25 protein-coding genes and 2 pseudogenes (2 of these 27 running past the window's edge) are annotated in these 57,671 nt (G+C 41.4%); 11 read left to right on the forward strand and 16 right to left on the reverse strand.

From position 1 onward, the window contains the following. The 7 genes from RM049_RS11270 to RM049_RS11300 all read right to left on the reverse strand — a co-directional run. A protein-coding gene (locus RM049_RS11270; RefSeq protein WP_322704240.1) for a hypothetical protein crosses the window boundary here: on the reverse strand, positions 1 to 356 show its start. Its footprint begins 718 nt before the window's first position; 356 of the gene's 1,074 nt are visible here — the first part of the coding sequence; its start codon is at positions 354 to 356; the stop codon falls past the left edge of the window. Continuing rightward, positions 356 to 1,132 (reverse strand): hypothetical protein, encoded by a 777-nt coding sequence (locus RM049_RS11275; RefSeq protein WP_322700423.1) that lies wholly within the window; start codon positions 1,130 to 1,132, stop codon positions 356 to 358. The genes RM049_RS11270 and RM049_RS11275 overlap by 1 nt, the downstream gene beginning before the upstream one ends. Continuing rightward, the gene (locus tag RM049_RS11280) at positions 1,077 to 1,628 is read right to left on the reverse strand and encodes a hypothetical protein (RefSeq protein ID WP_322700422.1); all 552 of its coding nucleotides are present in this window, start codon (positions 1,626 to 1,628) and stop codon (positions 1,077 to 1,079) included. Before RM049_RS11280 ends, RM049_RS11275 begins: the two co-directional genes overlap by 56 nt. Continuing rightward, positions 1,625 to 4,375: a helicase HerA domain-containing protein gene (locus RM049_RS11285; RefSeq protein ID WP_322704241.1), complete on the reverse strand. Its 2,751-nt coding sequence runs from the start codon at positions 4,373 to 4,375 to the stop codon at positions 1,625 to 1,627. The genes RM049_RS11280 and RM049_RS11285 overlap by 4 nt, the downstream gene beginning before the upstream one ends. Beyond that, positions 4,372 to 4,707: a hypothetical protein gene (locus tag RM049_RS11290; protein ID WP_322700420.1), complete on the reverse strand. Its 336-nt coding sequence runs from the start codon at positions 4,705 to 4,707 to the stop codon at positions 4,372 to 4,374. The genes RM049_RS11285 and RM049_RS11290 overlap by 4 nt, the downstream gene beginning before the upstream one ends. Before the next feature lie 74 nt (positions 4,708 to 4,781). Beyond that, positions 4,782 to 5,255: a hypothetical protein gene (locus tag RM049_RS11295; RefSeq protein WP_322700419.1), complete on the reverse strand. Its 474-nt coding sequence runs from the start codon at positions 5,253 to 5,255 to the stop codon at positions 4,782 to 4,784. Positions 5,256 to 5,574: 319 nt separating this feature from the next. Further along, complete coding sequence (locus tag RM049_RS11300; protein WP_322700418.1) at positions 5,575 to 5,751, reverse strand: hypothetical protein; 177 nt, start codon at positions 5,749 to 5,751, stop codon at positions 5,575 to 5,577. Between the two features lie 141 nt (positions 5,752 to 5,892). On the opposite strand from RM049_RS11300, the gene RM049_RS11305 reads away from it, so the two are divergent. Together RM049_RS11305 and RM049_RS11310 are read left to right on the forward strand one after the other, a co-directional pair. Beyond that, positions 5,893 to 6,102 (forward strand): hypothetical protein, encoded by a 210-nt coding sequence (locus RM049_RS11305; protein ID WP_147262545.1) that lies wholly within the window; start codon positions 5,893 to 5,895, stop codon positions 6,100 to 6,102. 334 nt (positions 6,103 to 6,436) lie between these two features. Then, a complete protein-coding gene (locus tag RM049_RS11310; protein ID WP_322704242.1) occupies positions 6,437 to 6,670 on the forward strand; it encodes a hypothetical protein in 234 nt (77 codons plus the stop codon). Positions 6,671 to 6,733: 63 nt separating this feature from the next. Here the strand turns inward: RM049_RS11310 and RM049_RS11315 are convergent, their stop codons facing one another. Further along, positions 6,734 to 7,426 carry a hypothetical protein gene (locus RM049_RS11315; protein WP_322704243.1) on the reverse strand — a complete coding sequence of 231 codons (693 nt, stop codon included), beginning with the start codon at positions 7,424 to 7,426 and terminating at the stop codon, positions 6,734 to 6,736. 313 nt (positions 7,427 to 7,739) lie between these two features. On the opposite strand from RM049_RS11315, the gene RM049_RS11320 reads away from it, so the two are divergent. After that, on the forward strand, positions 7,740 to 8,390 hold the full coding sequence (locus RM049_RS11320) for a site-specific integrase (protein ID WP_322700414.1): 651 nt from the start codon (positions 7,740 to 7,742) through the stop codon (positions 8,388 to 8,390). Between the two features lie 172 nt (positions 8,391 to 8,562). On the opposite strand, the gene RM049_RS11325 is transcribed toward RM049_RS11320, so the two are convergent. After that, a complete protein-coding gene (locus RM049_RS11325) occupies positions 8,563 to 12,012 on the reverse strand; it encodes a plasmid replication protein, CyRepA1 family (RefSeq protein ID WP_322704244.1) in 3,450 nt (1,149 codons plus the stop codon). A 547-nt stretch (positions 12,013 to 12,559) separates the two neighbouring features. Here RM049_RS11325 and RM049_RS11330 point away from each other — a divergent pair. Next, entirely contained in the window at positions 12,560 to 12,727 is a 168-nt protein-coding gene (locus tag RM049_RS11330) for a hypothetical protein (protein WP_322704245.1), read from the forward strand. A 56-nt stretch (positions 12,728 to 12,783) separates the two neighbouring features. Here the strand turns inward: RM049_RS11330 and RM049_RS11335 are convergent, their stop codons facing one another. Next, positions 12,784 to 13,089 carry a fertility inhibition FinO-like protein gene (locus RM049_RS11335; protein ID WP_322704246.1) on the reverse strand — a complete coding sequence of 102 codons (306 nt, stop codon included), beginning with the start codon at positions 13,087 to 13,089 and terminating at the stop codon, positions 12,784 to 12,786. A gap of 11 nt (positions 13,090 to 13,100) precedes the next feature. Beyond that, positions 13,101 to 14,612, reverse strand: coding sequence for an ATP-binding protein (locus RM049_RS11340; protein ID WP_322704247.1), 1,512 nt, complete (start codon positions 14,610 to 14,612; stop codon positions 13,101 to 13,103). 475 nt (positions 14,613 to 15,087) lie between these two features. Between RM049_RS11340 and RM049_RS11345 the strand changes: the two genes are divergently transcribed. Together RM049_RS11345 and RM049_RS11350 are read left to right on the forward strand one after the other, a co-directional pair. Beyond that, entirely contained in the window at positions 15,088 to 16,953 is a 1,866-nt protein-coding gene (locus RM049_RS11345) for a serine/threonine-protein kinase (protein WP_322704248.1), read from the forward strand. Positions 16,954 to 17,080: 127 nt separating this feature from the next. Continuing rightward, positions 17,081 to 18,118 carry a hypothetical protein gene (locus tag RM049_RS11350; protein ID WP_322704249.1) on the forward strand — a complete coding sequence of 346 codons (1,038 nt, stop codon included), beginning with the start codon at positions 17,081 to 17,083 and terminating at the stop codon, positions 18,116 to 18,118. Here the strand turns inward: RM049_RS11350 and RM049_RS11355 are convergent. Beyond that, entirely contained in the window at positions 18,076 to 20,571 is a 2,496-nt protein-coding gene (locus RM049_RS11355) for a CHAT domain-containing protein (protein WP_322704250.1), read from the reverse strand. The genes RM049_RS11350 and RM049_RS11355 overlap by 43 nt on opposite strands. Before the next feature lie 13 nt (positions 20,572 to 20,584). Continuing rightward, positions 20,585 to 23,152: a filamentous hemagglutinin N-terminal domain-containing protein gene (locus RM049_RS11360; protein WP_322704251.1), complete on the reverse strand. Its 2,568-nt coding sequence runs from the start codon at positions 23,150 to 23,152 to the stop codon at positions 20,585 to 20,587. Positions 23,153 to 23,252: 100 nt separating this feature from the next. On the opposite strand from RM049_RS11360, the gene RM049_RS11365 reads away from it, so the two are divergent. Beyond that, on the forward strand, positions 23,253 to 24,596 hold the full coding sequence (locus tag RM049_RS11365; RefSeq protein WP_322704252.1) for a cytochrome P450: 1,344 nt from the start codon (positions 23,253 to 23,255) through the stop codon (positions 24,594 to 24,596). Positions 24,597 to 24,803: 207 nt separating this feature from the next. Here the strand turns inward: RM049_RS11365 and RM049_RS11370 are convergent. The 3 genes and pseudogenes from RM049_RS11370 to RM049_RS11380 form a co-directional block, all read right to left on the reverse strand. Beyond that, a pseudogene (locus tag RM049_RS11370) lies at positions 24,804 to 25,796 on the reverse strand (ShlB/FhaC/HecB family hemolysin secretion/activation protein); the annotation flags it as partial. Then, the gene (locus RM049_RS11375; RefSeq protein ID WP_322704253.1) at positions 25,768 to 26,034 is read right to left on the reverse strand and encodes a hypothetical protein; all 267 of its coding nucleotides are present in this window, start codon (positions 26,032 to 26,034) and stop codon (positions 25,768 to 25,770) included. The pseudogene RM049_RS11370 and the gene RM049_RS11375, both read right to left, overlap by 29 nt. Before the next feature lie 186 nt (positions 26,035 to 26,220). Then, the gene (locus RM049_RS11380) at positions 26,221 to 26,574 is read right to left on the reverse strand and encodes a hypothetical protein (protein WP_416212633.1); all 354 of its coding nucleotides are present in this window, start codon (positions 26,572 to 26,574) and stop codon (positions 26,221 to 26,223) included. A 400-nt stretch (positions 26,575 to 26,974) separates the two neighbouring features. On the opposite strand from RM049_RS11380, the gene RM049_RS11385 reads away from it, so the two are divergent. From RM049_RS11385 to RM049_RS11400, 4 genes and pseudogenes are all read left to right on the forward strand, one after another. Continuing rightward, positions 26,975 to 27,916 (forward strand): hypothetical protein, encoded by a 942-nt coding sequence (locus RM049_RS11385; RefSeq protein WP_322704255.1) that lies wholly within the window; start codon positions 26,975 to 26,977, stop codon positions 27,914 to 27,916. Positions 27,917 to 28,138: 222 nt separating this feature from the next. After that, on the forward strand, positions 28,139 to 28,261 hold the full coding sequence (locus RM049_RS11390) for a hypothetical protein (RefSeq protein ID WP_322704256.1): 123 nt from the start codon (positions 28,139 to 28,141) through the stop codon (positions 28,259 to 28,261). 549 nt (positions 28,262 to 28,810) lie between these two features. Beyond that, positions 28,811 to 29,542 carry a hypothetical protein gene (locus RM049_RS11395; protein ID WP_322704257.1) on the forward strand — a complete coding sequence of 244 codons (732 nt, stop codon included), beginning with the start codon at positions 28,811 to 28,813 and terminating at the stop codon, positions 29,540 to 29,542. Positions 29,543 to 31,000: 1,458 nt separating this feature from the next. Next, positions 31,001 to 57,671, forward strand: a pseudogene (locus RM049_RS11400) (CARDB domain-containing protein) (its annotated part continues 836 nt past the right edge of the window); the annotation flags it as partial.

Below are 57,671 nucleotides of genomic sequence, written 5' to 3' on the forward strand. Positions count from 1 at the left end.
GCTAGCATTGCTCCATTATTGTTGAGCATCAGAATTACTATCATTGGGAAAGCCATCTCTTTGACAACTCCACTCGAAAAGCCCTCTGACATTATTTGCTCATACCATTGCAACGACCAAAAACTTACTAAAACTACTGCCGCTAGCATCGAGATATTAACAATAGCTACATAAACTGGGTTTTGACCACTCGCAAATAGTTTCCAGTCATTATCAAATGCTGAAACAAAAATTTCCGAACCGTTGATTGCACCTTGGATAATAGTCTCCGCATCAGTCGGCAGGTTTTTATCTGTCTGATTAACAGTCGTTTCAGCAATAATAAAAGGAATTAAATTAGTTAGATAAAAATACATTACTGTCTCTCCCAAAAAGCGTCGTTATAAGCGCCAGCTTCTAACAATTGCATGGCCACTGCTCTACTTTGTGCATCTTCTTTGCGAGATTGTGACGAAATATTTTTCGAGATGTCAACCAAATTTATATTAGCTGCTGCCAAGGCTCGTGTTTGTTTTTGAGTCTCTCCATGTATTGCTTTGGAAATGACAACATTCTGTAGATTTTGAGTTGCCATTTTTTTGAGAATATCTTGAGTTACGATGTCTGACTGTGCATTGTCAGCGTTAGTTGAAGAAATACTTAATGCATTATTAGTCAAATCAGCCTCTTGTGCCTGTACTCGTTGTCCATCAACTCCTAAAGTTGATTGAGATTGACCTAGAGTATATTGACGATGCCATGACAACTCTGCATTCTCAGCTTGAGTATTAGAATTGGGCTGAGTTATATCTGGATTTTGTGAGCGAATAACTTCTTTGATTTTTTCCCCTGATTCTAGGGGGTCTGGAATTCCCAAAGACCCAATTGTAGAATCAACTGCCTGATTTAATTGTCGAGTTATTTCACCCTTGATTTCTCCATAACTTTGCCCTAAAGCTTGGTTCAACTCAGTTTCATAGCTTGATATTCGGCTTTTTAGGCTCATATAAACTTGCTGAAATTGAGTCAAAAAGGGTAACTCTAATCCCCAAGCTTGATTACAACTATCGCCAATCAATATCGTCGTAAAGAGAGAACTAACGCCAAGATAAATTACCATCGGGCGTAAAATCATGCTTTTGTGTGATTTCATATAGATCCTCGAAAGATACAGGAAAAGGTTTTGGTGAGCAGGGACTAGTAACAAGAGCTTCAAAATCGTTCAAAGGCTCGGCAGTCACAATTGCATCAACATTTGTTTCTCCTCCTGGTGGTTTGGAATAACTTTCAAAGTAAGTACTTTTATAATGTGGAGTATTACTTGGAATCAAAGGATGCTTTTTAGTTCTAATTAATACATAAGATTTCTTTTGCAACTGTGTGTTAATCCCTGGCTGCTGAATTTTATCTTTAGGAATAGCATGACGACCATTTCCTGAATTGAAAGCTGAATAGAGAGTTCGACTTTTGAAAATCAAGTCATCAGCATCTTTTAAAGATTTTTCACAAAGGACTTTTTGATTAGCCAATAATTTTTGATATTGCTCATCTTGATACTTCCACATTTGAAAACTTAAGCTGGTGACTCCTATACCTAAAATTACCAAGAGAATTTTTTGTTGAATTGCAAAAGCAATTAGACTTTTCATAATGACTGTCCCTGTTTGATGCACTCCACATAATACTTAGAAAACTCCGACACCCATTCAAACTTGTTCGGATATTGAGCTTGAAAGCGATTGCGCTTTGCCTGTTCCTCTCTGCTGTTGGCAACTAGCGCCAGCATGACGTAGGAGGGATAATAACGACAACGAATGTACGTGCGGTTGTAATCCAGCAACCATGTTGTGTACATTTGCTGAAGATTAGGCCGAAATAGCTCATTCTTCTCAATAATCGAGTGCGGAATCGAAAGGATATCAGTAAAGCTTTTCGCCGCCCCGGAAACCAACCGCCCAATCAATCTTGTGGGTATATTTTGTAGAATCTGTTCTCCCGCCTCAGATTTGGCAATGGAAATTACATCCTGGGCAGCAAGGATTATTCGACTGCCGGATTTGCGAGCGGTGGCGCATTTCCGCCCAACTAGCCGAGATAGTGCAGTGAAACGTAGTAACACACTTGACTCATCCATGAAGAATACACTCTTTGGTGAGGAAAGTGATTGCCGAGAAGCTGCCATATATGCACTCATCCCGAAAACTTCTGCATCTTTATCTGATTGCAGGTTGGTTAGTGCAAAAGTAATTAACTTAGAATCAGTTTGGAAGGTGGAAGGCTTGCAAATCGCATCCCCAATGGCGCTTGCTTTCCAGTATTTCAAACGCAAACGAATGTAATTAAGCGCTTTCTCAACATTCTCATCTTCATAACCCAAATTAATATATTCTGTTGAGAAAAATTGCTCCATATCTACTAGAGTTGGGGTATTATCCCACTCTGGCGTTCCAATTTGGCTGATTCGTGCTAATTCAAAACGACGTTGGATGTCTGGATGTTCATAAAACGCTTTTGTGCCTAGTGGAATCAGCGACTCGATTGTTTGTGCCAAAAAGCCATCAAATTTTTGTGAACCCAAAACCAACTGCAAGATAATCAGATTCACATCATTTCTATGAAGCTTTATTCTTTCTTCTCTTCCCTCTACATCCCACTCTGGAATTGCTGACAAATCTATTGGCTGGACAAGATTATTTGATTCTTTGGCGATATTAAAGTAAAACCCGTTGTGGTATGGGGTGAAATCTCCAAATGTCCCCGTTCCATCATCATTGGGTAAGTCAATAATCAAAACTGACATTCCCATTGCCAAGCATTCTGCGATCATTGTGGCAACTAAAACAGATTTTCCTGAGCCTGTCGTTCCTAGAATCATCATATTCTTGGTTATCGACAAGTCTAGATGTACTGGCGAATGACCTTGTTCTGCAATTAATTCAAAACCCTGATTATCAGCCTTGGCAATTTGCACTGTACTAGCTAACCCTAATACTTCACTCGCAAAAAATGTTAATCGGCGATTATAAGGGCGTGATAATAACTGTTCCATTTTGGCTCCCAATGTTTGTAGCCAAATCAGCCAAGCATATTGCGTTTCTCGAATTAGCTCTGCTGGTTGGTTAATGTACCCAGAAATCAATCTACAAGTATCGTCAATTTCTTCAGGTGTATCCCGATAAATTAACACTACTAATCCTAATGTTTCTGGTGTGTCCCCTGTGTACAATTGCTTTTGGGCTGTTACACTCCACTCAACATTTATTTGTGAGGCAACATCAATTGTTTTCTTTTGAGCGCTGATTTCTGCATTTCGCGCTCTCCGGGTAATCATTTGTTGCGCCAATCGGGTTAGTTTCTGGTCGGCGGGACTGATTTCGGTAATCACTTCCACATCGTAAATTGGCTCTCGTGCAAATATATTCCACAGAAATCGGATTTGTGCTTCTGTTGATGCAAATACTTCTGGTTTTTGCGACAAAACCATCACGCCGACATATTTTTTACCGCCCTCAACATCAGGCAGACATACCCACTTTCGATCTGCGAAAGGTATACCATTATTCATCAATACTGATGTCGCATGAGCTTGATCTATATATGATTTATTTGTTGCTGGGGTTTCGTTAAATTCCTCCCTTAGTCCCAATGAATCAAATACTAAAGTATGCGGGATTTTTACAATCTTTGCTCCCACAGACTTACTTAACTCTTTCCATAGTTGCTCTGCACTTTTTGGCTTTGGGGCGAAACCCATCTCTGTCAATATCTGTAGATGTCTTTGTGAAACATCTATCGCTTTTTCTAATATCCTTTTTAAGTTCTTTTTCGTAACTTCCGTCGCCCCTGTTGCTGTAAATCGTCTTGTCAGAAAATCTGCCAGCTTCACCAATGCTCGGTCTATCGGGTCGCCGCCCTCTGTTCCCCCTGGTACTATAGTGAAAGTCGTATAGACGCTCAGAGTTATGTTTTTTCTCTGACGCAAACGTGTCAATTCCTGAATTCTCCCTAACTGCCCCCAGTCCAGAAATTCGCTCTCATCTGATACAGGATTTTGCAATCGCTTGTATAAATACTCTTTGGCATCACTATCATCACAGAATGAACTCCATCTAAATGTGAACTTTTCACCTTGGGGTATCTCCTTGCACCCATTCTCAAAAGCTTTGGCTATTGCTTCTACTTCTTCACTTGAATTAAATAATGGATGAATTCCTGTGCAACTATATCCAAATACTAGTTGTAATGTATTATTCGTGTCGCTGAGAAGTTTTTTACTAAGTAAGTAAGCACCAATACTATAGCCACCCCTTTTGAGTTTTACAAAAGTTGTCAAATCTAGCCAGTCCTCAAATGGACTTACTTTCGTGTTGGTTTGAGAACGACTAATCTTCATCATTTCCACGGACTACGAATTTTCTTAGCTCCAATCTTTTGTTTTTGTTGCGGTGTTAAGTATCTCGTATACCCTCTCGACCATACAGGCACAATTGGATAAATCTTTGACCAAAATAAATGAGGTTTTTTCCCTGATAAAGCTAATGCTGTTGCACTTAACCAGCAACCTATCAATATACTCCAAGCTAGATTTAATCCCAATGCAAAAGCTAAAAAGAAACCTACACCGAATAATGGAATCACTACAGCAAACTGAAATCCTGTAAAGATTCCAATCGGTGCGCTCTTTCCTAACGATTGATTCACTTGTTTGATTTCTCTATGACTCATCATTAGTTATTAAAATTAAACAAATGAGCAGAAATTGGCACCCCTTTCTGCTCGAAGCTTCCAGAAGTTGTTGTGTTTTAGTTGCAAGCTGCTGTCACATTTGCAAACAGAATGTTTTGAGCAATGAATAACACCAGAGTTATAAAAAATATCCCTACTGGTTGCTGAACCATTTGCGTTACTTCTTGCCCATCACCTAATGCATTGGCAACCTTCACTCCTGATGACACGAAATAAATGAATAACATCACTGTTATCGCTGCGTTTATCACTCCTGGTAAGCCATTTATTAATGCATTTCCTTGAGCCGATGCTCCACCAAACATACACGTCATTGCTATTTGTGCTGGGTTAAACAAACCAAATGCTTGTGCTGGTCTTGTTTGGCTAGCAACAATCAAAGTTGTACCAACCGTATATATCTGATATTGGTATCTCAAACCTACTTTACCAATCAGCTTGGCAATCACCTGATTCTTAGTTTTAGCTCTTTGGCGTGAACCACGTTCCTTTGTATTACTTACCAAAACAATCCCTCCTTTATTTGTCATAAATAGTCAGATAAGTCTAATTGTGTTACCTCGAAACTTAAGAGAAGAATACATTCGTCAGAATCAAGAGTATGCCGATTCAGTGGAAACTCTGGGCGCAGGCTGACTCCGTGTTGCAACACTAAAGCAGAATTTATTTGAGATAAATATTCACCATATTTATTTTCTTTCTACTGGTAGTAACTGGATTATACTATCACATCAAATAAAGCTGGAGGCAAACTTAACAAGCTTTTTTATGAACTTTTCTTACAGGAATGTAAGACAAAATTCAAATATTATCGTCTTACTTTATTCAGTTATTCATTGATAAGCTTACTCAACAATTAATTTCTCTCTCTCTAATCAGCCTTTTGATTGTGGTTGATAAACTTGTACCCCAATCAGAGGCGATTTTCTCTAACCTTTCACGTTCAAACTCATCTAGATAAACTGGTAAAGAAGCTTTTTTCTTTTTAGAATTCTTCATAGATAACTTATCTCTTACTTTTGACATATTATGCTAATTTCTCTATTTTTTAAGCTAAATATTCTGACTTCTATAATGTTTTTATGATATTATTACAATATTACTTTATTCTCAGGTTATGCGATTACACCCATACTTGTAGGAGCATATTATAAGGGGAGTCAAATTATGCGTTCCAAGTCAAATAAACATAATTCTGCCAGTGTTACACTTCGCGTAGAACCAAAATATGTGAGTGATTTAAAGCTCTATTCACAGGTGGTTGGAAGAAATCAATCTGAGATTCTGCGGGAATTACTTATATCTGCCCTCAACTCCATCCCAGAACATCAAAGAAGAGCTATGGAAATTATTGCTCAGTGCAGAACCTCTAACTGATTGCCAATTCTCACTTGTAGCTCTACTACAACCCTCCTAAGAAAGTGAGGGTTTTATTATTATTAAGCAAATTTTTTTCAAACTACTAACAGGAGCATAATCTCTGCAAATCCCTGATACTTCATTAACCACACACCAAAAATACTTGTCAATATATATTGAAAAAACATTGGGAGGAAAAAGAGATAAATCTGCTCCCTAACTCGAGCGACGGCAATCCTAACTGATGTACTGAATTAAACCCGTGCCTAACTTCTGAACAGCGATCGCCTGGGCGTGGGCGCTTGAGCCATCGCATCCAAAGACTACTGCTTAACTTACACTTTTAAAATCTATGGCTATTCCAGCAGCACAGTTAAAGATCGGCCAATCAGTAAGGTATTTGATTGGGACTCGAAGTGGTATGAGTGCAGCAATAACCGATATCAGCAAATCATCTCTTAGTCTCAAAAATACTTATATTGTTACTTTGACCTTTGATGATGATTCACTACCAAATCACTTAAAAACACAGCAACTCACTGTTTACGACGAATTGCTTGAAGGTTGTGAAATAATCACATTTTAAAAAATTAAAATTGGCAACAGCAGAGCGCACATTCACTGCGACAAGTTGAAATTAACCAAAATACTAACTTACCGGATGATAAAATCCCGTCTGATAGTTAAATTCCCACCCAATACCGGATCTATCTTTGCCCTTACACCATGCTACAAAAAGCGGTGGGGGGAGTTTAATTCGCTCCTTGCTTACAGTTTCCTCACTTACACCAAGTCTCTTGGCTAAACCTTCTTCAGTTAACGGTTGCATTCGGGGAGTATGCACTTTGAATGATGAATTATTGTAGTACGATTTCTGTCCCCGCTTTTGTTGGTTGTTGAGATAGTCTTGAATTTTAATGATCGCCTCAGCCAGCTGTGTCATTCGGGCACACATCCCCTCAATTTTTTCTTCTAAATCGGCGAGGTTATGGATTGCTGTGGTTTGGTTCCTATTAGATTCACTTGATAACTGTGACTCAAGCTTATCAAGTCGTGAGCAAATAGCTAACATCGTTTCATTGGTCGAATTTGAGTAACTATTATTACCAGCAAGTAAGTACTCCTCAACACTTGCCTTAATCTTAAAGTCGAGGCGTTTATCTAAATTATCGCCACCAATTGTATCAAGGTTATCTATATCATCTAGGTAAAATTCGATAAATTGGGTGAGCGTGGCTGTTGCCGTCGTCTCTTTCGACTTACAACGGGCGATAAACTGCTCCCACATTTTTTGGTCACAGTTGAAAGATGCCAGCTTTTTTTTACGCCCTGTATTGCTCATATCTACGTTTCATCTAGGTAAACCTTAACTGTCCACGCTCATTTAATCGCGTAATTTATCATGATAATTACCTTGATGCTACCATCGTCAGCACATTCCTCAACGAAGAGGGAAAGGGGAATGTCCAAACGGTAAAAGAAGCTTTGCTCCCGTTCTTTCCTCCATACGGTATAAAACCCCTGTTTTTAAATTACTGGTTCTCTTTGCCCCTTCCCCCTCATTAGAGGATTGCCTTATCCAATTTTTCATCACCTTAAAACTGTTTTGTTCTGATCGCTGATAGGATTATTAACCATCGGGGGTAGTGCAAGGGGTGAAAATTGACCGTCACGGGAAGGCAAAGGTATTGTCGCCGGAAGAAATCGGGCGTCTGTTTACCGATGGGTTGACTACAGTTAGAGACAGAACACTCGGTGCCGTGATGCTGTACACTGCCTGTCGTGTCTCCGAATGCGTCACCCTCAAAATTCAGGATGTTTATGACAGCAGAAGCAAAGTCAGACCAGAGTTGAATATTCGCAAAGGCAGTACGAAGGGGAAGCTGTCCACTCGTACAATTCCTGTGCTGGATGATCTGCGGCATCACCTGGAATTGTATAAACCCAAAGTTTCTCGTGATAGTTATCTCTTTCCTGGACGCTGGGGCCGTGGTCATTTGCATGAGGATTATGCAGCACTAATTTTTCGGAGAGGGTGCAAACTAGTAGAGATTGAAGGCGCAAGTACTCACAGCTGCCGGAGAACTGCACTGACGTTGATGAGCAATGCAGGAATTCCACTGAGAGTGATTCAGCAAATCAGCGGACATCGAAATTTGGAGCAACTGCAAGAGTATCTCGACGTAGAAGCGTCGCAAGTTCGGGGTGCGATCGCGGCATTGTCGATGCTGACACCGGTGGTAAAAGATAGTAGCAAAAGCGATAGCGCTGCTGATAACAATACTAAGTTGATGACGGATTTCTAGATCGGAAAATATAGGAAAGACGATCTAGACATGAGTTATTCCAGATAAGGGATACAAGTCTTTTCCCAAAAAACCATTTACAATTCCATTGGCAACATTTCAAGCGAAAGCCACTGATAAAAATGAGGCACAGATTGCTCTAGGTTTACGTAGCTCAGTCGCGGCGTAGGCTTTATCCCTCCATCGGCAACACTTCTTCATTCAGCAAGCTGTAAAATTCAGGAACTTGAGCTTCGACAAGTCGCAGTTCATTTGCCGCGATCGCTTCAAGTTCCAGCACGGTATCCCAGCGCAAATCCTCAACCCATCGCTTAAGGATGCCTTTAATTGCATCCACTCCACGAGAAATACCAGATCGAAGTATTTCTACGCAGTGGAGTAGCGTAATGCGATCTGTCGGAGGCGACTCAAATTCGGTAGTATCCTCCCCTTGGCAATGAGAGTTCCCTATAGCATCAAGGGGGGGTGTGGATACCAATTCGCAATTAACTTCAAGAAATTGCGAATTGCGAATTGCGAACTGGGAATTGCTCATTGGAGCTTTTTGTTCCCGTTTGCTTTGGCGATGAGCAATTACATGCATTGCAAATTCTAATTCCTCTTTAGATAAAGAAAAAAGTTTCACCTGTTCACCGCGCTTGCCAATTTTACGGAAAGTCAACTTTAGCCCCAGCTGCTCTAGCATTGTGGCCAGCAACCAAATAGGTTTACAGTCACTGGGAATAGTAAACCCAAGAATTGCTTTAACATGAGCAGCACAATGTATAGCGATCGCTGTCATATTAACTAATTGAGTATCCGAGGCGGTAACTTCATCACCCTTCACTAAACGTTTAAGAATCTGATGCAGTCCCAGGTTAAATCTAGCCAGCCACCGTGCCGAGTAATTGCCCCAGTCGATGCACAAAGGTAAATTGTCCCGTTCGGCGCGGTCTTTTTGGGTGACAATTGTTGGTGGGGTAGGATAAGTTTGCCCAGTTTTGGGGTCAGTAAACGATTCTTCGGGTGGGGCTAAAATGGCCTCAAGTCCAGCAATTGCTCTAATTAAGCGACCACCTTTATCCATTTCTACGAGTGATTCGGTTACTTCGATGCCGTAAGAATCAGAAATGCGGAATTTTTCACATTCAAAAATTTCATTAGGGTCAAGGTAATCTTTGCTCTGACGGGCACGGTACTCGCTCAAAGTAATATTCTTGGCCTTGGCAACAGCCGAATTGTGGGCACGATCCAAAGCTTGTGCTGCTGCTTTAAGACTTTCGAGAGACTGAGGATCTGAATCACTGCCCACATATATAAATGTATTGCCCATTTCGGTGAGGAGCGATCGCAAATCATCACGCAGATTATTAAGAGAATAGTGGCGGTTAGCCATAATTTGGCAGTAAGCCTCAAGCGCCCAATCTTTCTCTGCTCCCCGTTTGCCTGTTTGACGGTCAATCCGCAACAGAAAAGCGGTCATTTCATTGGTTTGGAGCAAGCGCTCTTTAATCTTGGTAGCATTGGTATCCTTGTAACCAAAGGGAGGACGTGGGGCCACCCAAATATGAAACGGGACTTTCGGGCGATAACGGTAAAGCTGTTGGGCGCATTCAGTAGCAGTTTGGGAAACGCCGTGAAACACACCAAATACTAAGTCAAAATGATACTCCGAAATATCGACACCAGTCCCCAGGCTAGGGGAAGTGAACAAGGCATCAAAGTTTTTGACGGCGTTGGTGATATCTTTGATGAAAGCGACATTTTCATCAGATCCAGAATTGTCAGAGTGAACAGACCAGATACGCCATTTTTTTTGTGTATGTGATTTTTCGGAGCTAGATTCTTCGTATTTGATAGTAAAGGATTTGTCGAGTTTTTTGATAAAACGCTTACTGTCGCTGGCAACCATGACTTTCTCACCAAGCATCAGCGCTGCCGAGATTTGGGCGACTAGGGCGCTTGAATTATCCCCCTCGTACCAATAAATTGTGCGTGAACCGTTTCGCCACTCGTTTTTAATGATGTACGGGACTTCACCTTTTGGTCGCATTGCAAGAAAGAAGTTTACCGTTAAATCGTCCATGTGTGCATCAGCGATGACGACCAGTGGCGCATTGTATACTATATATTCCAGTACCTCCAAAATGGCGGCGCGATGTTGTTTACAAGTATTACTGTGCAGCAGGTGGGTAAGGTATTGGCAGGCTTCATCTATAAATATGCAACCGTAGGTGAGAGACTGGGTATTCAGCTTATGCAAGCTGTCAATAGTAATACTAAGGGCTGGGGCCTGGGCTAAACCTGTGTAACCCAAGTCTGAATACATCGCCGTCCGCAAGCGAAGGGCAAGATTTTTCAACAAGTTAACCCGATGTCCATTGTTCAGAAATCTGGCATCAGGATTTTGGTCACGCCACCAGCGCATAAGTTCAGTTTTACCAGTACCCATGTCGCTCCAGAGTACAACCAGTCCTGATTTTGGGAAATTGAAGGTAGGGGATTTCTTCGATTTGTCTGAATCAACTTCGCCAGAATCGGTAGACTTCTTCTTTCTTTGATGTCCTTTTATAGATGGCGTGAAAAGTTGTTCCTTTTCAAGCTCATAAAGCTCAGGCACTCTCAAGCATTTTTCTTCAAGTTCAGGAATGCACAAAGCCTCAGAGAGATACTTGACATTAACAGTGACATCCGGTTTGTATTTGCTAAGTCCCCATTTTTTCGCCCGATACGAGCGCTGGTAATCTTTTAGTGATTTAGCATCATCTATAATTGCAGTTAGCAGAGCATTGGCATCTTCACCCCTGGCTACCACGAAATCATCTACACCTTTTTCTGGCCCCGGCAACAGCGCAACTTCACATTCACAACCAGCCGATTCGATTGCTTTTGCAGTACGAACAGTGGCTTGAAACACCGACCACCTGGTTTTAGCTTTTGTTTCGTAATCAAATAATATAATGAACTTGCGCCCCGCCTGAGTCATTGGTACTAAGTCAGGATGCAACCGTTCATCAAAATCTTGTTTGCCCACGCGCCCGTTCCAAATTCCAGGAAGTGCGATCGCTACAAACCCCAAAGAGAGCAAGCAAGCTGCCTTTTTTTCGCCCTCGCATAAGATAATCGGAATCTCTGGGTGTTGCTTTATCCACTCCCAAAATATTAGTGGATTGAGTTGATCCAGCAAGCGCAATGCTAAAAGCGAATGATAGCGCTTAATTAAATAACGCTTTGCAACTCTGTCCCAGATAGGGTTAGCGACATCAAAGTAGGTAACGCGGTTGGGAGTTTTGGGTGGCGACTCGTATTTGACGGGTTTCCCTTTTTGCCAATCAATGCGCGGGAAGTTGGGCTTAATTCTTCCCCATTCCATCGGTTGCCAGTTTTTGAATGGGTCAAGTGACTGAATCCACGTTCCACCTAGTAATAGGTGCTGATACATTTTTATGTATCCATCTGTTACCCGACCCGCATTCTTACGTGGGATTTTATCAGATATGAACAGGAAATCATAAACTGATTCTCCCTCAACGTGAAAGAAGTTGCGCTTAATCAACGCCGGATGAATGGCGCTACCAGCTGTTAACTCATGGTATTCTGCTGCCGTGAGATTGTTTGGATATTCAGTTGTCGCTGCATTCATCGGTTCTCCCCTCGGAATTCCTTAGAGAGAACTCTTTCAAGCTGCGAAACCCTTACTCTAGCCTGGATATTCCGAAAATTTCCCTTCGTCACAGCACAAAATTGCCGTGCGAAAGCTGCACTCGACCCCATGCGCTCTACTACTGCGCTCTTGGAGCGTTCTCTATTTCTCACGATATTTTCCCCTGATAACTTGGTTGACAAGCTCAGAGGGGGCTGCATCAGTTAACAGTCAACAGTTGACAGTTATCAAGGACTGTAAATTCCAATTGATAACTGGTAACTGATAACTGTTATTCGCGCTGCTACATCTTTTAGCTACAAAATTCGGAGTTTTTTCTTAACTAAATTTAACATTGCACTACTTAAAGAATTTTAACAGCCAAAAATCCGCCACCAAAAATTCGACGATCTGGTGACAACCCCTGTATAATAGGGAAAGCAGCGCGGATTTAACTCAGTCGGACAATTTTTGTGGTAATCTTAGTCGCCAAACTTTAACAACCACTTATTTTGTTCCTTCGAGATCAACCCCGCTCTGAGGTTATATGAAATTTAAGATTCGTACAAAGCGCGACTCCTTAGTGGCGCTTTGTGCGTTAGATGCGGGTATTGTTGTAAATTCTTCACCTCTATCTCCTTTACGTAACTATTCAGCTTTATTTTACACAACTTATGGTCTTTCCGTATCTAGCGAGATTCTGATTTTTGTTTGACTCCTCCATATTTACCAGCGTTTGTTCCAGCTTACCCTGATTGGGTAATCGCTTTTTCAAGAAGTAGCACCTAACGCAGAGGTGGTTTCTGCCTTGGGCTTGCGCTCGAAAACTTGTATGTTGGATTTCTCTAACACGAAACCCTGTTTTGCTTGCTGTCCAAGTTTACCTACAATTGCTCCTACCCATTGAGAATAATTCCTTGCAGCATCGGTCAGTTTCTTCCAAATCTTTACTTTAATTGTGGCTGAAATAATTTGTCTGTCGCAGTCTAAGTCAAAATGCTGCCAATCGTTCTCTATGTTTTTAGGTTGTGGCAGTTCATTGATTTTAATTGTGATTTCTAGTTTGCCTGCAATCATAGCTACCTCTATTAAAATGTGAGCGCTAATTCTGGTGAAGCATTAGATGTATGCACCAGTCCTGGTATATTTTTCCTAATATATTTTTTGACTATAGGTTGAAGAGTAAAACTACTTTCTTCAGAAGCAGAATCTTTAATAGTTTCAATTAAAAACTGCTTTTCCAACCCTTCTAATGCTGTAATTAAATCTGATACTGATAACGATATTGATTCTTTTTGATTCAAGCCATTTAATAAACTAGTAAAAGTAACAGGTTTTGAGTTTAAAGTTAACTCTTCTGCTATATAAATCATAATTTCTTGTTGAATTTTACTTAATAAGTAACCAAAGGCTTTATCAAGCATTGCTTGAAATTGGCTACTGAAAAGTGTAGTTCTATTTTCAAAAAACTTTTGAACACTTCCGCCAAAAAAGTGTTGAATTCTGGTAACTACCGTCTTTAGCTCTAAAGGATTGCCGTAGTAAATTTTAATTAATTCGTTGCATTTCTCTTCGTCATCCAATCCTTGATCAAAAAGAAGTTGCATTGCAGCATCAGTCTCTAAACCTTTTATTTTTAGATATTGAATAGGACGTCCTGCTATTATAAGATCCTCAAATTCATCAGGAAAGACTCGATTAGTTAAGAGCAAGCAGCTTTGATCCATTTCCTCTATTAATCTGCGAAAAAATAGTTTGTACTCTAAGTGTTGCTCTAAATTAGTTGTTTCAAACAAGGAATCAGATTCATCCAATACCAAAAGACATCGGCACGATTGCATCTGCTTGATCAGTGCTGAAACCATTGCTTGAGTAAATTTAGGTGAGTCTAGCTTAGGCTCTAAAGGTTGGATTAGCTCTATTAGCTCGGCTATAAAGTCTTGAAACAGTGGTGCATGGGCAACTGATTTCCAAATTATGCAATCAAATTTTGGTTTTGATTCTACACTAATCTCTTGTATTAGCTTTGCAGCTAATGCAGTCTTACCAATGCCTGCTACCCCTACTAACGATACGCAGCGTTGCTTTATTATTAATTCTTTTAAGCAAGATAGTTCTCCTGCGCGTCCATAAAAACTTGAGATATCAGGAGGTTTACTTCCTATAATTTGTATCCAATTTTTGACAGGGAAGCTTTTTTCTTCACTAGTAAAAGCAGATTGAGGATAATACTCTTGTGCAAGTTGCTCTAAAAAATTCCGTACATTCTTTTTAGTAACTCGCTTGCCATTTCCAATTGTTTTTGTGAGTATATCCCATAACCGAGTAGCTACGCCTCGTTGTAAGTAATTGACGCTGTAAGCTGAATTTTCTGCTATCTCTACAAACTCACGGTTATGCCACGCTCCCTTCATAATAAGTATCTCTGGTTGAGATAAGTATCTACCTCTTTTGGCAAGCACTAAATCATTGACTATTACTAAAGTTTCATCAAAACTTACTGTCACAAAAGAGTGTTTTTGCTCTAAAAGCTCTTGTTTCTTTGAAGCAAGGGGAGAATAGACTGATGATTTTAGTATTTGGACAGCATTAGAATCCATAGTTATACTCATTCTGTTGTTCGAGCGAGCGAGCGACCAACCCCATACGCTTTTTCTCAATGCAACCGCCAAGTAATAGTTTCAAATATAACTCAGTGATACTTAATTTCTCTACTTAATAGCTGTTTGCTCCAAACAAATAATAACTCAAGTCACCAATTATGCAAAGGGGACGAAAGATAGAGTAGAATCATTACTTACGTACATCTTGAAAAAGTAGTTAATAAAACTACTGCCGTCACTAGATCGCAGTAGCAGTTATCAAATTGATTACTTTAAATGCTGCTGTTAAACTACCATCGATACACAAATATTAACAAGTTTCCTAGTTCTTCTTTATTTTGAAGTTATAAAATATACTTAATTTATCGAAAATGACTACTCAAAATTTTAAATCTTCACTTACATTATCGTTGATGGGAAGAAAGACTAGATTTGGGGTAGGTAGTTTATATCTGGCTATCCTCCTGCGAATGTGAGTTACTGTATAAATCCCCTATGCGAGCAACGTCAAAATCCTAAAGACATTGAAGAATGTCTTTTTTGTGGTACTTCGCTGCTAATTAATAACCGTATCCGCTTGATTAAGCCATTAAGACCGCTGAATGAAAATCCATTCAGCTATACTGAAGTTTTTGAAGTAGAGGACGCTGGGACTCAATGGAATCCCGTCCGCAAGCAGCGAGTCATGAAAGTTCTGAAATTGAACTCGCCGAAACTGGTTGAATTAATCGAGCGGGAATCTCTTAGTTTACGACTAATCCATCATCCAAATATTCCCAAAAGTACCTTAGATGACTTTTTCACTTTTGTTCCTGTCAATACTTCTTTAACCTTACATTGCTTGGTTATGGATAAAATTGAGGGACAGAATTTAGAGGAATGGATAGAATCTAATGGGCGTATTTTGCAATCTCAAGCATTAGAATGGCTAAAAGAATTAGTTGAAATTCTTGCCGCAGTACACCGGGCTAATTTTTTTCATAGAGATATTAAACCTTCTAATATAATTCTCCAGTCAAGTGGTCAATTAGCGTTAGTTGATTTTGGTGTAGCACGGCGAGTAACTAGTACTTATTTAGCTAAAATAAGCGGAAGTGGAGGAGACAGCACGTCTAGAGGAGGAAAATATGAAATTACATCTGTTGGCACACCTCGTTACTCTCCGCCAGAACAAACTGATGGACAGGCAGTACCGCAATCAGATTTTTATGCTTTGGGTCGTACTTTTGTCCATCTACTTACTGCAATTCAACTAATCGATTTACCTACGGATAAACAGACAGGAAGATTAATATGGAGAAACAAAGCACCGCAAATTGACAAACCTTTTGGTGATTTTATTGATGAGTTGACGGCTCCTTTACCAGGGCAACGTCCGCAAAGTACTGAAGTTATCCTGCAACGATTAAAATTACTTCCTCAGCAAAGTAAAATTTATAGATTAACGAGGTCTAAAACGTTCAGAGTTAGCGCAGCAATTGGATTTATGATTTTGACAGTATTCGTGACTTTCAAAGTATTATTACCATTAAGAGCTAAATATTTACTGTCTCAAGGGGAAAAGGCTGAGGCAGCAAATAATTTTCAGACCGCACAAGAGTTTTTTGACTCAGCTATAAAAATTAATCCTCAAGCCAGATACACAATTTCCAAATTTTATTTTGAAAAAGGACTTCGTAGTACGAAGAGTCTAGAATTAGCTAAAAGATACTATGAATTAGCAATTAAATATAATGACACAAATGTAGAATCATATAATAATTTAGGTATTGTGTGTAAACAATTACAAAATTATCGGTGTGTAATAGATAGTTATGAAAAGGCTTTTAAGTTAACCTCTGATAATTGGGAAGGGCATTATGGATTGGGAACTTATTACGATGAACGAATGAAATATGATTTAGCGGAGCAACAATACCAGTTAGCCATAAAAATTAATAGACAAGCGATAATTGCTATCAATAATTTATCTAGAGTAAAAATTTTACAAGGTGATTATAATACAGCAATTTCTCTCGCCCAAGAAGGACTACAAAAAACTACAAATTCCAGATGGCAAGCAGTTTTATATAAAAATTTAGGTTGGGCAAAATTTGAGCAGAAGAAATATAGCGAGGCAAAGCGATATTTAGAGAAAGCAAAAGAATTAGATATTCAAAAAACATCTACCCACTGTTTGCTAGCAAAAGTGCAGGGAATTTTAGGTGATTTTGATAACTCTTGGCTTTCCTGGGAAGCCTGTTTGCTAACTGAATCTAGAGAACCAGAAGTTTTCATCTGGCGAGCCGAAATAATAGAAAGAATTAGACAAAAAGCTCCTAATTTAATTCAAGATTAAGCTTCTTGAATTTAATAGCCTCTCAAGAGTAACAAATTATTATTACAATTTACAATTCTAAACACCTTTTTTTATCTCTCTAATTCTTGTATGCTATTAACTTGCATATAACTATATAAAACTTTTGATGCTGAGTACACACAGGCAAAAGAGCAAAATTGGGAGAAAAGTCTACATCTGCCAAATTTTAGTAGTTGCATCAACGATACTTCTTTTAGGTTGGAGCAATGCGTGGGGTCAGGTAAAGCCAGAAGCAAAACGTAGATGTAAGGTTATTGGTCGAGTTACTAGCGTGAGCGATCTTCGCTGGCGAGTAAATAGCTTATTGTGTTCAGGAGATCGCATTACTCCAATGAATGGACGAACAGTTAATACTTTATGTTACTTGAACGGAGAATTTCTAGATTTTAAACAAAGTAGCATTTTCGATATTGAAGATAAATGTAGGCTACCGCACGACAGAGTAAGGCTATGTACGGGGTTGAACCCAACTGAATGTGACGGCATTAAAGGTCCAACAAATGTGCCAATGCTAATTAGTCCCTATGGCAGTTCAATGTTGAGTACCAGACCTGTAATTTCTTGGTATGCTGTACCTCAAGCTACTAGTTACACAGTAGTTGTTAGCGGTTATGAGTTTTACTGGGAGAAGACAGTAGATAAAACTATTACTGCACTACCCTATCCAAAAGAACAAAAAGAATTGCAATTTTTTAATACTTATAAATTTACCGTACTTGCTAATGTAGGCGATACTCCCATTAGTTCCTCTGAAACGTTAGTAGTTAGTGTTTTGAGACAAGAAGAACAAGATGCTTTCGCAGAAAGGGTAAAGCAGATTACAGAATTAAACTTACCTCCAGATGAAGCTGCGATATGGGATTTAGATGCTGTGTTTATGGCAAGAAATCTTTTAAATGAAACGATTGAGTCATTGAAAGCAAGAGTAAGAGCAGGAAGCCAAAACCCTACTATCTACCGATTATTGGCAGATAGATATTTAGAGGCATGGTTGCCAAAAGAGGCGCTTCGTGAATATAGCAAAGCAGCACAACTGGCAAAAAACACTAATAACCTAGATGAACTAGCTCGTGTACAAGAAGGTTTAAAAATAGTAGAACTTTATAACCATCCGCCAACTAGCACAAAGCCTGACCAAAAGTAAGGATGAACGTATTTAGGATTGGATGATAAACTTAATTTTGCCTGACGCAGTGCCTCTGCTTTAGTCAAACCATTTTTCAAAGCCTTGTAGAACTCTTGCATAAGTATAGCAGTGGAGCTTTCATCTACTAACCATAAGCTAGAGATTATACTTTGTGCGCCTGCTTGGGCTGCCACGCCAGCCATCCCCAATGCTGATCTTTTATTTCCTTTCGCTGTTTGACAAGCACTCAAGACTAATAACTCAATTGGATTTTCATTAGACTGAGCTTGAGATTTTATAAAATTATTAAAATCTAAAATATTAATGACTTTATCGTATGCCAAAAAGACAGTTTTTTCAGCATTAGAACTAAATTGCCCATGAGTGCTGACATGAATAATTGAAAAATCATCTTTACTTATCTCTTTGTGAAACTGTAAACTGGTGAATTTTTCATCTAACAACACTTTAGAGTTAGTAATTTGTGTTTTAATCTCTGCTACTTCTATTACTACTCCAGGCAGTGGTTTCAGTCCTTTTGGAGCATTTTCGTCATTGAAACTAGGAGACTTCTTGCTCAAGCCAGCGATTAAAGCTGTTGGCTGATTTCTAGATAAGGAATTAGGTGGTTGAATTTTATAACCTACAGTTTGTGCAAAACTGTATTGCTGTGTTAAAAACTCTTTTCCATCATGAAGTAAATCCATTGGTAGACTTTGAAAAGATGTATCTAAAGCAAAGACAAGTGTCCCTGATGAATGAAAATATATTTTAAGAGGTTTAATTAGTAGATTATAAAGTCTTTGAGAATGCAAGATAATCTCACTTTGATTATTAGAGTAAAATTTGATAGACTGAACAATATCTAATAAATTATTGACATGACTTCTAATTAGTTTAGCATCAACAGAATTGTGGTGAAGAGAGTGGTCAGGGGATTGGACAATTACTTCTATGGTGCTATCTAAATCAATAATGTGGATTATTGCAGTGGTGTTAGGCAACTCCTGAAGATTATTCAAAGGTATAAGATTGAGTCTGCCACATTGAAGAAAGTTTTTTAACTGTTCTAGTTGCAGATGTGCGTTTACTTGAATTATCTTTTCTAAATTTGGCGAAGGATCTGCTGCTAATAATCTTATATAATTCCGGTAAATAGGCTCTACTTTTTCGTAAAAAAAGAACTGAGTATCTGGATTACTACCTAAAAGGTTAGCACGAACTTGGATTAAGCTATTAATAGCTGCGTCGTAAAAATAGGAAGCTTCTTTAGATTTTCCTTGTTGGCTGTATAAATCAGCTAATTGCTGCTGCCATTCATAGACGATATCCGATGCCCGAATTGATTGAGCAAACAATAGAGCTTGCTTAAAGCAGACATGTGATTCATCGGGATTTAATTTGCCTAGAGTACCCCAACAGAATGATTGTAAAAGTTGATTGTTAATGCTTTCAGCAGTTTGCAATGCAGATTTTGCGTAATTTATAGCTAGAGACTGTAACTGTTTATTTGAAGTTTTATTTAAACTGTCAGCAAAGTTGAGTTTGGCATAAGCAGATTGGCTAACAGGTAATTCATTAAATAAAGAAGAGTTTTTGATGATTAAGTCGATTAAAGGCTGAATCTGTCGATGAATATTAGTTTTAGTAGTTGTCAATCTGCTATTACCTGATAATAATTCCTTTTTCAGCCATTTATCAAAATCTAATAATAAAGTTAAACTGTGTAGTTGAGCTTGCAGTTTTATAGCTATTGGAGCGTTTGTTGTGTTATTTACCTGTTGGTAATAGTCAAGCGATATTAACGCATTTTGGTGAATTTCAGTAACAGTGTCTTTTTGGAACAATAGTTCTCCTATCCACCTATACTCTACGCTCGAACGTTCATACATAGACTGTTTAGTATCTCCCAATGAGAGAAGAATTGAACTAATATCTGCATTGAGTGTCATCTTTTGAGCCATTGACAAAGTTTCTTTTAAAACTATTTCTGATTCACCTAACTTACCCAGCAAACGTAAAATATCTCCCAAGTTTTGTAATCCTAACAAATTTACTGGGGTTGGTTTAACTTGATAGATTGCAGTATAAAGTGCTTTTTTGCTAGATTTATCAGGCGCATTAAGTGTTGGAAAATAGCTCCAAGTATCTATTTTTAAAGCTGATAAAAGCAGATCGCAAGCATTAAGATACAAGCCTAACCCTTGTAGCGCAAGATTCTGGTTGATTAAATTTCCAGCAATGCCTTCATCTAAGTGGAGTTGACGATAAATTTTAGTGGCTTCTTTCCAAGCCTCCAGCGCCTCCAAATACTTACCTTGATTTAATAGCTCATGCCCCTTTTCAGTCAAAAGTTCTGCTTGTTCGGTGATTTTATTGACATTTTGAGCCATCAGCCGAGATGGTTTGCTGACTGCAATAAGGAAACCTGCAACACTGCAAAATAGATATCTACGTCTAGTAATTTTCACTTATCACTCTGGTTTATGGAAATAATTTGGATGTAAAACTTGTAGCAAAGCAAGCACTTTTAGGCAACTGTGAAGCAACAGCAGCAACCTGATTGCTAGACGCTAATAAATTGACTTCTCCTGATGGTTCTATCAACACTGATTGTGCTTCTACAATTGGTTTAATTTCATTATTTAGTAAGCTTTGTTTGTCTAAATTGTTAGAAGTTGGGGCTATAGCAGCAGAATTAGCGTGCCATCCACTATTGTTAGATACTTGGGTTTTATAGCTACGTGGGAGATTACCAGTTCCAATAATTACAAACTTACTAGCTGCGTTGCGGGAATTTCCTTGGCAAGCTGAAGTAATCTCAGGAGGTAATTGAATTGTTTCTGCTACTGCTTTAGGAGGTACAATATTATCGTTTAAAATGTTAAATTGGACATTGCCATTAATTCCTAACTCGGAACTGGCTGTAAATTGGCTGTCACGAGAAGCAAAAAATCCTTGAGAATTAATCTGAATGTTACCACCACGTCCCTTATAAGCATCAGCTGTGATCCGACTATTTCCCAAAACATTTATAATATCTGCATTGGTAGTAATGTTACCCCCATTACCGATACCACCTGCGGTTGCAGAAATAAAGCTCTTGTCATATAAATTCAAAACTTTAGTTTGCAAATTGATATTACCACCTTGACCATTTTTAGTTGAAGCAGTTATTCCTGCTTGATTATCTAAGCTAATAGAATTTGCAATAACTGTCACTATCCCAGCATTTTTTGTACTATCATTTCTAACTTCAACTTGAGCATTATTTTCTAAAATTAAGTTTCCTGTTTTGATAAAAATGTTTCCAGACAAAGCATCAGATGGTTGCTTAAGATTGTATATGTAAGTTACAAAAGGGTCGCCAGTACCTACAGAGGAAGTTATTTTGCTACGGTTTAAAGAAGGATTAACTGAACTTGAACCATTAATATTAACAGATTCAAGGGCATTAATATTTACAGTACCAGAATTACCACTTTTTAGCCCCGATGCTGCAATTCCAGCTCCGTTTTCAACAATCAATCGTCTTGTATTAATACTTAGATCACCAGCATCACCAGCAGAAACGGAGAGAGAGGTTATATTGCTTGCCGAAAAAGTAGGAATAGGTGGTGTTCCATAAGCTAGTAACACGAAGTTAGGATGACCACCGGAAATTTTTAAAAGCTCAGAAGCATTTACAGTTACCTTACCTCCTCTGCCATCACCAAAAGTCAAAGATTCTAAGCTTCCTCCATCTTCAATTAATAATTCTTTGGTCGATAATATTACATCGCCTGCGTTCCCAGAACCGTAAGTTATAGTCCCCAACGCAGAAGCAACTCCAGAACTTTCATTAACTGCCACACTACGAATTACTACTTTTTCGGAAGCATCTATAGTTAAATTTCCACTATTACCATTACCAAAAGTTAGAGGAGTAATTATTTCTGAGTCCTGAGCAATTATTTTTGATGCTGAAATGATAATATCCGCTCCTCTGCCAGAATTAGTTGAAGTAATAATACCTCGATTAATTCTTGTCGCACTGAGAAAAGGTTGTATATTAAAAGACGTTATTCCTGTTAAATCTAAAGTGTCAGTTGCCTTTACACGGATAGCTCCTGAACTAAAAGATCCGAGATTTGCAATCAAAGCTAATGAGCCATCTGTAAAATTTATATTTTTACCTTGAACAGAAATATATCCTGGCATAAAACCACTAGCGTCCAACAAAGATTGCTTAATAAAACTAATATTTTTAAAACCATTTATTCCTTTGTAATCTAAATTTAAACCCGAATTAGTAAAAGTAAAGTTAACTATACCAGTGTCAACAGCACCTATTTCAACTTGTCCAGAAGGAGCAGTTACTAGTCCACCATCAAATAAAACATCACCTCCTATTAGAGCTAAAGTTTTACCAGGTTGTGAACGCAGACCATTTTGACTTTCTCCTGCTCCTAATAAGGTAATTGAAGCAGCTACCTGATTCCCGTATATAACCTGGCTGTGTCCAGTACCCTGGACATTAATTGATCCTAATGAATTACCACCATACTCTAACCCTATAGGAACATTCACGCTTAATAGTGGAGTGTTCTCAGGAGTTTTAGCGCTAAATTGAATGTCATTAGGAAAATTGATGTTGTTGGCAGTACTGGCTATAAAAGAACCACCAATAATTAGATGTGCATTGTGACCAAATAAAATTCCATTGGGGTTAATAAAGAATAAATTTGCACTTCCATTAGCCTTAATTAATCCATCAATTTTCGAGGCTGAACCACCTGTTACACGAGTAATAATATTTTTAATATTTACAGGATTATTGAAAAAAGCAGTGTCTCCAGTAAGAACAGAAAATTGGTCAAAGCTGTGGTATAAATTGCTTCCTGCCTGACTTCCTCCTTCGATTATATTGTTCCTTCCTTGAGGGGTAACAAGCGAATTAACAGGTAGTGTTTTGTCTGGAACTATTTGGGCTGAAACAGAAAAAGTAAGTAAATAAAAAGGATGAGATATCAAAATAGATACCATTAAGTTGCGGATAGAAAAAATATTCATAATCAAGCTCAAAGCCTATTAATGGTAGTTATGAGAAAGTAGCAGATAAAGCTAATAATTATATGATAAAATATCTTTTGTCAATTTCAAACATATTTTTATGTATTTACCTGATGGGCCAAAAACCTCACCTTTGTTACAGAATATTCAGTTTTTACTTCGCCCATTAGAAACTTTAGATGCGTGGTCTGAGGACTATGGTAGTGTTTTTAGACTTAGAGCAAATGAAGTTCCTGCTATTATTTACTTTAGCAGTCCAGAAGCAATTCAAAAAATTTTTACATCCTCTCCAGAGGATCTTAGTTCTATTCAAAATAGTGATTTTGTGAAACTATTATTAGGAGAAAATTCTATTATTTTTCTTGGCAATGAACGCCATCAACATCAAAGACGAATGTTGTTGCCTCCTTTTCATTCAGAACGAATGCGTCTGTATAGTCAGGTTATTTGTGAGATTACTGAAGAAGTAATAAGCCAGTTAGCTCCCGGAAAGTTTTTTGTAGTTCACTCGGTCATGAAGGAAATTTCTTTGCGTGTCATCCTTAATGTTGTGTTTGGATTGCAAACAGGTAAATATTACAATAAACTGCGACAGATGCTTAACTCGCTGTTTGAGCTTTTTGATAATCCTTTAAATTCTATTTTTATGCTATTGTTCTCTAGAGTTCAAAAGGATTGGGGAATATGGAGTCCACAGACAAATTTAATGCATCAAATAGAGCAGTTAGATCGAGTGGTATATACTCTGATTGCTGAACGGGCAATACAAAATAATTCTCCCTCTAAAGACATTCTGAGTATGCTTATGGAGGCACATGACGAGTTTGGTAAATCAATGACAAACATTGAGCTTCGTGATTGCTTATTGACATTAATATTCGCTGGATACGAAACTACTGCATCTGCTATTTCTTGGGCATTATACTGGAGTCACTATTTGCCAGAAGTTCAAAGAAGCCTTTTATCTGAACTTAACTGTTTCGTCTCTACTAAAGATAAGAGCGAAATTTCTCGGCTACCTTATCTCAGCGCAGTTTGCTCTGAAACATTGCGTCTTTATCCGATTGCCTTAAATGCCTTTACACGGGTTGTACAAAAGCCTATGGAGATTGGAGGCTATCAGCTTGAACCTCAAACAATTGTGAATGTTTCAATTTACTTAGCTCATCAAAGAAAAGAAGTATACCCAGAACCCAAGCGTTTTAATCCCGAACGCTTTTTGGAGCGTCAATTTTCTCCTTACGAATACTTGCCTTTTGGTGGTGGCAATCACCGATGTGTTGGCGCAGCTTTAGCGCAGCTTGAGATTAAACTCGTATTGGCAACTATGCTGTCCCGTTTGAAATTAAGGTTAATTACGACCTGTCCTATTAAGCCTATTCGACGTGGAATTCTTATGGTACCTCCTAGTAATTTTGAAATGGTAGTAACTGGAGTGCGTTAATAGAATCTAAATTTATTTCTTTAGGAATATCTTTATTTGTGCATTGAACCAAATCAAGATGTAAACTTTTAACGTCTTTAAAATAACTATAAAGGTTGCTATTGTGTTTAAATTCAGATGTAGAAATAAATCAATAGGTCTGATTAAAAACCGTAACTTTAGCCAAGATTAATTTTGGAGAATTTAAGGGATGTGGGTAGATTAAGCTTAAAAATTATTGTATTGGAAAGAAAAATACAGTCCATTTTCCTGCCATGTTTGATCTGGCTGGTCAACAGATACAAGAGGAATACCGTAGTCAATACGAGCGGTAAAGTTCACATCCTGCGACCATCGTAATCCCAGTCCAATGGAAGCTAGAGTATTAGGGCTATTGGTGTTAGCAGTTGTGCTTACTGAATTATTCCAGACTACACCAAAATCAGTAAATGGAATAAGTTGCAACATCCCGTTTATCTTAGGTATGCGAAGTATTGGAACTTGTACCTCAGCCGAAGCGAAAATACCATTATCAGCTAGCAGTAAATCTTGACGATAGCCACGTACACTTTCAATTCCACCCAGACTAAACTGTTCTAGAGGTACAAGGGATCTAGTGGCTAATTGAGTATTGAAACCAAATAATAGTAAGGTGTCAGGAGCTAATAATCTTAACCACTGCGCTTGCCCTTGCCAAGAAAAAAAACGACTATCAGGAGTATCTTGATTAACTGTGGCATTAAATGCATCTAGCCCCAAGTTAAATTGTGATCGCACTGCAAAGACTTGAGTACTGCCACGAGTAATCCATTCTTGAAAAAATCGCAATGCGGATACTCTGGTCTTTCCTTGGTCGTTAGCTCCTAATTGAGGAAAAGGAATTTGTTTTCCTAGTGGAGCATAATCGGCCTCGCTTTCTCGTCGAGAGGCAGTTAAACCCAAAGTCAATTCTTCAGTAGGGGATTGAAATATTGGTTGGCGCAATATTAGTTCATAATATCGGGAAGCAGATTTGATATTTAAGGTATCGAAAGGATGTTCGATAACACTGCTGTTGCCAGTTCCATAGTTAAAAGAGAGGGTTCCGTTTTTGGGATTGAGGGGTAGCGTGTAACTGCCATAAAAAAAGTTGCTAGCATCAGTATTGCTGTAACCGACACTTAAACTATCTCCTAGCCCCAGTAAGTTAGCTTCATTTAGTTGTATTCGGCGTTGGAAACTGCTCTTCAGGATTAGGACTTAAGTTAGAAGGCGGGAGTATTTGTTGAGTTTGAGGCAATCGCTGTGGTTGTGGTGTTGGCAGAGGGGCAGTCGAAGGTGGTTGGATATCTCTAGGGATAACTTGAGGGATTGTAGGAGGGCGTGCTGGAACCTGTGCTTTTAATGGTTTGTAAACTATACTGTTAAGTAATACAAATAGTCCCAGAGCAGAAATTTTTCTAGGGAAGTTAGCGGTCATTAATGGGGAACATCAATCGGGAACTTATCAAAATAGAATACACTCGTTAGTCCTCATAATTCAATAGAAAAAATTTTTCCTCCACTGCTTCCAAGTAGTTGTTCAAATACGGCATAAAAAATGATTCCGATGCATTGCTGCGGAGCAATATTTGCTTTGCTGATGTATTCTTCATGTCTGACCAATCTAAAAATTGATTCTTTTTATAATAAAAACTTTCTTTCTTCCTTCCTCCAAAGCGATTTCTATTGAGATCCTTTTTCTTTCTATAATTTCCATTTCAAGCTTTTCTCTTTCTACCGGTTCTGTCTCAAGCTGAATTAATCGCTGTTCTACTCGCTCACAGTAAAAATCCAAGGCCTTACCTGTGACTGCTCCGGTAATCGCACCACCAGCTAAGAATATCAAGGCAGTTTTCCAGATACCAAAGGGATTACCGCTCCACTCTAGATTACCTGGAAAAGTGAACGGATCTACTGCAAATTTGATGATTAGCGTGATACTAATTGGGGCAGAGAGCAAAAAGGAGTAAGCTAGCACTAATTGCAAGAAACCAGTAGCGACCGAGATAACCCAGGCGAAATTCTAACAACGACTCTTGTACTCCAAACAAAGTCATCTAAAATGCAATACCCGCTGTCAAATAATCAAGCATTAGCCTTTGTTTTACCCGTGTGTTGAAGAGGGTATTTTCTAGAATACGCCTAAACAGTATTTTGTTGTTGTGGCTCTGGTGCGGTGTTTTTTTTTGATAATTGCTCTATAAGATTTTTTAATGAGTTTTATATTTGGTAGTGCCTTAAGACTGCAAAATATAAAAAGCAACGAAAAACCCCATCCTTCCTATTGTTGGGGGCATAAATAAAAAATCTATATTCCATTATTCTATGATGACATAATTCAATATTTGTTCAACTGCTGTCAGCCTAGAGGTGGGGCAATGAACAAACCACCATCTAGACGCAAGAAAGTTATCCCTGTGGCATCTGGTGAACCAAAGCCAGCCACCGACTCTGCTGCCGAAAATACTTCTGAGCAAGATAACCCAGCCTCAGCAACGATTACGGTGACGGCTGTTGAAGTAACAGAGTTGACCCAGGAAGAACAAAGCTTACGCCTGCATTTAGAACACCGTGTGGAGAGAGCATTTTTAGAAGCAGGTCAAGCGTTGATGGAGTTGAGGAACAGACGGCTGTACCGTTCCACGCACCGTACTTTTGAAGAATACTGCCGCGAACGCTTCAATTATAGTTGTGATGCAGCGTACTTAAAGATTTCGGCTACTGTGGTTTATGAGAATCTTCAAAAGTTTTTGCCGACCAATGGTCGGCAAATTCCAATGCCGACCAACGAACGACAATTGCGCTTTTTGGCGAAAGCCGAGTTGGAACCGGCTGTGCAAGCGGATGTATGGCAACAGGCAGTAGAGCAAGCTGGTAATAAGATTCCATCTGGTCGCATAGTGAAAGACGTAGTGGACAGGATACGCGAAAGGACGAAAGTACCCAATCCTTATCATATTGGGGAAATATGCCTTCTGTTGCCGAAGGATAACCCGGAACTGAGAGGTAAAGCGGGTTATTGGGGAGTAGTCAGCCATGCTAGAGAATACAGTTGTACAGTCCAGACCTGGGACGGCGACTACACCGTGAAGATTGAACACCTGAAGTTACTGGAATTGCTTGATGAAGATTGCCAATTCATGCAGCAGTTATGTGTGAGGTTACGGCAGTTGCATCAAGTGGCTAACCGTGACTCTTCTGTGGATTGGCTGTTGCAGGGTTTAGGGAAGCAAGCCAAACCTTATCTGTCATCCTTGCAGGCAAAGCTCTTGACGGCTGTTGAGAGAGAGTACAACCTGGTTTGGAAGCAGCAGAAGTGACGATACAGCTAGTAAACAATAGGTTAATGCAACAAATACACAATGCAACAATTAACTCGTTGTATGAAAGCGATAAGCGAACGCGAACGGCGTCTCCAAAAGTTGCCATGCCGGAATGGCTTATCGCTTCAAGGAAATCATAGAACTTAATACTTGTTGCAATTGATGAGGTTAAATTTAAAAAGCCCTGATAAAAGATTTGATAGAATTATGTGATAGGCTATGCCCTGCCTTTTTGCGATCGCAGATTATATCGCTCCAGACACAGAACCTTATCCTCGCAGTAATGCGATTAATTTCGTCTTGAGTATTCCAAGAACCGGAAAAAGTTCAAAACTCAAGTAATAAAAGTAAGCTACTCATAAACGTATGCAGGATTGATGGGCTGCCCGTGCAGTATCGTGGGTGATTAGTAACCAAACCAACTGACAGCGATTGACATAGCAGGTAGTTGCGATCGCTCCATTACAACAGAGATCGCAGAGCGTGGTAGTTCCATGTACTCATTACACTGCATATATAAGATAGTTTATGAAAATAAATTAATATAGTTAGTACCTAAAAAGGGATTTGAGCAGCTTTACGTAGAATCTCGCGGGTGTAAATCTTCAAAAACGTGTATAAAGTTACAAGGATCAGACACAACCGTGTCTAGTAGTGGGTTATGTGCCAAGGGTTGAAGCTACAGCGTTTGGTTTATCCTACCTACGGGAACTCCTAAAATAAAAGCGGATGTGAGGTATGCAATGTCAGAGGTTATGAAAATTTTTTTAATCCCCTGCATCTTATCCCTAATCCCGTTTCAAAGCCGATGACACAAGTTCTGCTAAAGAGTAACACCACCGTCCACACAAACACTCATAACTTGAAGTACACCGTTATCAGGAAAACATCATGAGCCAAACCTTAATTACGCAAGAGTTCGGGATTATCATTGCTGCGAAAAATCACAAACCCACTATCCTGAATCCAGATTTCCTCAAATACAGCGGCATCGTTCCGACAGAATGGGAATTAGCTCGTCAACCGATATATACCCAAAGCGTATCCCAAGTCGCCTTTACCAACGGCATCGTTATCATAGCTGAACCAACACGAGTTATGTTCATAGAAGCGATTGAAAATAAAGCAGTAGAAGAAATCGCTGTAGCAGCTATTGCTAAAAAATATGTAGAAGCCTTACCCAACGTCGAGTATGAAGCTGTAGGTATTAATCCAAGAGGCTACGTTGCTTTTGAAAGAGATGTTGATGCAGCCCGTTTATTTATAACAGAAACACTATTATCTTCGGGTTCATGGCAAGAAGCTGGGACTGCACCAGTGAGAGCAACACTGAACTTAGCTTACACCTTGGAGCGCGGGCTATTTTACCTGAGTGTAAATGAAGCAGCCCTACGGAATCCAGATGAAACAAGTACCCCAATTGTGTTATTCAGTGGTAGTTTTAGCTACGAAGTCAAGAGTGAAACTCCAGCTGAACGCAAAAACAGCATACATCAAGGCATTGATAATTGGCAAGCAGACTTATTAGCTTACCAAGAAATTATTAGTAATAAGTTTTTGGGCAAAACTAGTGAAGAGAAAACTGTAGTTCCCAATGTATTTGCTATGAGTGCTGCTATCTAAATAGTAAGAAGTTTTTATTGCGATAATGAACTTGACAAAAAGAAGTAGCAAGTCGGAAGTAGCAAGTCGGAAGTAAAAAATGGTCACCAGACAAACGAATTTATTCGTAGGAAGCCAATAAAGAATTTTGTCTCTACACCTAGTGCAAGACTTAAAGCGTCCTTACTTCAATCCCCTAACTTGAGTTATGGGGTATTACTTGCGACTTGCTCCCCAAGCGAAAGAGCGACTTCTGAATAAATGATAATTCCAAGGCATTTGGATAAATTATCAACTAAAAAATGCTGGATATTCGGCGGGCAGAGTAATTGCTACCGCCGATATTTGGCAGTTATAAATCTCCTGTGACTGAGCTTTTGTTAAAGGTTCAGAAAAAGTCATATTTGAACGAAGTCGGAAGTTTGAAGTCGGAAGTCGGAAGTTGTTACTTCCTGGTTCCGATACTTAAGTAAGGGTTTAAGCCCCCATTCCCAAGACACGAGCTTGTTTTGTGTTGGGGTTTAAATAAGTAGGCGCTATGCACAGTCGAAGAGGCAACTCTTACGCTGTTCGCGTTCGCTATCACAAAACCGTACTTCCGATTTCCGACTTCAAACTTCCGACTTATTGAATGATTATCTATTTTTGAAATTATCAGGGGTGTATATGTCAGAGATAAACGAATTGTTTAAGATCTCCGACTCAGCAATGGTGAACGATGGGGCAATAATGCCCTTAATTGAAGATCCATTGAAGTTGAGTCAAGGAATCGGAATAATTTCAAACAATCCCTCGGCATCACCTGTTGGCTCTCCCAGTACAGACATTTTTACAATTAATACTTCATTATCATTAACTGCCTTTGCAGAACAGTCTTCTATAGCTTCAGTACCTCTATCACTAACACCAAATTTAAGTAACACCACAAGCACTAGCTTCGATCCAATTACAGGTGTGGCGGGAGATCAGCCCTTAATTGGCTTGCTGAGTAAAGATGAAGCCACTCCTAGCTTATTGAACGTATCTTTTAAAACACAAGAAACTAATATAACTCAACAGCAAACTAGCATTATCAGTGAGCCTGTTGAGACAAACAATCCCCCCCGTCTTAACCAACTGACACCAGAAATATTAGAAAGATTCCGTACTGAGGCGATCGCTCGGTGGGCAAGTGCAGGCATTACTCCAGGAGAACAAGGTATTCTCAAGGAAGTGCAATTAGCGATCGCCGATCTACCTAGTTTAAAGTTGGGTTTAACTCAGGGGAATGTTGTTACCATTGACCAAGATGCAGCAGGTGCTGGATGGTTTATTGATTCTTCACCTAGTGATGATGTCGAATTTAGTAACATCATTTCAGGAAGTCAGTTGCAGTCGATTGAAAGTGACCCAGCTTTTGGTCGTGTAGATTTGTTGACAGTAATGACTCACGAGTTTGGACATGTACTTGGACTAGATCACTTAGATACTAACCAGGTAATGAGTCAGGCATTGACGATCGGAACAAGACACTTGCCTACACAGTCAATTTTAGAAATTACCAAAGCAGATGAACCCATCAATGAAGCATTAGAGCTAAATTTACCGACAATTTCGGCTATTAATGGCACAGTTAACGGTGATTTAAGTACAACTGATATAATTAATCCCACTCGTAGTGGTAGGTATAGTGATGATTACCAGTTAATTGATTTTACAATTGGGAAACTTGTTACGCTTGACCTATCCTCTTCCAACTTTTACACTTATCTACAACTGATTAATGTAGATACAGGACAAGTAATTAGTTCGGCTAGTAACTCACTGCTAAGGTTTACCCCTGTTGATGGCATCAACTACGTAGTGCGGACTACCAGTTACTACAGTGGTGAAACAGGAACGTACACCCTGATTGCGGCCTCTGGTGCGCCAGATTTAGTAGTCACAGCAGCAACTGCACCCAGTAGTGCCCCTGAACGCAGTACAATTTCATTAACTTGGACTGTCAGCAACCAGGGAGAAGCAATAGCAACAGACTATTGGTATGACTACGTTTACTTGTCAGACAACACCATTTTCGATAGCTCAGACCGCTATGTTGGCGATATTGAGAATGGCTCTCAAATTCCACTAGCCCCAGGTGCCAGTTACACAATTACCCAAGATATGGCACTACCTCAACAGGTAGGAGCAGGAAAACAGTATTTGCTATTTGTTGCCGATGGGAATAATAACATAATTGAATTAAGTGAAACCAACAACGTCCGGGCAATTCCCATCGACATTACCTTACCGGATTTGGTAATAACAGGAGCAACTGCACCGATTGCTGTCACAGTGGGCAGTAGTGCTGAAGTATCTTGGACGGTACTCAACCAAGGCAACGTGCAGGCAACCCATAGCTGGTACGATCGCATTTACCTGTCCAATGACCAAACTCTAGATGGGTCAGATACATGGGTGAGTGAGTTTGAGTCAGGTACAGCTGGTACGCCTCTCACGGAAGGAGACACTTACAACCTAACTCAAACTGTTACCATCCCCAATACTGCTTTAGGAAGCCGTTACCTGCTATTTGTGGCAGATGCAGATAATAATCAGTACGAAACAAATGAAAGTAACAATATTAAGGCAATTCCAGTTGAAGTTAACGCTCCTGACTTAATTGTTTCTAATGCCTCTGTACCCACCACCGCTGTACTGGGTGAAGAAATTACTGTCAACTGGCAGGTAACAAATCAGGGGAGTGTTAGTGCCGATAGTGACTGGTATGATTATTTCGTTTTGTCAGATGACCAAATCCTAGATGATTCCGATGATTACATTGGATACAAGTGGATGAGTGACGAAACTCCTTTAGCTAGCAATAGTAATTACAATGCTACTGAAAATATCATTATTCCTAGCTATGTTAAAGGGGGTAATCGTTATTTATTATTTGTTGTCGATCGAGATAATCACCAAGGCGAAAGCAATGAAAATAACAACGTCAAAGCAGTCCCCATTAGCATCAAAGCAGCGGATTTACTTGTTTCCTCAGTTATAGCTCCCAGCACTACCAACCCAGGCGAGAGTATAGACGTTTCTTGGACAGTAAAAAACCAAGGGGATGTGAGCGCCACCAACGACTGGTATGACTACGTTTTCTTATCCTACGATCCAGTTTACGACAGTTCAGACACTTACCTTACAAACTTCTACAACTCCACAGCCTTAGCAAAAGATAGCACCTATACTGTCAATCGAAATATAACGCTACCTACTCAGGGGATTGGTAGTCCAGGGATGCGGTATTTGTTGTTCGTTGCTGATACTTATAATTATCAGAACGAAACTAACGAAGATAATAACGTTGTAGCCGTACCATTTACTATCAATGGACAAAATGCAGATTTGGTGGTGTCATCTGCGACGGCTCCCAATACGGCAGTGGTTGGTCAACAAATTCAACTTGAGTGGACTGTCAAAAACCAGGGAGCAGTAGCAACTTCCAGATATGACTGGTATGATACCGTGTACCTGTCGAGTAAACCAACATTTGATAACTCGGCTGTCTATTTAACCGATAGTTATTCGGGAAGCTACAACTCGTACCAGCCTTTAGTGTCAGGAGCTAATTATACCGTCACAGAGAATATCACTCTACCAAGCAATGTCAACGGAAATCAGTACCTGTTGTTTGTTGCAGATGGCTACAACTACTTGGATGAATTTGATAATACCAATAACGTCAAGGCAGTACCCATTAAGATAAATGCTCCCGATCTGGTTGTTTCTAATGCTACTGCTCCTGTTCGAGCTTATGCTGGAGCGCAAATAGAAGCAAGTTGGACAGTTCAAAACCAAGGAAACGGCGTTGCATTGACTCAGTGGTACGACTCCGTGTATTTGTCCGATGACGACACGCTTTCTACTGATAATGACATTTTACTAAAGGATGTACAGCCGCAAAAGTTATTGCCTTTAGATAGCGGCACTGGTTATACGGTGACGCAACTACTTTCGTTACCTAACACTGTAACAAAGGGCAGTAAATATTTGCTATTCTTGGCAAACCGGGGTAATCGGCAAGGTGAATCAAATGAGAACAACAATGTCAAAGCCGTTTCCATCAGCATTGTTGACCCGGAACCGAATCTGCCTTTACTGCAAACGGGTAGTCCAGTCCAAAACCAAAATAGTCCAGAGCTACCCACCAACCCTAATACAGCTACTTACATTCCCCTTCCTAGCAGTTCAACCACAGGATTGCTAGGTGAATATTATCTTTTTGGCAACAGTCTGACTACCTTTCCTGACTTTAACACTCTGCAAGCCACGTACACCAAAGTTGACTCACAGATAAACTTCAACTTTGAAAATAAGAATCTTGCTGGTATTCCAGGCTTGACAGATAATTTTGCAGCCCGATGGACTGGAAAAATTAATATTGCAACAGCAGGAAATATAACTTTTTACATTACCAAAGATTATTACACTAGTGGTAATCGCCTTTATATTGATGGGCAGTTGGTGATTAATAATCAAGGATATTACCACCAAGAAGCCTCTCAAGTAATTAACCTGACTTCAGGTGAGCATGACCTGCGCCTAGAATTTTTCGATAATTATGATTACAATGATTACGATGATTTCGATGATTACTATAAATACTACGGAAGTGGCATAAGTCTCAGTTACACTCCAGTTGGAGGCAGTAAGCAGCTAATTCCTACCAGTGTTTTAACACCAACATCTCTAACACCACCTGAAAACTTAGCTGATTTGAAGATTAGTGGTGTCACTGCTCCCACCATGATCGTGAAAGGGCAAACTATCAACACTACTTGGACTGTTACCAATCAAAGTAGTAATATTACTCAGAGTCGTTGGTATGATAACATTTACCTTTCTGATGACCTTACCTTAGATAGCACAGATACACTAATAACTGGCTTTACCGCAGATACGGACTTGGCATCTGGTAGTGCCTATACACAAACCAAGAGCATCATAATTCCGACGACTGCTGGGTTGGGAAACAAATATTTGCTGTTTGCGGTTAATCCAGATAACACTGAAATTGAGAGCGAACGTACTAACAATGCTTACGCTTTGCCAGTGACAATTACCAACCCAGACCTGATTATAACAGCAGCAACAGCTCCATCGACAGCAGCCGAGCGCTCATCAATAACGGTAAACTGGACAGTAAAAAACCAAGGTAATGTACCAACAAATGCCAATAGCTGGTATGACTCAGTTTACCTTTCTGACAATACTGTTTTTGATAATTCAGACCGCTACATGGGTAACATCTGGATTAACGAGAACCAAGAAGCGGGAGAAACTTACAGTCAGAGCCATAATTTTACATTACCACAAAATACTGGGTCAGGGAAATGGTATGTGCTGGTAGTAGCTGATAATGGCAACTATCAAAAAGAAACTAGTGATGCCAACAATGTCTATGCTATCCCGGTTATTATTACAGTTCCCGACCTGACTATTACCACCAGCAGTACTCCTACAACAGCAGCAGTTGGTGAAACAGTTGCTGTATCTTGGACAATAAAAAATTTGGGAGATGTATCAGCAGCAGCAGACTGGTATGATTCAGTTTATCTCTCAGATGATGCCAAATTTGATGTAACAGACACCTATGTTGCTGACTTTTACCGCAGTAATTCTTCTCCTTTAGCAGCAGGTGCAAGTGAAGTTCGCACTGGAAATATTATAATTCCCAATTCCCAACTGGGACAACGTTATTTGCTGTTTGTCGGAGATCGCCGGAATTCTCAAAGCGAAACTGACAAAACTAACAACGTCTGGGCAACTCCCATTACCATCACTGCCCCGGATTTAGTAGTATCAGATGCCACAGCGCCAATTAACGCCACACAAGGGGAAAGGGTATCAGTGTCTTGGACAGTTACAAATCAGGGAGATGTTGTTGCTGGAAGAGACTGGTATGACTCTGTATATCTTTCTGACGATGCGACCTTTGACGGCTCAGACCAATATATCACCGACCGTTGGATCTCTGAGCAAACCCCATTGGCGGCAGGGGCTAACTACAATATTACGCAAAACATCACCATTCCCACCTATGGCAAAGCAGGTAGCCGTTATTTACTGTTTATTACAGATAGTTCTAGCAACTACCAAGGGGAAACTAACGAAAATAACAACGTCAAAGCAGTCCCTATCTACATTAAAGCTGCTGACTTGGTAGTTGACAACGCTAGTACGTCTGCAACGACTGCTGCCCCTGGTTCTACCCTTTCACTCTCCTATACAGTGAAAAACCTTGGGTCAAGCACAGCTTCTCAGGATTGGTATGACTACATTTATTTATCTAACGATGCCGTTTACGATAGTTCCGATTCTCAACTTTACTACAGACTGACTTCAGTAGAAACCCCACTAGCAGTAGATGGTACTTATACGGTCAATAATATTAGTGTCAAGTTACCCAATAATATACTTGGTCAAGCAGGGAACCGTTACCTCCTGTTTGTAGCAGATAGGAACAATAATCAGAGTGAAACCAACGAAAATAATAATGTCAAAGCAATTCCCCTAACAATTACAGGTCAAAATGCTGACTTAGAAGTGATGGCAGCATCAGCACCCAATGTGGTGTCAACGCAGCAAACTGTATCGGTATCATGGACGGTAAAAAATACAGGCTCGTTAGCAGCAACAAATGGGAATGGCGGCTGGTATGACCGGGTTTACATTTCCAATGACAGTACCTTTGATGCCAGCGACATTAGTATTAGCAATTATTATTACTCAGACTGGGTTTCAGCACCACTGGCAGTAAATGGAGAATATACTCGGACTCGTGAGATTATAATTCCTCAAGGAAGGAATGGCAGCCAATATTTACTGTTTGTTGCAGATGCTAACAATTACCAGAGCGACTACAACAAGGCGAATAACGTTCGTGCAGTCCCAATAATAGTCCAATCTCCTGATTTAGTAATTACTAACGCCACAGCCCCAATCAAGAGCTATCCCAATTCGCGCATCGAACTCAGTTGGACTGTGAAAAACCAAGGTAATGCCAGTGCTATTGCAGATTGGTATGACCGGATTTATCTTTCGGATGATGAAATTCTAAATACAAATACAGATACACTACTTAAACAGATATCTACAGACAACTTGACACCGCTAATCGCAGGGGATGAATATACTGTCAGCCAGTTGTTAACATTACCCAGCACTACCAAAATTGGTGGACGTTACCTATTATTTGTAGCAGATATCTATGATGCCCAAGGTGAAATTAACGAAAACAATAATGTTAGAGCAATTCCGATTGCCATTGGTGATAATGACCCAGACTTAGTAGTCACTTCTGCTGCTGCTCCCACCACAGCCGTCTTGGGAGAATCCATCACAGTTAACTGGACTGTCAAAAATCAAGGTACTATAGAAGCTTCAGCAGATTGGTACGACACAATATATCTGTCCGATGACCAAACCCTGGACAGCACTGATGTGGCCGTTTCCTCCCAGAGTACTGCCCAAATGTCCCCACTAGGTGTGGATGGTACTTATAACTTTAGCCGCAGTATTACAATTCCCAACACTACTACGGGCAACCGTTACTTGCTATTTGCTGTAGATGCAGGCAAGCAACAAAGTGAAAGAGACGAAACAAATAACGTTCGTGCAGTGCCAATTACCCTGACAGCACCAGACTTAATAGTCAGCGATGCCAGTAGCACTGTTTCCGCCGCCACTTGGGGCGAAACCATCCAAGTTTCTTGGGTAGTAGCCAATATTGGAACAGTCGCTGCTGCTGCGACTTGGGGCGACCAAATTTACATCTCAGATGACGCTATCCTGGATGGGACTGATAAGTTTGTAGCCACTTTTAGTGCGGCTGATAACGTGCCGTTAGCTCGCAACAGCAGCTATACACAAACGGCGAAAAGCATCACCATCCCGATTAATTCGGGAACTGGCAGCAAGTACCTGCTATTTGTCACAGATGCCAACGATGCTCAAGGTGAAACCAATAATAGCAATAATGTCAAAGCAATACCAATTGATGTTCAGGCACCCAATCTACAGGTAACCCAAGCCAATTCTCCAACAAGTGGAACGTGGGGCGAAGTTATTCCAGTTTCGTGGATCGTGACTAATCAGGGTACAGGTACTGCCCTAGCTGATTGGTGGGACTATGTTTACCTCTCCAGCAATCCAATTTTAGACAATGGTGATACCTACTTGGGTAACTCATCGGCAGCGACTCAAAGCCCACTTGAATCTGGTAGCAGCTACACTCTCAATCGTGATATTACTATCCCAATTGTCACACCTGGCAATTGGTATTTGTTGTTTGCTACTGACAACAATGGCAACCAACAAGCAGAGAACAACGAAACAGATAACGTGCGTGCTGTTGCCTTTGAGGTAAAAGCACCTGATTTAGTTGTTACAGATATAACAGCACCTACTGAGAGTATTTTGGGTGCGACAATTTCAGTTAGCTGGACAGTAACTAACCAAGGAACTGGTAATACCCTGACAGATTGGTATGATTACGTTTATTTATCAAAAAATCAGACCCTAGATGGTGCAGACACTTCCTTGGGATATTTGTGGACAGGCGATAAGACCCCATTGGCAGCAGGAGCTAGTTACACAGTCGGTCGAGATGTTATACTTCCCAATGTGGCAGCCGGGACTTGGTATTTGTTAATTGGCGCAGACCGAGACAATTATCAAGCTGAGACGAATAACGATAATAATGTAAAAGCAGTTGCAATTGAACTGGGTGCGCCGGATATTGAATTGACGGCTGCAACTGCTCCTAGCACTGCTAGTTTAGGCGAAACAATTCAGGTTGGTTGGACTGTTACCAACACGGGAAATCTTGTGGCTCCGGCAGATTGGTCTGACTACGTTTACTTGTCAGATGATGCCACAATCGATGAAACTGATACTTTACTAAACTACTTATCAGCAGCCGATAAAACACCCCTGAGCGCTGGTAGTAGCTATAATCAAACCCTTCAGGTTACTATCCCTGGTACAGCAAGAGGTAATAAATACTTATTGTTTGTTGCTGATGGCAACAATGTACAAGGCGAAAGTAACGAAAACAATAATGTACGTGCCAAAGCATTGACGGTCAATGCCCCCGATTTAATTATTTCTGCCGCTACATCTCCAAATCGGGCTATTTTAGGCGAAACCATAGACGTTTCTTGGACAGTCAACAACTCTGGTAGTGGCTCGGCAATCGCTGACTGGTACGATAGCATTTATATTTCTAATGATACGAACTTCGATGCCTCAGATACCTTACTTACCGACATCTGGACTGGAGAAAAAACCCCATTAGCACCAGGGGGCAGTTACAACATTGCTCAAAAGATTACTGTTCCCAATACCGCCACAGGGAACCGCTATCTCTTGTTTGTGGCAGACCGCACCAATAGGCAAAGTGAGACTAACGAAAGCAATAATGTTAAAGCTGTTGCTATCACCTTGGGTTCAGTAGACCTTGTACCCAGCATTACCTCATCACCAACAACAGCCACATCCGGTACAACCGTATCCTTAGAGTGGTTAGTAACTAATACAGGCTCAACAGATGCCCCTAGTAATTGGACTGACCGCATATATCTTTCCACAGATAATAAATTTGATAATAGCGATTTACTCCTCAAAGAACTCCAGCATGATGGACTTTTGGCAGCAAATAGTAGCTATGCAGCACAGCTTAACCTGAATTTACCTCTTTCTGTGAGCGGCGATCGCTATCTATTAGTAGTCACAGATGCCAACAAACAAGTAATTGAAATCAGTGGTGAAGATAATAACGTTGCTAGCAGCTTAATTCAAATCGAACTAGCACCCTACGCAGATTTAGCAGTTTCTAATGTTACAGCACCTATTTTAACTATCGGCGACCCAGCAAGTGTAACCATCGACTGGACAGTAACCAACCTGGGCAATGGCATCGGTAAAACCAGCACGTGGGTTGACCGAATTATTGCCTCACTCGACAGTACAATCGGTAACTCAGACGACATTGTACTGGCGAACTTCACTCATGACGGATTTTTGGAGAAGGATAAGAGTTACACCCGTTCGGAAAAACTACGCCTCTCTCCCGGTTTCCAAGGTCAATATCAGTTATTTGTGCAAACTGATGCCACTTCCCAGGTATTTGAGAACAGCTTAGAGACAAATAATACCAATACTGCTAATAATAGCTTCAGTGTCGTCCGCACACCCTACGCAGACTTGCTGGTTTCAGAAGTCCAGGCACAGGCAACCGCCAGCAGCGGTCAACAAATGCAAGTATCCTGGAAAGTTGCTAACTCTGGCATTGGAATAACCAATACTAGTTCTTGGACAGACCGTATTTCATTAGCCAGCGACCCCGAAGGCAAAAATATCATTGCCAACTTAGGAAGCTTTGAACACGTAGGCGCATTAGCTGTAGGTAAGACTTACAATTCCTCTGTTGATGTTACCCTGCCTAACGGACTTTCTGGTAATTACTACCTAGTTGTAACTACAGGCGGGCCATTCGAGTTTATTTACACTGATAATAACAGCCGCACCTCGAACGCAGTTCAAGTAAATTTCACTCCTCCTCCCGACCTAGTAGTAACAAACGTTACATCTCCCACAACAGCCCAATCTGGTAACAAGATTGACGTATCTTGGACAGTCGCAAACTCCGGCACAGGTGATGCTGTTAGTTCTTGGACAGACCAAGTATTCCTCAAACAGGTAGGTTCTGGACAATTAATTTCCTTGGGCAGCTTTACCTATGGTAACGGTCTACAAGCAGGTAAAAACTACACTCGCTCCGAACAGTTTGTTTTACCTTCTACTTTGCAAGGTCTGTATGAGGTTGTAGTCAAAACTAACACCACAAACTCTCTGTACGAAAACGGTGTTACTAATAACAACACTAGCAGTACAAATCCCAATAATCTCTTAGTTAGCTTGCTTCCTCGCCCTGACTTGCAAGTGAAGGAGATTATTGCACCGACAACAGCCAATGCAGGTGGCACGATTTCCTTGGACTTCATCATCAGCAATGAAGGTACAACTAGCACAAATACACCCAATTGGCAAGACCGCGTTTATTTGTCTTTAGATGACAAAATTAGTTACGACGACCTCTCCTTAGGTAGTTTTAGCAATGGCGCGGCCTTAGCATCTCTTGAAAGTTACCGCACCCAGGCTAATACCTTGGTGATTCCCAAGTACTTCCGGGGTGAAGCTTACCTAATTGTCCAAGCAGATGCTTCGGGGCAAGTAGATGAATATCCCCAAGAATCTAACAATATTAAAGCAGTCAAATTAAATATAAATTCACTCCCACCTGCTGACTTAGTTACAAGTAATGTAATTGCTCCCACCCAAGCATTTGAAGGTTCTAAGATAAAAGTCCGCTACACCGTCACAAATTTGGGAATTGGCGAAACCGACCGAGATAGCTGGACAGATACCATTTGGTTAACCCGCGACAAAAATCGACCATCCCCAACTAACAGAGAAGGAAAGGCAGAAGATATTCTCTTGACCAGTGTCGGACACAGTGGTTCCTTGAAAGTTGGTGACAAATATGAAGCTGAGATAGATGTTACCATACCAGGTCAAGTCAGCGGCGAGTGGTACATTAGTGCTTGGTCAGATGCTTACAATGTCATTTTAGAAGACACCCTTGATATCAATGCCAACCCAGATGACCCCACAGAACTGGACAATAACAACTACAAAGCTAGACCAATTACCATCCTGCTGACACCGCCACCGGACTTGGTAGTAACAACAGTGGCACCAACAATTCAAGCAGTTGGCGGACAACCATTTAGCGTTTCTTGGACAGTACAAAACCAAGGTGCTAACGGCATAGCAGCAAGTAATTGGGTTGACAACGTTTACCTATCTGATAGTCCCACACTCAACGCACCAGGAGCCAAGCAATGGTTTTTAGGTAGTGTTGCACACTCTGACAGCTTGGGAGTGAATGAAAGCTACACTGGAAAACTTGATACCATCCTCTCTCCAGGTGCTAGCGGTCGCTACATCATTGTTCAGACTAACTCTAATGGCGGCGTTTGGGAAGGGCCTTATACCAACAACAACCTGCTGAATGCCAACACTCTTGTCACCAGCACTCCAGCCGACTTAACTGTAACAAATGTCAAAACTCTGCCGCAAAACTTCTCTGGAGAACGTACCACTGTTGAGTGGACAGTGAAGAATATCGGCAGCAATATGTGGTCTGGAACACGCTATTGGTATGATGAAATTTGGGTTTCCCCTGACTCCACCTTTATTCCCGAACGGGCAACTAAAGTCGGATTTGTCCCCTATAGTCCCCAACAGCCATTACGTGCAGGTGAAAGTTATACCCAAACCCAAGATATTACCCTCCCCGCGGGAATTGATGGCGATTACTATATCTACGTTAGTACAGATTACAGCTATGACAGAAATACCGAACGCTTCCGAGGTGAAATTCCCGTAAGCGGTGATAACAACTCACTGCGTGGCAGCTTTGAATATCGTGTATTTGAAGACACTACAAATAATTTAGGTAGCGCCCTGCTCCCCGTCACCTATAAAGAAGCAGATTTAGAAGTTACTAATTTAGTAGTCCCTCAAACATCACCCACTTCCGGTCAAACAATAAGAGTTAACTGGACAGTCAGCAACACAGGTACCCGCGATACCAGAGAAACTTCTTGGTCTGACCGCGTTTACCTATCGCGCGACGAGTCTCTAGACTTCAATGACACATTACTGGGAGAGTTTACTCGTCGCGGTAGCTTAAAGCAGGGTCAATCTTACATCGGCAATAGTGAATTTACTCTCCCAGATGGCATCGATGGAAATTTCTATTTACTAGTATTCACAGACTCAAACATTAGTAAAGGGTACAATAGACTCACTTATGAAAACGTTAGCCAGACATTAGCTCGCGTACCTGAATTCCAAGATGAAGGTAACAATATTACAGCCGCACCATTGACAGTTACCTTGCAACCACCAGCAGATTTACAAGTGACTTCCGTTATTATCCCCGAACGCGCTACTACCGGACAAAGTTTCAATCTAGAATACACCGTAGAAAATTTTGGTACTGGTGGTACACCCGCTAGACAAAATCGCTGGAATGATTTAATTTACTTATCAAAAGATGAATTCTTAGATTTACAAAGCGATCGCTATCTCGGATATGTAGAACATACTGGCTCCTTAAGTGCTGGCGGCAACTATACAGTTAACAAAACTCTACAACTGCCGACTGATTTTGTAGGTTCTTACTACGTATTTGTCATCACCGATGCACCCCAGTCTAACGCTCGTGGTGCGGTATTTGAAGGCAATAACGAGGGTAATAACGCCAAAGCCAGTACTCAACCTCTGGTGTTAGAACTGCCACCGCCAGCCGATTTGCAAGTAGACGAAATCACGATTCCGAGTTCAGCTAAATCTGGCGAACAAGTACAAATTAGTTGGAAAGTCACCAACTATGGCGACAACCCAGCTAGCGGAGAGTGGAGTGATGCAGTTTACTTATCCACAGATGCAGTTTGGGATATCAATGACCGAATGATTGGGCGAGTAACCCATAGTGGTAACTTAGCAAAAAATGCTGACTACACCTCAACCCTGACAGCAAATCTGCCACCAGCAATTCCCGGTCAATATCGTATCATTGTTAGATCCGATATCTTCAATCAAGTTTACGAAGCTGATAAGGAAGCAAACAACCGCACAACTTCTGCTGACCCCCTAAATGTTACCGTTGAGCAGTTGCAGTTAAGTGTAGCAAAAGAAACAACCCTCAGTACTGGACAGGAGAGGCTATTTGAAATTAACCTCCAAGCTGGTCAAACCCTGCGCGTCAACGCCAGTTCTGCTGCTACTCAAGCTGTCAACGAAGTGTTCGTCCGCTTCCAGCAAGCACCCACAAGTATTGTATATGATGCTGCTTACACAGGGGCATTAGGGCCAAATCAATCAGTAGTAATTCCCACCACTAAAACTGGAACTTACTACGTACTGGTACGCGGTTATGCTGAACCCAGCAATAACACGCCTTTGTCCCTCAAGGCTGATGTTCTACCCTTTGAAATTACTGATGTCGTTACCGACCGAGGTGGAGATAGCCGCTACGTAACCACTAATATTTTAGGCGCACAGTTCCAGCCAGGAGCAATTGTGAAACTGGTACGTCCTGGAATTGCCGAATACAACCCAGTCAGATACCAAGTGATTGACAGTACGAAAATTACTGCCATCTTCGACCTCACCGACGCACCCCACGGTCTTTATGATGTTAAAGTCATCAACCCAGATGGGCGGGTGGCAATTGTTCCCTACCGCTACTTAGTTGAACGGGCAATTGAACAAGATGTCACCATCGGTTTGGGTGGGCCAAGCATCCTCGCACCGGGAGATACAGCAACTTACGGTGTCTCAGTCCAAAGTTTGACCAATATCGACACCCCCTACGTACATTTTGCTATCGGCACTCCCGAATTGGGGAGAAACACAGAAGTCTTCAGTCTTCCCTACACGGAGTTTAGTTCAAATCTGCGCGGCAACCCAGAAGGTGTTTTGCAAGATGTCCCTTGGGCCAGTCTCATCTCCGATATCAATACCAATGGGGAAATCTTAGCACCAGGTTATGTCCTCGACCTCCCCAATGCCGGATTTGTTGGTCGCACATTTAACGTGAGAACTTACCCTGGATTGCAAGATGAACTCGCCAAAGACCCCAAAGGCTTAGACGATGTTCTAGATGAGGATATTGCTTTCCGCTTCCACATCTTAGCGACAGCAACAGCGATGACTCGTGCTGAGTTTGTCCAAGAACAAACGACTTCAGCACTGCGGCTGCGAAATGCTATCCTCAAAGATCCAACAGCATCGGTTTCGCTGACAGTGCTGGCAGCAGACGTTAACACTTGGACAAACGCATATTTAGCAGCCTTAGAACAAGCCGGATTATTGCGTCCTGAAAACCAAGCCCCGCCAATTCGGGAAAATCCGCAAGTAATTAGCTTGATGGCGACACTCGCCACTGGTTTACTTCTGGGACCAGCCGGAAATCAAATTATCTCTAGTAATAACCTAGTCAACTTCTTTGAGCAAGTCCGCAAATGGTATGGTAATAATCCCAGTTTAAAAGGACAAGAATCGGCTGTTGACCTCAAACAATATGATTTAGGTCTGTCGCAAAAAACCCACGCCCAATCTTTCAACGTCTACGTTCCTTTTGGTGACGCTAGGGTTGAACTACCCCAAGGTGTTGCTGTCCCGCCTCCTAGTTTTGGTAGCTTCTTCAACGCTGCTGGAACTACCAGTAATCTCGCTACCCTAACCGGCCCCTTGGGCTATGGGATGGAAAATATCATCCCTGTAGGTACAGCACTCCCCTACACGATTCGCTTTGAAAATGCCGCTACTGCTGACAGCAATGTTGGAGAAGTACGAATTGTTACTAAACTTGACGACGACCTCAACCCCCGTACCTTCCAGTTAGGTTCTCTGCGCCTGGGCGATATTCAGATTCACATTCCTACAGGACGTGGCACTTTCTCTGGAGATTTCGATTTTACCAGCAGCAAAGGCTTTATTTTACGGGTAAGTGCTGGCTTAGATGTAATTTCTAACACTGCAACTTGGTTAATCCAAGCAATTGACCCGAATACTGGGGAAGTAGTACAAAACCGCGATATTGGTCTATTGCCACCCAATAAAGCCAACGGCGTTGGCAGTGCCTTTGTCAGCTACACCATTCTCCCCAAAACTGGCAGTGCGACTGGAACAGAAATTACCAGCGCTGCCAGAGTAATTTACAATACTGCCGCCCCCTTAGACACGGCAGAAGTCACCAACATTATTGATGCTAATGCCCCAACAACTATACTCAGCGCTACACCATTAGTTGCAGGTGGTTCTGATTATTTGGTGAAGTGGACGGCAACTGATGATGCAGCTGGTTCTGGAATTAAGCACGTAACTGTTTATGTCGCTGAAGATGGCGGCGATTTCAAGATTTGGCAGCAGCAAACCACCGAGACGAGTGGTGTTTATGTTGGTCGTAGCGGACACACTTATGAATTCTTAGCACTAGCTACCGACAATGCAGGTAATAAAGAACAGCCATCATTAGGAATTAGCGCCCCCAATGATGGTTCTGCGGTTAACTTAGGGACTTTACCGACAGTTGAGAAAACGACTCAACCCGAATTGGGTACGCCACCTCTACCCCAACCGCAACCATCAACCAATCAACTATTCTTAGAAGCAAAACAGGGCATTCCATCTGCCACACCCACAACTCACCCATCTGAATTTAGCAGTGTTTTGCGTCCTTTCATTGCTTCTTCCTTTGCTACAGGCATTCCCAATAGTCATGCCAATATAGCACCCTTAGCGATCGCTGTTCTTAAAGATGGTTCAGTACTGGCTAGTGGTGGTGCCAACCGGGGTTCTCTGTACAACTTCTCCGCAACAGGTGGGGCTGCAACTACTCCGCTTACCACTTTGCAGTATCCCATTTTTGACCTAGCGACTGACAGCAATGGTAGCCTCTGGGCAACTACGGGTGGCGGCCCCTTACTCCAGCTTGATGTCAAGACGGGTAATATTGTCAAGCAGTACGGAGATAGTATTACCCAAGCCTTAGCAATTCAAGCGGGAACCGGATTAATTTACGTTTCTTCCGGCAAGGGAATTGAAATCTTCAATCCCATCAATGAAACTTTTACTCATTACAGCGATTTGCGTGTTGACAGTTTAGCATTTAACGCTGACGGCAAACTCTGGGCAACAACTTGGCCACAACGCGGCGATATTGTCCGCTTTAACGATTTAGGTCAGCCAGAACGGATACTTGAATTTGATTCCCCTGTAGATTCTATCGCTTTTGGTAAAACTGGTAGTCGCTTGGCAGGGCTGTTGTTTGTTTCCAACAACAATGGCGACTTGCAAATGGTTGATTTAGCAACCTTGCAACACGTGAAAGTAGCGTCTGGTGGTAGCCGGGGTGAAAATATCATAACTACAGATGATGGTCGCGTTTTACTTTCCCAGTCCCATCAAATAGATATATTCAACCCTGTCATTGCACCCAAGGTGGCAGCGACTAACCCGGCACCGAATGCGATCGTCGCTCTACCCCAAGGTACAATTAGTGTCACCTTTGACCAAGATATGTTTGCCGGGTCAGCCAATGACACCACCTCTGTCCTCAATCCAGTTAATTTTGAAGTGGTTAGCGCCAGTGGTACAATCACACCACAGTCAGTCCGCTATGATGCCAAAACCCGCACTGTACTGCTTGATTTCAACACCCTGACTCCCGACCATTATGAACTGCGGGTTTCCCCAAATCTGAAGAGTACTGCTGGGGCGGAACTAACTGAAGGGTATAGAGAGCAGTTTACCGCAGTTTCAGATTTCTCAGCCCTAGTAGACTTTAAGTTTACCAATGCTCGTTCCGACAGACAGCATCAAACGATTTCCTATGATGTTATTCTCACCAGTAAGGCAAGTTCTGATTTACTGCTACCAGTAATGCTGTTGCTTGACCCCGCACAGTCTTTTACAGGTGTGCCAACTGATGCAACCCGCAATGCATCCGGTGCATATATGGTGGATTTGAAGGACAATTTACCTCAAGGTGTCCTTAAAGCTGGTCAATCTACTACTGCACACACGATTACAGTTTACAACCCAGATGCACTGCGCGTTGAGTTTACCCCAGGTATATATGCACTTCCTTACCCAAATCAAGCACCGATTATTACTTCTGCCCCAGTATTAACAGCTTATTCCGGTCAATCATATAATTACCAAGTGGCAGCAAACGATCCAGATGGTGCTGTACTGGGATATTTGCTGTATGATGCACCAATAGGGATGAGTGTTGACCAAAATACTGGTTTAATTACTTGGTCGCCAACACAGCAAAGTCCGGTAAGCACTGATGTCACCTTGCAAGTATACGACCTGCGCGGCGCTCACACCACACAGTCCTTTACCTTAAATGTGGTCGGCGGGAATCACAAACCAGTATTTAATACTCCTGTTGTTAGTGGTGGAATTATCGTTTCATCGTCTAACGGCACAGCTTCTGGTGGTTCATCCACTAACGGTACTCCCATTACCGTCAAAGGTGCAGAAGGAAAATCGCTACAAATTAAGCTTTCTGCAACAGACACTGACCGCAATCATTTAACATACTGGGCGGATAACCTACCTAATAGTGCGATTTTCGATTCAGCTACAGGTATCTTAACTTGGACTCCCGGTTATGAAGCTGCTGGCACTTACGAAAACGTGCAGTTCACCGTCAGCGACGGTATAGAAAAAGTCACGCAAACTGCAACCATCCTAATTGCACCCACCAACCAAGCCCCCACCCTGATTCGTCCCGCTAACACAATCGTGCGCGAAGGTGAAAAAATCCGCATCCAACTCCAAGCCACCGACGCAGACATAACCAATTCTATTCCCCCACTTCCGACCTCCGACTTCCGACTTCCGACTTCATACCTCACCTACTCCAGCCCCCTCCTCCCCGGTGGTTCACAGCTAGACCCGCGCACGGGATTGTTTGAATGGACACCAGCTTACTTCCAAGCAGGAGAGTTTGAGATTCCCTTTACAGTCAGTGATGGCGAATCAATTACTACGCAGACCACCAAAATTACAGTTCTTAACGTCAACGCTGCACCTGTGTTTGATAATCTCGGCGCTTGGCAAATTCAAGAAGGACAATCAGTCCGCTTCCGCGCCTTTGCTTTAGACCCAGATAACCCAGGCTTTGTACCTCAAGACCGCAATGCTGATGGTCAACTCACCATCTTAGAAGGTAGTGACCCATCTGTTACTTATACTGTCTCTGGCTTGCCCACTGGTGCTACCTTTGACCCAATTACAGCAATGTTTACTTGGACACCAGGATACGCCAACGCTGGAATATACAATGTCGCCTTTACTGCCACTGATGACGGTAATGGTACGGGAGCAACTAAGCAAACTTCCCTAGTAGTACCAATTACTGTCTTTAATACCAACCGTGCGCCGGCGATTGCAGAATTTACCAATGTTACCCTCAACCGGGGTGAAACACGAGATTTGGTACTAAGGGTGAGTGATGCTGATAATGACCCGTTGGTGTTGCAACTCAAAGCCGAATCTACAGGATATGGTATCCCTGATTTTGTCAAATTTACAGATAATGGCGATGGTACAGCTACATTGCGCCTAACTCCAGGAGTTAGTGATGGTGGCAATTACTCCTTGACTCTGGTCGCAGCTGATAACGGAAATGGTGATGGTATCAATGCTGTACAACGAGATGAATATACTTTTGTTGTTTCAGTGAATGCACCCAATGACGCACCGAAATTGCCCTTCATTGGCAACAAAGTTGCAGTTGTTGGTGAAACTCTGAAATTTATTGTTAAAGCCAGCGATCGCAATCAAGATAATTTAAACTTTAATTTGAGCGATCTGCCTGCTGGTGCCACCCTTAAACCTACTCTTGTTTATGGAGAAGCATCATTCGAGTGGACACCAACACTTGCTGATATCGGCACATCTCCTGTCACCATTAGGGTTCAAGATAGCGGTAATGGCAATTCAACAGAGGTTCTTACCAGTCAGCAAGCTTTTAATTTAGTTGTTCGCACTTCTAACACTGCACCTATACTTTCTGCAATTGCCAATCAAACCGTCGCTGAAGGGCAAACTCTCACTTTAGCTTTATCAAGCAGTGATGCTGATGGCGATACTCTTACTTACTCTGCGTCAAATTTACCCGCAGGTGCGGTACTTGATGCGGCACAAGGGATACTCACTTGGACACCCAATTTAGCACAGGCAGGAACTTATAATAACATCACTGTGACTGCAAGTGATGGTAATAAGAGCAGTTCTCAAAGTTTTGCAATTCTGGTAAATAATACAAATCAGGCTCCTGTGCTAGCATCGTTGCCGATTCAAACTGGACTTGAAAACAACCAAGTCGGGTTTACCTTGGCGGCGGGAGACATTGATAACGATTCATTAATTTACTCGGCTGTTTCACCTTTGCCTACTGGTGCTGCCTTTGACCCGCGCACAGGTCAGTTTACTTGGAAGCCCAATTATGAACAAGCGGGTGAATATATATTAAGATTTGCGGCAACTGATGCTCAAGGTGCTATCGATATCCGCGATGTGACTTTGCGTATTGCCAACGTCAACCGCACTCCTGCAATATCTGTATCACCCCATGCTGTGGCGCTGGGTGAAACACTGCAATTTACAGTTGCTGGGACTGACCCAGATAACAATACAAATCTTACCTATAGTGCCGTTGATTTACCTCTGGGTGCGGTACTTGATGCGGTAACAGGACGGTTTACTTGGACACCCAATCCCGGACAAGTGGGTGATTATGGTGTTACTTACAGTGTTAGCGATGGCGAGAAAACAGTAACGCAGACATCTCTTGTGCGAGTGGCGATCGCACCGAGTGTACCAACTGTTAACTTTGACCTGACACCAAGTTTCCCAGCTGTTCCCGGACAAAAGGTGATAGTCCAAACTCTCGCCAATGGTTTGGCTGCAATTACCAATTTAACTGCCACGGTTGATGGTAGACCTGTAACTGTTGATAGTCAAGGCAGAATTGAGATTACCCCAACTATTCCTGGGCGCTTGGTTGTTGATGTTACTGCTACTGATGCAGATGGTCGTGTCGGTCACAACAGTACTGTGGTTAAGGTGCGCGACCTGCAAGATTTGACCGCACCCATAGTTGCTTTTGCACCTGGGTTAGATGGGGCGCTAGTAAAGAGTGTTACTAATATTATTGGCAGTGTTAGCGATCGCAATCTTGATAGTTGGGTACTAGAAATCGTTGATTTTGGTGAGAATGTCTACAGAACACTAGCTAGTGGTAATGGTGCTGTCAGCGATTTGACTCTGGCTCAATTTGACCCTGGTAAGCTAGAAAATGGTTTCTATCAGTTGCGCTTGAGGGCGACTGATATTAGCGATCGCTCTTCATCAACTCAGGCAGTAGTCGAGGTTAATACTACCACCAAGCCGAGTGCCTATACCAGAACCCAAACTGATTTATCTCTAACTTTTTCTTCTGCCTACACCCTACACCCCACACCCTACACCCTCAACCTCATACGCACCTATAGTTCTCTCAACGCTGATGAAGTTGGCAGTTTTGGTAACGGTTGGCAGTTGGCTGCTTTAGATACCAACATTCAAACTAATGTACCGTTGACAGGACGGGAATCATTAGGTGTTTATGAGCCATTCCGTGTTGGGACAAGGCTTTACTTAACTACTCCTACTGGGGAAAGGGTTGGGTTTACGTTTGCACCGCAGAAACACACTATTCCTGGTCTTACTTATTACACGCCTAGTTGGGTGGCAGATTCCGGGGTGAATTATACCCTCTCTTCAGCTGATGCGAAACTGACTTTGGCTGGTAATCGTTTCTATGACTTGAAGACGGGTCATGCTTATAATCCTGGCAGTGGGGAGTTTGATGGTGCTGATTACACGCTTTCCTCGGCAGATGGTACTGTTTATCACCTGAGTTCTGCTGGTGGTGTTACTGAGCAGATTGGAGTTAATGGTACACGTCTAATATATAGCGATAGCGGTATTACCAGTGACACTGGGGAAACGGTGCGTTTTGTCAAGGATGGTGCTGGCAGATTAACCCAGATTACTGCACCAGATGGTAGTTTGGTAACTTACAGTTATGACACCCAAGGTAATTTGGTATCAGCCCGTAATCTTGCTTCTGGACAAGCTAGCCGTTATGGTTACTCTTCTAATCTCCTCACTCTAGCAACGGGAACACCGGGGACAGCAGGGGAAGCAATTACCTACTCGGCTACACCGCAAGTATCACCTGTGTTGGCTGATTTGGGTAGTGCGGCTCAATTTACTGGTAAGACGATTAATGATAATGTGGGCGATCGCTTTACTTTTAGTCTCAGAGATTCGGAATTACGATCTACTGCTACTGGCACTGTGCTGCTGGGTGTTGAGTTACAGGGTAATATGGCATTACCTACACTCCTTGGTTTGACTCCTGTTGCCACACACCTTGATGCTAATGGTAGTTACGCACTATTCGCAGTTAATCGTGCTGGCTTAAATTTAATCTCACTCACCAATACTTCCCCCACTCCCTCCCTCTCTCTCTTCATAGCTGGTGATGTTAACCTTGATGGTAATGTGGATGGGGTTGATAGTGGATTGTTAGACGGGGCGATCGCTTCTGGCAATTATAATGCTAGCTATGACTTCAACAGAGATGGTGTCATCAATGCTACTGATGTGCAGATTTTAGGTAGTAATTATGGCTTTACCGCCAATCGTGCGCCTGTTGTCACTTCTACATCTGTGCTGACTCATTCTGATTTATCAACTAGCGTTGCACTGGATAAATTAGCTACTGACCCGGAAGGGGATGCAATCTTCTATCGGATTATTAATCCGGTGAATGGGGCGGTGACGTTTACTCCTGATGGTCATTCTGCAAAGTTTACACCGACTGCTGGTTATTCAGGAACGGCGAGTTTTGATGTTGTTGCTGATGATGGGTTTAGTAGTTCTGCACCTGCTAAGGTGACGGTGAATGTCAGTAATGCAGCGTTGGTGAATTTGGATTTTGCACGGCGTGGGCTGCGGTTGGATGTGGGTGGAAGTACTGAGTTGGTGGTGGTTGGGGATTTTGCTGACCAACAGGATGTGATTTTGCCTTATGACTACTTGCAGTTGGCGTCGGATAATGCTGCGGTGGCGGCGGTATCTGCGGGTAGGGTAACTGGGTTGAGTGATGGGGTGTCGGTACTGAGTGCTTCACGTAATGGTATTCAGGCGGTTACGGCATTACGGGTGGGTGAACTGGGTGTACCTACGAATGATGCTGAGTTTAATGTGGCACTGGCTGAAGAATATGGTTTGAAATTGTACCCAGAAGCCGTTACTTTAACTACGGGTATGACACGTCAAGTTTTAGTGGGATTGGATGAGAGTTTCACGCCAGACTTGAGAAACACTACTTCTGGAACCCGTTACTTTGTCAGCAATCCAAATATATTACAAATTAATGAGAACGGGTTAATTACAGTTCAAAATGAGGGTGTTGCTAACGTCACTGTAATTCACGGGGGCGCAGAAAAAGTAGTTCCAATTCAAGTATTAGGAATTCCCAATTATTCTGGAGCAAAGGTTATCGGCTCATTAGGTGGTGTAGTTAAAGCTAGTGATGGTTCGTTGGTGATGGTTGCACCCAATAGTGTGCCTGAAGGTACAACTGTTAGTTTGACACCGTTGCAAATAGAGAATCTAAGCTTACCAGTACCAACTTCCGAAGACTTAACTTTTGTCGGTGCATTCAATTTGGATTTAGGGAATGCAGCTCTTGATGTACCTGTGCAATTAGCAATTCCAGTTCCAGCAGGCTCAAATTTACAAGCTGGTGCAGAAGTTATATTCCTGCGTGAAGGTTTACTTCCTGATGAAAACGGTAACTGGAATCCTGGATGGGAAGTAGAAGAAATAGGAATTGTTGGCAGTGATGGCATGATTCGCACGCAGTCACCTCCTTATCCTGGGGTTAAACGCTCTGGAAACCGCGTAATGTTGAGAACTGACAAATACAGTTTTAGCAAAACCCAAACTGAAACTGATCTGTTAATAGGAAGTCTGGGTTTAGGTATTGGTGTAGGTGTAGGTGTAGGCGTTGGCGTAGGTGTTGGCGTAGGTGTGGTTGAAGTTGCTGCTGGTGTTGGATTAAAAGTTAGCATAGGGATGGCAGCTACATTGGCAGGAGTGGGAACAGGGTTGGGTATCTTCGTTGGTGCTGCTATTGCCACAACCCTTATTGCATCAGCGATAACTAGAACAAAGACATCTACCTTAGACATATATTATGTACCTCAAGTTGGTCTGCCTCAAAAAACCCAACTAGGTGTTGAACTAAATGAATCTGGTATACCTGTTGTAAGAAGTGTTCTACAATTGCCAGCACCTTTCTCATACGCAGACCCACTATCTCCTCCTGTTATTGAATCGGCCGAGTTCAAGTTTGCAGGTAATGAAACTTCCAGAGAACCATTAGTCTTTTTAACAGGTAGTAATTTCCTAACAGGAACTCCTGGTCTGGGGAATACCTTGCAGGATTTGGAAGTAGAATTCAATTACGCTGGCAAAACTTACACTTCTACGGCTTTACCAGACTACAGTAAATATCTTGGAAGCAATCGCTACGAAGTTGCTGTCAAAATACCTGAGACTGTCGTCTTAAATAAATCAGGTATTTCTCTCAAGCGTAAGCAACAAGCAATTACTGGCACTGATCCAACACAATCCAAAATCATTGAATTCAAGTCAGAAAGACAAACTTGGCTGGAACTACCAGATACTGAGTATGCCTTGGTTTCTAGAAGATATGCAGATAGGGTTGATGTCATTGACCTAAAAGATGCCAAGCAAATTATTTCTGAATCTGGAAGTAATAATTTACTATCAGCTAGTATTCCAGTGGGTACGCCTGAGCAAGCCGATCGACCCAGAGAATCAGCTGCTACTAGTGATGCTGGAAGAGCCTATGTAATTTTAGATAGTGGTGCTGTAGCTTTAGTAGACTTAATGGTACTGCGTCAAGTAGATACCGATCCCGAAAAACTGGGAATAAATCCCATCAAATTACCACCTGGTGTTTTCCCAAGTTCGATTGTCATTGAACCAACTGACCATTATGCATATATTGCTGATGGTTCTCTTGGCACTATTTATGTTTTAGACATTAATCCAAGTTCTGCAACTTACAACCACATCATTGATACTATTCCAGTTCAAGCACCATTAGGATTGCGAAAGTTGGCTATTAGCAGTGACGGTCGCAGACTTTATGGTACTGCACCAGATAGTGTCGAGAAAAGCAAGATTGTAGTTGTCAACATTGACCCCCATGACAAACCTAGTAATTTAACAGACAATCCTCGTAAATGGCATAAGCAAATTTTGGCACTTGAAACAGATGCCACCAACTTAGAGGGGATTGAGGCTACCGCCGATCCCAATAAAATGATTTTTACCAATCGGCGCAGCGATAATCAAGGGTTTGGAGTACTTACTGTTACTCAAAATGACCCAACCAAGTTTCAGGCCGATGCCAGTAAATATGTAGGTTTAAATCTCACCTCTGGGTCTTTTGAATTAAGAGACGCAAGAATTGCTGCTGTCACCAAAGATAATAAGTACGCCTTTGTTCTCGGCTACAACGGATATCAAAAAGATAGAGGTTTTGAATTAATTCCTGAAGCGCCTTTTGGTACTAGCGTTGGGATTATCGAAAACCCCTTTGAACCTAATGCCAAATTAATTGCTGCCACGCGTTCGATTCCAATGGGACTTGGGGCAGATTTGGAAATTTCAAGTGATGATAAGTTCCTCACTGCTACCTACCCTGGAATAGATGGAGTTTTTGTCTTTGACGTTGAGGAAATCAGGCGTACCATTGAAACCATAACTCCATTTGGAAACTCAGGCGGCTTTGTACTTGACATTAATGGCAGAGGAACAGGCACCACAGGTTATAAAGGAGCTTTTCGTGTAGCTAACTCTAGAGATTTATTGCGTTTCCCAATTGATGATATTAATCCTCTTATTGACATTGCAGCCAGGTATGAAATTGTTAAAGAGGAAAAAAGCAATAACAAAGAATTGATTGAGTATGGTGTGCCAAAACAGCCAGATGGCAACCCGATCGCCAACAGTCCCATTGGGATATTAAGTAACGTCAGAGGTGTAGATATTGCGTCTAAGAAAGACTGGATTAAGCTACATATTCCTAATACCAATGATAGGATTGTTAATCCTAATCCATCAATTGCTGACCTTACTCCTCAGTTAAGTTGGGAGTTTGATCCTAGTGTCATTACTGATACCAAACAGATTAATGAAGTCGAACTTTTTGTTAGTGTGTTTGACCAAGGTAATGGGTTGCTGCCAGAATGGACACCAATTACAGCGAGTCAACCCGAATTAAATGACTACAATCCCAATCGCATCCTGACTGCTATATGGCAAAATGGCGTTTGGACTTGGGCTGGTGGTAGTCAACGAAGTTCTTTTAATACCTTTGAGCTTCCTAGTGACCGTATTTTAACAGCAGGTCAACAATATCACTGGGCTGTGAGAGCATACGCCTCTGGTGTTACTACAGATATAGAGACTGGTGATTTCATCACCAAGCTAGCAACTCCAATTATCGATACATCTAAGAGTTTCCACAGCGTAACTATTTTAACTCGCGGTGCTGAAGCTAATGGAGTTGATGTTGATAATCAATTTAAAGCAATGGCTAGACATATTGCTCAGTTGGATAATTCAGCTATTCCTCAGACAGAAAGAGGATTGGTGCTAGGTTATAACTCAACAACTGGAAAGTGGAATAAAGACGGCACAACTAATGAAGTTACTCAAAGTGAACTGTTCGCTAATTTAGGCAAACCCTTGGTGCTGCTTCCTGGATGGAGTACTTTTTGGAAATCAGCTAATAATTCTGGTTCATCAGAAGCTGCGGCAGATGCTTTCTACGCTGCACTAGTGCAATTAGATCAGATGGTTGAAGGTAGTGTTGGGGGCAGTAATGGTATATATGACTACCAAGGCAAGTTAATTCGTAATCAAGGGGATCTCTTCAATTCTCCATTGCACTTTATTGGTTTTGGTCAAGGTGCTGTTGTTAATGATGAAATTATTCAGCGTTTGGGTACTGACTACCCTATTGCTGGTGGGATTGATAAGGAACACCGCGATTTGCAAATGACGACGATAGATCCCTATGATTTTGAGCAGGATTCTTTGAAGGGGAATCTGAAGGTTCTGAATGAACCAAAAATCAAGATTTGGGATAATATCACCTTTGCCGATAATTATTATCAGGCAGTTACTGATCCGAATGGAGCTAAAACTGATATACGTAATGGGCGCTCAATTTCGGAAGCGGATTTGGATGTAAACCTGGGGAGTTGGGCTGGGTTCGCCTCAGATGATGAGAATGGTAGTCCTCACAATCGCGCTTTGGCTTGGTATGCTGGTACTTTGAATCTCAGTGGAAGTACGCTTCCCTCATTTGGCGGGGAGACGATTTACCGAAGACTTGGGGATTTAGAGCCGGATAAACGAACCCTTATAAGTGAATCTACTTGGTATACACCTGATTATAGAGGATCTCAATTTGGTCATGGTGCCGCTAATGCTCCTTGGGAAGGTATTGGTACTGGATGGTTCTACTCTGCTTTGGGTGGTGGTGAAGATAAGCGTCCTGTGTTGAAGACTAAGCGCATTGAAGTTAGTGAGGATAATACTAGCCTTACCAGGATGCGAGGTGATTTTGCAGTGCCTACTTTGTTTGATGGGAATTTTGATGCTGTTACTTACAACCGTACTGGGCAAGTTATCCCTGGTTGGTCTTTATATAATGGCGCAAATGATGGATTACAAAAGAATTTAGTTAACTGGACAGATATTCCCTCTCTGTCAGAAACTTTTGTAACCGGATGGGCACAACGACCAACACAAAATAATCCTAATGGAGTGCCTATCTTTGGGACTTATCTGAGACAATTAGGTATCGCTCAAGACGACCCTAATTACAAAAATTACGCTTTAAGACTCACATCAGGTCAAGAAGTCGTACACAACCGTTTTGTTGTACCTGATTGGGGTATATTGCGATTTGACCTTGAGGTTCCTAATCCCACTGGTGGAAGGCTGGATGTGTCTATTAAAGAAGAAGGAACTGATAATTGGATACCTTTAAGTTTCTTTACCAGCGCGACCCAACCATCAAGAAGAGAAGAATTATTTGGGGTTGATTTGACACGGGGGGATGCAATTAATCAAATTGGAGTTGCGAGATTTAGCAGAGCTTTTGGTGGTGGAGCAAGTGTTGATTTTCTTCTTGAAAGGCGTGGGTTTGAAACTTTCCACTTGAATATACCAGATAATTTACGGGGTAAGGTCGCAACTCTTAAATTTAATTTGCAAGGAAACAATGAAGTTTATTTAGATAATATATTCTTCAAAAGTGAACATCTTAAATTAGGTAATCCAGGCTTACTCATAGCCCAATCAT

The organism is Nostoc sp. DedQUE04, from assembly GCF_034530995.1.
GTDB lineage: Bacteria > Cyanobacteriota > Cyanobacteriia > Cyanobacteriales > Nostocaceae > Nostoc.

Coding starts and splice junctions, on each gene's coding strand:
- RM049_RS11390 (WP_322704256.1), top strand. CDS start 28,139: ATGCCCTGCCTTTTTGCGATCGCAGATTATATCGCTCCAGACACAGAA.
- RM049_RS11350 (WP_322704249.1), top strand. CDS start 17,081: ATGCTGAGTACACACAGGCAAAAGAGCAAAATTGGGAGAAAAGTCTAC.
- RM049_RS11395 (WP_322704257.1), top strand. CDS start 28,811: ATGAGCCAAACCTTAATTACGCAAGAGTTCGGGATTATCATTGCTGCG.
- RM049_RS11305 (WP_147262545.1), top strand. CDS start 5,893: ATGCGTTCCAAGTCAAATAAACATAATTCTGCCAGTGTTACACTTCGC.
- RM049_RS11290 (WP_322700420.1), bottom strand. CDS start 4,707: ATGATGAGTCATAGAGAAATCAAACAAGTGAATCAATCGTTAGGAAAG.
- RM049_RS11300 (WP_322700418.1), bottom strand. CDS start 5,751: ATGTCAAAAGTAAGAGATAAGTTATCTATGAAGAATTCTAAAAAGAAA.
- RM049_RS11310 (WP_322704242.1), top strand. CDS start 6,437: ATGGCTATTCCAGCAGCACAGTTAAAGATCGGCCAATCAGTAAGGTAT.
- RM049_RS11295 (WP_322700419.1), bottom strand. CDS start 5,255: ATGACAAATAAAGGAGGGATTGTTTTGGTAAGTAATACAAAGGAACGT.
- RM049_RS11275 (WP_322700423.1), bottom strand. CDS start 1,132: ATGAAATCACACAAAAGCATGATTTTACGCCCGATGGTAATTTATCTT.
- RM049_RS11325 (WP_322704244.1), bottom strand. CDS start 12,012: ATGAATGCAGCGACAACTGAATATCCAAACAATCTCACGGCAGCAGAA.
- RM049_RS11360 (WP_322704251.1), bottom strand. CDS start 23,152: ATGAATATTTTTTCTATCCGCAACTTAATGGTATCTATTTTGATATCT.
- RM049_RS11335 (WP_322704246.1), bottom strand. CDS start 13,089: ATGATTGCAGGCAAACTAGAAATCACAATTAAAATCAATGAACTGCCA.
- RM049_RS11385 (WP_322704255.1), top strand. CDS start 26,975: ATGAACAAACCACCATCTAGACGCAAGAAAGTTATCCCTGTGGCATCT.
- RM049_RS11375 (WP_322704253.1), bottom strand. CDS start 26,034: ATGACCGCTAACTTCCCTAGAAAAATTTCTGCTCTGGGACTATTTGTA.
- RM049_RS11340 (WP_322704247.1), bottom strand. CDS start 14,612: ATGGATTCTAATGCTGTCCAAATACTAAAATCATCAGTCTATTCTCCC.
- RM049_RS11285 (WP_322704241.1), bottom strand. CDS start 4,375: ATGATGAAGATTAGTCGTTCTCAAACCAACACGAAAGTAAGTCCATTT.
- RM049_RS11280 (WP_322700422.1), bottom strand. CDS start 1,628: ATGAAAAGTCTAATTGCTTTTGCAATTCAACAAAAAATTCTCTTGGTA.
- RM049_RS11315 (WP_322704243.1), bottom strand. CDS start 7,426: ATGAGCAATACAGGGCGTAAAAAAAAGCTGGCATCTTTCAACTGTGAC.
- RM049_RS11330 (WP_322704245.1), top strand. CDS start 12,560: ATGAAATTTAAGATTCGTACAAAGCGCGACTCCTTAGTGGCGCTTTGT.
- RM049_RS11365 (WP_322704252.1), top strand. CDS start 23,253: ATGTATTTACCTGATGGGCCAAAAACCTCACCTTTGTTACAGAATATT.